Genomic DNA, 56,781 nt, shown 5'->3' on the forward strand with positions numbered 1-56,781 from the left:
GGCGGTGGTGGCGGCGATCCGCTCGACACGGGCGAGCAGGTCCCGGACGGCAGGCCGGGCCAACGCCGGGTCGGGCCAGTCACCCGCCCGGGCATCCACACACCCCGACTCACCATCAGGCAGAGCCTCCCGGTCCCCGCCCCCGCCGGGCTGCCCTGTTCGGTCTACGCCGGACTGAGCCTCCCGGCCCTGGTCCGGTCGCTCACCGTCCCGCTGACCGCCCCGACCGCCGCGCCGGACAGAGGTAACCGCCGGCGGCTCATCAGCGCTGGGACGGCGGCCCTGCCAGATGCCATCCCAGGCCGACAGACCACCATCGTCATCTTGCGGACACCGGGGCTCGTCCCGGTGCTCGTCGCGCTCGCGGGTTCCCGCCCCCGCCCCTGCGCCGGTCGTCCCGCCATCGAGCACTGCGGCACCGGTTCCCCGCTCTGGAGCACCCGACCCAACGGCATCCAGGCCTGAGGAACCGAGCGCGCTGGTAGCGGGGCCGGTCGGTGTTGACGGCCGCACTCCACGAGCCTGCCCCCGGCCTTCTACAGGCTCAGCGACGCCCATCAGCCGCCGTGCCCAGGACAACGCATCATCCCGCTCGCCACCATCAGACCTGGAAGTGCCGCCCGAGACCGGATCGAACAAGGACCAGCCCGGTGACGGCACACCGCCGCCCTGCCTACCGCTCTGCTTACCACCCGGCCTCTCGTCAGGCGGCAAGGCCGACCGCATGGAGTCGAAAGGGCCGACGTCGGGAGAAGTGATGTCGCCGGGAGTGCGGGCGGGTGGGGCCGGAACAGGCGTACGAGTGCGGGCGCGGGGGCGGGTGCGATCGAGCAGCACAGCACCGTAGGAGTCACCACGGAAAGGGCGGGACCCGACCAGCGGCATGTGCCGCCCCTGTGCACCCCATCGAGCGAAGACCGACGACGACCCGCATGAGCGCACAGAAGGCGAATCACCGGAAGGTGAACCATCCGATCGGCGTGACAGCAGCACTCCACCCGAAACCCTCACCCGGATGCGCCTCCCCTCACGCTCCGACGGTCGATCCTCGAAAAGGATATCGCTCACACGTTCGATCTGCAACTGAGAGTAGTCACACATGTACCTTTTGTAGATAGGCTCTCGCATGCTGTTTCGACGTCTTTCGTGAGCCGCCGAGCGGTAAGGGGTCACCACACCGTGACCAGGTTGCGCAGGTGAAGGTCGAGCCGCCGGGCCAGACAGGGCGGATCACGCATAGTCACCAGGCCGGACGGAGCGGATCGTGCGCAGTTGCCGGGCGCGTTCGAGCGGGTGTGCCACGGCAGGTGACAGAACGCTTCCACTCGGCGGGAGGCTCAGTCGGCCGGGCATCTCAGGCACGCACCGAGAGGATCAGCCGGCCGGGCGTCTCAGACACTCCGCAGAGGGCTCAGTCGGCTGGGCATCTCAGGCACGCACCGAGAGGATCAGCCGGCCGGATGTCTCAGACACTCCGCAGGGGGCCCAGTCGGCCGGGCGTCTCAAGCCCCCGCCAGGAGGATCAGCCAGCCGGGCGTCTCAGACACTCCGCAGAGGGCCCAGCCGTCCGGGCATCTCAAGCCCCCGCCAGGAGGATCAGCCGGCTGGGTGTCTCAGGCCATCCCGGTAGCGCTGAGGGCTCACGCCGCGTTCCCGCTTGAAGGCCGTGCTCAGCGCGAACGCGGTGCCGTACCCCACCTGCCGGGCCACCGCCTCCAGTGTCGCGTCCGTCTCACGCAGCAGGTCGGCCGCCTGCGCCAGCCGCAGCCCGGTCAGGTAGGCCATCGGCGGCTCGCCGACCAGTTTCCCGAACCGCTGCGCCAGTGCGGCGCGGGAGACCCCCGCCCGGCCCGCCAGCTCGGCGACCGTCCACGGATAGGCCGGTTCGGCGTGCAGCATCCGCAGCGCCGGCCCCACCACCGGGTCGCCGTGCGCCCGGTACCAGCCCGGGGCCCGCGCGTCCGGGCGGGAGAACCAGGTCCGCAGTACGGCGATCAGCAGCAGGTCCAGCAGGCGGTCGAGTACCACCTCCTGGCCCGGTTCGTCCTTGACGATCTCCCGGCCGAGCAGCGTGACCAGGGAGCCGTCCCAGGAGTCACCGCGCAGCACCAGCAGCGTGGGCAGCGCCGCCAGCAGCCGCTGGGTGACCGCGCCGCGCATCTGGTAGGTGCCGATGAGCATCACGGCCGAGCCGTCCGGGTCGTTTCCCCAGTTGCGCGTGCCGAGGTCCATCTCCGCCGACAGGCCGCGGCCGTCCGGTGTGGTGCAGACCTGCCCGGGATGGATCACGACCTGAGGCGCGGTCGCCGGGTCGTCGGCGACCGCGTAGTGGCCGGGCCCGCGCACGATGGCGACGTCGCCGGGGCCCACCCGTACGGGCCGGTCCCCGTCCGGGGTGATCCACGCCTGGTCGCGCACCATCGCGACCAGGCACAGCGGCGCCTCGTCCTGGATCCGCACCGACCAGGGCGGACTCAGTGTCGCCCGCAGCAGGAAGGCCCCCCGCGCCCGGGGGCCGTCGAGGAGATCGGCCAGCGCGTCCATGCCCAGATCGTAGACGGCCGCACATGGGGTCGAGCTTCTCGACGATGTCGCGCCGGTCCGTCCACCGGTTGACTGATCACCATGACGACGACAGCGAAGATCCTTGTGACGGGCGGGACGGGCAAGACCGGAAGGCGGGTCGCGCAGCGGCTGCGCGAAGTGGGAGTGCCGGTGCGCGTCGCCTCCCGTTCGGCCGCCGTCCCGTTCGACTGGGCCGACCGGTCGACCTGGACATCCGCCCTGCGGGGAGTCGAGGCCGCCTACCTGGCCTACGCGCCCGACCTGGCCGCGCCGGGCGCCCCCGAGACCATCGACGCGTTCACCCGGCAGGCCGCCCGCGCCGGGGTGCGCCGGCTGGTGCTGCTGTCCGGCCGCGGCGAGGAGGAGGCGCGCGCGTGCGAGCGGATCGTGCAGGATGCCGGCCCGGCCTGGACGGTCCTGCGCGCGAGCTGGTTCTGCCAGAACTTCAGCGAGGACTACCTTCTCGACCCGGTCCGCGGCGGCGTGGTCGTGCTGCCCACCGGGGACGTCCCCGAGCCGTTCGTGGACGCCGATGACATCGCCGACGTGGCCGTGGCCGCGCTCACCGGCGACGGCCATCACGGCCGGGTCTACGAGCTCACCGGACCCCGCGCGCTCACCTTCGGCCAGGCGATCGGCGAGATCGCGGCCGCCACCGGCCGTGAGATCCGCTTCATGCAGGTGCCGCTGCAGGCCTACACCGGCGAGCTGGCCCGCCAGGGTGTGCCGTCCGAGGTCGTGGAGCTGCTCGGGTACCTGTTCGGCACGGTGCTCGACGGCCGCAACGCCGTCCCCGCCGACGGGGTGCGGCAGGCGCTCGGCCGCGACCCCCGGGACTTCGCCGCCTACGCCCGTGCCACCGCCGCCACCGGCGCCTGGACCGCGACGGAAGCGTCGTGACGTACCTCGTGGCCGCCGTCCTGGCCGCCGTTTCCATGCTCATGACCGCCGGGATGGCGGGCACCTTCTTCGGGTTCTCGGTCGGTGTGATGCCGGGACTGAACGCGGCGCCGGCCTCCTCCGCGATCGACGCGATGAACGCCGTGAACGCCAAGATCCAGAATCCGGTGTTCCTGGCGGCGTTCGTCCTGGCCCCGGTCGCCGCCGCGGGGGCGGGCGCCCTGCTGCTGACCACACCTCACTCCGGCGCGGCCTGGCCGTTCTTCGCGGCGGCGGCGGTCTACACCGTCGGGGTGATCGTGGCCACGGCCGCGGTGAACGTGCCGATGAACAACGCCCTGGCCGCGGCGGTCCCCGGCGACCTGGCCGAGGCCGCCCGGATCTGGTCGGACTACTCAGCCCGGTGGACCACCTGGAACACCGGCCGGGCCGTGGCCGGCGCGGTGAGCCTGCTGCTGATGGGCTACGGCGCCTACCGCTGGGGCCGGGGCTCCTGAAAAGCGCATCGCTTCCCGGGGCCTCACCGGAGCATCCAGCAGGATCAGCCACATATAAGAACGAATTTCGGATTCCGGAAATCACAGACGGAGCGCCGGAAACCAAACAGACCGAAGCGCGAGACGGGACGAAAAAGGGCCGTGACCTCGCCATTTGACAGATCAGAACGGGCGCCGATGAAAAACGCACACATCATCGGTGAACGGTGTAACTAGACCCGGCACTCGCCCGTTCGCCATCCTCTCTGTAGCAATAAACAGGGAGATGGCGGCATATGGATGACTACGAGCTCTACTGCCTGGCCGATTCGTTGTTCTATGACACCCCCGACCAGAAAAATGCTGAATCAACAGGTTTTTCGGTATTGTCGAGAGCGGTGCCGGCGGGTTGGCTCCATCAGGCGACGGACACGTGGATGTACTACACGCCGGCCGATGTCGCCGCTCTCCCCGAGCAGGGGTGGAAGATCCACGTGTCCGCCCGGCTGGCCGACGCGGAACGCGCCGTGCGTACGGTCTGGGACTACTGCGTGGCCGGGAACGTGGCCTTCAAGTTCCTTCGGAGCGAGTCCGTGCTGGTCATGGGCAACTCCAAGGCCGCGTCCCGCTCGTCAAGCGGCAAGCTGGTCACCATCTACCCCCCGGACGAGACCCGGCTCGAGACCATCCTGACCGAGCTGGACGAGCTGCTGCGCGGGGTCGAGGGCCCGTACATCCTCAGCGACCTGCGGTACGGCGACGGCCCGCTCTACGTGCGGTACGGCGGCTTCGCCGAGCGGCGCTGCCTGGACACGAGCGGCGAGATGGTGCTCGCCATCGAGGACGGCGAGGGCCGGCTCGTCCCCGACGTGCGCGGGTCCACCTTCGCGGTCCCGCCGTGGGTCGAGCTGCCCGCGTTCCTCGAACCCCACCTGACCGCGCGCAACGCCGTCACGATGGAGGGCCTGCCGTACGAGGTCGAGAGCGTGCTGCACTTCTCCAACGGCGGAGGCGTCTATCTCGGCCGGGACAGGGCGAGCGGGCGGCACGTCGTGCTGAAGGAGGCGCGGCCGCACGCCGGGCTCGACGCGGCCGGGCGCGACGCGGTCACCCGCCTGGATCACGAGCGGGACATCCTGCTGCGGCTCGCGGGCCTGGACGCGGTGCCCGCCCTGCTCGACCACTTCACGGTCGGGGACCACCACTTCCTGGTCGAGGAGTTCGTCGACGGGAACCCGCTGCAGCGGCTCCTCGTCCACCGCTATCCGCTCACGCGGACCGATCTCGCGCCCGACGCGCTGTCCGCGTACACGGAGTGGGCGCTGGACACGCTGACCCGGGTGGAGCTGGCGGTCGCCTCGCTGCACGGGCGCGGGGTGGTGTTCGGCGACCTCCACCCGAACAACATCCTCGTCACGGACGAGGACCGGGTGGTCCTGATCGACTTCGAGGTGGCCACCTGGGCCGAGGACCGGGCCCGCCCGGCGCTCGGGCACCCGGCGTACGCCGCGCCGTCCGACCGGCTCGGCGTGGCGGGCGACGAGTACGCGCTGGCCTGTCTGCGGCTCGGCCTGTTCGCGCCGCAGACCACCATCATGGTGCCGATGCGTCCGGGCAAGGCGCGGCATCTGGCCCGGCTCGTCGCCGGCACGTTCCCCGTGCCCGCGGCGACCGTCGAGGACGCGGCCCGCACCATCGCGGGCGACCACGACATGGCGGAGCCGCCCGACCCCGGCCGGTGGCCGCCGATCCGCGACGCGCTGTGCCGTGCCGTGCTGGCCTCCGCCACCCCCGACCGGGACGACCGGCTCTTCCCGGGAGACGTGGCGCAGTTCCGTCCGGGCGGCGGGCTCGGCCTCGCGCACGGCGCGGCCGGGGTGCTGCACGCCCTGGCGGCGACGGGAGCGGGGCGGTTCCCCGACCACGAGGACTGGCTGCGCAAGCGCGCGGTCGCCCCCGAGCCCGGCAGCGCGCTCGGCTTCTACGACGGGCTGCACGGGGTCGCGCACGTCCTGGAGCGCCTCGGGCACCGCCAGGACGCCCTCGACGTCCTCGACATCTGCCTCGGGGAGAGGTGGGAGGGGCTCGGGCCGGGCCTGTACTCGGGCCTGGCCGGCATCGGCCTGAACCTGCTGCACCTCGGCGAGGCGACCGGCGAGGCCGCGCTCCTCGACAGGGCGCGCGAGGTGGTCGGCGTGTGCGCCGAACGGCTCGGCGGCCCCGGCGACGTGCCGGACGTCAGCGGCGGCGCGAACCCCCGCGCGGGGCTGATGTTCGGCTCCTCCGGCCCGGCGCTGCTCTTCCTGCACGCGTACGAGCGGACCGGCGACGCCGGGCTGCTGGACCTGGCCGGGACGGCGCTGCGCCAGGATCTGCGGCGCTGCGTGCGGGCGGCGGACGGCTCGCTCCAGGTCAACCAGGGCTGGCGCCACCTGCCCTACCTGGACGAGGGATCGGTCGGCATCGCCCTGGTCCTGGCCCGGTATCTCTCCCACCGCCCGGACGAGGACCTCGCCCGCTCCCTGGACGATCTGCTGGCGGTCACCCGGTCCGCGTACTTCGTGCAACCGGGCCTGTTCACCGGCCGCGCGGGGGTGATCGCGGCGCTCGCGATGACCAGACGCTCGGATCCCGGGCTCGCCGCGCAGATCCGGGGGCTGCTCTGGCACATGCTCCCGTACGGCGAGGGCGTGGCGTTCCCCGGCGACGGGCTGCTGCGGCTCTCGATGGACTTCTCCACAGGAACGGCCGGCGTCCTGTTCGCCCTGGGCGCCGCGCTGCACGAGGAACCGGTGTTCCTCCCCTTCAGCCAGCCGCCTGGCCAGCGGCTCCCGTCCCAGCGATCAGGAAAGGAGGTGTAGACGAATGGTTCTCCTCGATCTTCAGGGCATGGAGACCCCGGGTGGCGGTCACCACGGCGGCGGCAGCACGCTGACCGTGCTGACCTGCCAGTCCGGCCGCCCGAGCAACCTGAGCATCGCTCTGTGCCACTAGAAGTGCCACGCGAAGTGTCACGAGAAGTGTCACGAGAAGTGCCCCGAGAGATGCTGGTCATATGACGGCCGCCGTCACGGCGGCCACCTCCGGGCCCCGGGCGTCACGCCCGGGGCCCGGCCCCCCTCACGCACCCCGCGATCCCCGCCCCGGCCGTACGCACCCACGCGCATGACCCACGCGCGGAGCGCGCGGCGGCGGCCCATCTCAAGGACGTACACGCCGGACCGGACGGGCGTCGTGCCCGCTGAGCAGGCTCGATGAGGAGGACGGATGGAGGCGGCAGACCGGCTGGTGGTCCGGACGATCCGGCACGGCGGGCCGTGGCTGCTCGTCCTGGCCGTGGCCTCCGTGGGCGGCTCGATCCTCGAACTCGCCCTCCCGTACGTCGTCGGCCGGACCGTCGACGCGCTGGTAGCGGGCGGCCCCTCCGCCTCCCCCGCCGGGCCCGTCCCGGGGGCTTTCACCGGCCCGGTCGCGGGCTGCGCCCTCGTTCTCGCTGGAGTCGTCGTCTGCGACAGCCTCCAGGTGTGGGCGGCCGGCGCGTCCGGCGCGTCCGCGTCGGCGTGGCTGCGCCGCCGCCTCGTCGCGCACGTGCTCGGCGCCGGTCCCGCGATGACCCGCCGCTTCCCGGAAGGCGACCTCACGACCAGGCTGGGCATGAACGCCGAGGAGACCGGGCGTGCGCCCGAGGCCATCGTCACCGGCGCCTCCCTGCTGGTCCCCACGGTCGGCGGGCTGGTCGCCCTCGTCCTCATCGACCCGCTGCCCGCGGTCACCCTCGTCGCCGGGCTCGCGCTGATCGTGCTGGTCCTGCGCGCCTTCCTGCGGGACACGTCCGCGATCGTCGCCGCGTACCAGAGGGTGCAGGGCGACATCGCCGCCCGCCTGGTCGCCGCGCTGTCCGGCGCGCGCACGATCGCCGCCGCCGGGACGGCGGACGCGGAGATCGCACGGGTGCTCGCTCCGCTCCCCCGCCTGCGCGTGTACGGCATGGGCCTGTGGCGGGCGAACGCGCGCGCGGGCGTGCGGACCGGCGTCGTGGTGCCGCTGCTGGAGGTGGCGGTGCTCGTCGTCGGAGGGCTGCGGCTCGCCGGAGGCGATCTCACCGTCGGCGAGCTGTACGCGACGGCACGGTACGCGGTGCTCGGCGCCGGGCTCGGCTCGGCCCTCGGATATGTGGGGCGGCTGGCCCGGGCGCGGGCGGCGGCCGGACGCGTCGGCGAGCTCTCGCGTGAGCCCCGGCGCGCGTACGGGCGGCGCGAGCTGCCGCCCGGCCCGGGGAGGCTGGAGTTCCGGGGCGTCTCCGGAGCCGGGCTGCACGGTGTGGACGTCGTCATCCCGGGCGGCGCGGCGATCGCGGTGGTCGGCAGGTCCGGCTCCGGCAAGTCGGCGCTCGCCGCGCTCGCGGGGCGGCTCGCCGACCCGGCCGAGGGCGTCGTCCTCCTCGACGGCGTGCCGATGCCCGACCTCTCCCGTACGGCGCTGCGCCGGGCGGTCGGCCACGCGTTCGACCGGCCGGTCCTGGTGGGCGACACGGTCGGCGACGCGATCGGCCTCGGGACTCCCGCCCCCGCTCGGGCCTCCGAGACGGCCTCCGGCCGGGCCGTCGTCGCGGCGGCGGCGCGGGCGGCGTGCGCCGACGCGTTCGTACGGCGGCTTCCCGGGGGCTACGCGACACCGCTCGCGCAGGCCCCGATGTCCGGCGGCGAGCGGCAGCGGATCGGGCTGGCCCGCGCCTTCGCCCAGGCGGCCCGCGTGCTGGTCCTGGACGACGCGACCTCCAGCCTGGACACCCTCACCGAACGCCGGGTCGCCGCCGCGCTGGCCGGGGAACTGCGCGGACGGACCAGGATCCTGACGACCCACCGGGCGACGACGGCGGCCCGGGCGGACGCCGTGCTCTGGCTGGAGGACGGGCGGCTGCGCGGCTACGACCGCCACGAGGCGCTGTGGGCCGCGCACCCCGGCTATCGGGCCGTTTTCCGGACCGACGTGCCGGCGGAGACGGCGGCCGAGGGGTGGGCATGATCTGGCGGGCGGTGACGCGGGAGCCTCGTCGGCTGGCACGGCTGGCGGGATGGTCTCTCGCGGAGACGCTGCCCTCCTTCCTGATCGGGCACGCGATCGCCCGGGCGATCGAGGACGGCTTCGCGGCGGGCAGGCCGGTGACGGGGCTGGTCTGGCTCGGGCTGCTCGGCGGCGCGTGGCTGGTGGCGGCGGTCGGGGCGCGGCAGTCCGTGCTGGCCGTCGCCGCGATCGCCGAGCCGTTCCGCGACGACCTGCTGTCCCGGGTGGTCGGCGGCACGCTGCGCACGGCCACGACGCCTCCCTGGCGGTCCGGCGCGGAGTCGGTCGCCCGCTCCACCCTCCAGGTCGAGCTGGCCAGGGACGCCTTCGCCGCCGTGATCACGGTGGTGCGCTCGTTCGCGTTCACCGTCGTGAGCGTCGTCCTGGGCATGGTCACGCTCATGCCGGCCATGCTGCCGCTGGTGCTGCCGCCGTTCGCGGCCGGGCTGGCGCTCTTCCTGCTGTCGCTGCCCGCCATGGCGCGCAGGCAGCGGGCCTTCCTCATCGCCGACGAGCGCCTGGCGGAGTCGGTCGCGTCCATGGCGGGCGGCCTGCGTGACATCGTCGCCTGCGGCGCCGAGGTGCGGATCGCCGCCGAGGTCGGCGGCCGGATCGCGGCGCAGGCGGACGCGGCGCGGGCGGTCGCCCGCGTGATGGCCCTGCGCACGGTGTCGCTGGGCGTGGCGGGGTGGCTGCCCGTCCTGCTCGTGCTCGCGTACGGCCCCGGGCTCGGCGCGAGCGCCGGAGCGGTCGTCGGCACGCTCGCCTACGTCGTCCAGTCGCTCGGGCCGGCGCTGGGCGGGCTCGTCGAGGGGCTCGGCGTCAGCGGGGTGCGGCTGATGGCGTCCGTCGCCAGGATCCGCGAGACGGCCCCCACCCAGGAACCCGCCCAGGAACCCGCTCAAGAACCCGCCCGGGAAACCGCGCCGGAACCCGCACCCGCGCACGGAGCCGCGCCTGACCTGGCTTCCACCGCGCGATCCGCCCCCGTCCAGAACCCCCCGGCACACCGCCCCGCCCCCACCACCGGATCGGCGCCGGGACGTGTCCGGCCGCGCGCGAACCGGGTCGAGCTGCGCGGCGTGACGTTCGCGTACGGGCCGGGGGCGGCGCCGGTGGTGTCCGGCCTGGACCTGAGCCTGCCCGAGGACGCCCACCTCGCCGTGGTGGGGCCGAGCGGGCTCGGCAAGTCCACGCTCGCGGCCCTGGTCACCGGCCTGCTCGCCCCGTCCTCGGGAGAGATCACGATCGGCGGTGTACGCGCCCGGGACGTCGCCCCGGCCGCCCGCGTGCTGATCCCCCAGGAGGCGTACGTCTTCCACGGGACGCTCGGGGAGAACCTCACCTACCTCGCCCCCGCCTCCCCCGACGCCGTATGGAAAGCGATCGACGAGGTGGGGATGACGGAGCTGGCGTGTCGCCTCGGGGGGCGGCACGCCGAGGTCGACCCCGCGGCCCTGTCGGCGGGCGAGCGCCAGCTCATCGCGCTGACCAGGGCCTATCTGGCGCCGGCCCGCCTGGTGATCCTGGACGAGGCGACCTGCCATCTCGACCCGGCGGCGGAGGCGCGGGCCGAGGCGGCGTTCGCCCGGCGCGGGGGCGCTCTCGTCGTCGTCGCGCACCGGCTCACCTCGGCGCTGCGGGCCCGGCACGTGCTGCTCATGGACGGCACGCGGGTACGGCTCGGCACCCATGACGAGCTGCTCGCCGTCTCACCGCTCTACCGCGATCTGATCGGCCAGTGGACCCCCGACGTGAAGCAGGTGTCATGAGATATCCCTATGTGGAGCGCCAGGCTGTCGTCGACCGGCTGCACGGCGTCGCCGTACCGGACCCCTACCGCCGGCTCGAGGACCCGGCCGACCCCGAGACGCGGAGGTGGCTGGCCGCGCAGGACGACCTCTGGCGCGCGCACGCGGCCACGCTGCCCGGCCGGGCCCGGCTGTACACGCGGCTGGCCGAGCTGGCGGACGCGGGCACGGTCACCGCGCCGCTGTGGCGGGGCGAGCGGGCGTTCTTCCTGCGCCGTACGGCGGGGCAGGAGCACGCGGCGCTGCACGTCACCGGGCCCGGCCCGGCCGAGCAGCTGCTCCTCGACCCGTCGGTGATCGACCCCACCGGCCTGACCACGCTCGACGCGTGGCAGCCCGACCCGGACGGCGGCCTCCTGGCGTACCAGATCTCGCGCAGCGGGGACGAGCGGTCCGAGCTGTACGTCATGGACGTGCGGACGCGCCGCGTCTTGGACGGCCCGATCGGCCCCTGCCGGTACTCCCCCGTCGCGTGGCTGCCGGGAGGGGCGGGGTTCTTCTACGTGCGGACCGAGCCGCGCGGGGTCTTCCTGCACCGTGCCGGCGTCCCGGACGTCCCGGTCCTCAGCCGGGAGGGGGTCGCCTCGTACGGGCTGGAGATCAGCGGGGACGGCCGCTGGCTGGTCGTCTCCGCGATGCGGGGACCGGGCAACGACCTGTGGCTGGCCGACCTGGCCGGGAGCCGTCCCGAGGAGCCGGACCTGCGGGTCGTGCAGGAGGGCGTGGACGCGAGGACCGCGCTCACCGTCGCCCGCGACGGCCGGATGTACGTGGTCACCGACCGGGACGCGCCCCGCGTCCGGTTGTGCGTGGGCGACCCGGCGCGGCCGGACGTGTGGAAGGACCTGGTCCCGGCCGACACCGATGCGGTCCTCGCGGACTTCGCGATCCTCGACGGGCTCGACAGGCTCGACGGGACCGGGCGGGGCTCCGGCCTGCTGCTCGTCACCCGGGTCAGGCAGGCGATCGGCGAGATCGGCGTCCACGACCTCGGCACCGGGGAGCGGCTCGGCTCGGTGCCGCTGCCCGGCGCGGGATCCGTCGGCCCGCTGTCCGTACGGCACGGCCGCGAGGCGTGGTTCACCTACACCGACCAGGTCACGCCGCCGGAGGTGTGGCGTTTCGACGGCCGCAAGGGCGAGACCGCGCCCTGGCCCGGCCCCGCCGCCCCGCCGCGAAGGGTCCGTACCGGTGACGGGGAGCCCCGGATCGAGAGCCACCGGCTGCACTGCGTGTCGGCCGACGGGACGCGGGTGCCGATGCTCGTCGTCGCGCGCGCCGGCCTGCACGGGCCGCGGCCCGCGATCCTGTACGGCTACGGCGGGTTCGGGGTCGCGCTGACGCCCGCGTACGCCGCCGACACCCTCGCGTGGACCGAGGCGGGCGGCGTGGTCGCGGTCGCCATGGTGCGCGGCGGCGGCGAGGAGGGCGAGGAGTGGCACCGCGCGGGGATGCTCGACCGCAAGCAGAACACCTTCGACGACTTCGTCGCGGCGGCGGAGAAGCTGATCGCCGACGGCTGGACGACCCCGGACCGGCTCGGGATCTGGGGCGAGTCCAACGGCGGCCTGCTGGTGGGCGCCGTCCTGACCCAGCGCCCCGAGCTGTTCGCCGCCGCGGTCTGCTCGGCCCCGCTCCTCGACATGGTCCGCTATGAGCACTCAGGTCTCGGCGCGGCGTGGCGGGGCGAGTACGGCTCGGCCGCGGATCCGGAGCACTTCCGCTGCCTGCTGGGCTATTCGCCGTACCACCGGGTGCGCGAGGGGGTGGACTATCCGGCCACGCTGTTCACCGTCTCCGGCGGGGACACCCGCGTGGACCCCGCGCACGCGCGCAAGATGTGCGCCGCCCTCCAGTGGGCCACCGGGGGCGAGCGGCCCGTCCTGCTGCGCCACGAGGGCGACGTGGGTCACGGGGCCCGGGCGACCAGCCGGTCCACGGCCCTCGCCGCCGACACCCTCGCCTTCCTCGCCGCCCACACCGGGCTGTTCGCCCAAGAAGGCTAGTGCCCTGAGCCGCTGAAGCCCCATTCCACTCGCCGGAACACGTCGCGGGTCAGTCGGTCGCGAGCCATTCGCTTGACCGCGACGACCTCGGGGGCGTCGGATCGTGTTCCGGGCCGGCTCTCACCCGTCGTCCCGGTGACCCTGCGGGTGGCGGGGGCGCCTGGTGTCGACGTTGCCGGTCAAGGTGTTGAGGATGCCGGGGAGCTCCGCCACCGTTTCGGCGGGCAGGCCGGTCACGGTCTCCTCCGCCAGAGCGCACCACAGCCCCTTGACCTGGTCGGCCAGCGCCTTGCCGCTGTCGGTGAGTTCGACGATGCTGGCGCGCTTGTCGGAGGGGGCGGGCTTGCGGCGGATGTGACCGCTGGCTTCGAGCTTGCGGGTCATGAGCGTGACGCTGGGCGGCTCGCAGCCGAGCGCCTCGCTGAGCTGCGCCTGGATCATCGGGCCGGTCCGGTCGAGTTCGAGCAGGAGTGCCTCCTGGCCGGGGTGCAGGCCGAGCGGGGCCAGCAGCGCCGCGGCTCTGGCCCGGTGGCGCAGGCTCAGGAGGCGGATGGCCTGGTTGAGGGCGTCGGCTCGCTCGAAGTCCATGGGCTCTCCTTGACAGATTGGTTATGCGCATAACATTATCCGCATAACCAATTCTACATGGCATCGAGGGAGCCGACATGACCGCGACGTTCGCCGTCATCCCCTGCTGCGACAGACACTGCGCACGCGCTCGCGCAGGCCGTCGCCGAGAGCGCCGCCTCGGCGGGGGCCGAGGACCTGGCGTGGGCCGAGACGTTCGCGGGCGACCGGAACGCCCGCGGAGTCACGGCCGTGACAACCTCCCGCATGGCGTCGGCGGCGGGCCGGCGAGGAGGAAGAACTCATGACGAGCACCGGTACCGCGACTCGGCGGGCCACGCCGCAGACCGGCCCCGCCTGGCTGGTCCTGTCGCTGGCGTGCGCCTGCCAGTTCATGGTGATCCTGGACGCGTCCATCGTTAACGTCGCCCTGCCCGCGGTCAGCGAGGACCTCGGCTTCACGCCCACCGGCCTGGCCTGGGTGGTGAACGGCTACCTGCTCACCTTCGCCGGCTTCATGCTGCTGGGCGGCCGCGCCGCAGACCTGTTCGGCCCCCGCCGGATGCTGGCCGCCGGACTGTTGTTGTTCTCCGCCGCGAGTCTGGCCGGCGGCCTGGCGACCGCTCCCGAGGTCCTGGTGGCGGCCCGCGTCGCGCAGGGCATCGGAGCCGCCATGCTGGCCCCGGCGACACTGTCCGTGATCAACACCTCCTTCATGGAGCCGAACGCGCGCGCCAGGGCGTTCGGCGCGTGGTCCGCCTCGGGCGGCGTGGGCGGGATGGTCGGCGCGGTCGCGGGCGGCGCCATCACCACCGGCCTTTCGTGGCGGTGGGTCTTCCTGATCAACGTGCCGATCGGCGCGGTGCTGATCGCGGTGGCCATGATGTCGCTGGCCGCCACGCGGACCGGCCGGCGGGAATCGCTCGACCTCACCGGCGCGGCCTCGGGAACGGCGGGGCTGGCCGCGCTGATCTACGGAGTCATGCAGAGCGCCGACCATGGCTGGTCGTCCGGGCCGGTCGCCGGGCCGGTGGCGGCGGGCCTGCTCCTGCTCGTCGTCTTCATCGTGGTGGAGGCGCGTTTCGCCGACCGGCCGATGGTGCCGCTACGGCTGTTCAGGATCCGGGGGGTGGCCGTCGGCAACGCCATGCTGCTGCTGTTCGGCGGGATCTCCATCGCTATGTGGTACTTCACGTCGCTCTTCCTGCAGAACGTACTCGGGTTCAGCGCGCTTCAGGCCGGGCTCGGGCAGACACCCGCGGCGGTGATGTTCATGCTGATCGCGCGATGGGCCGCCGCCCTGCTGCCGCGGACCGGGGTGCGCCCGCTGGTGCTGGCCGGCAGCGCCTGTTTCCTGGGCGGCTTCGGCTGGCTCGCCCAGGCCCACGCCGACAGCGGCTACGTCACCGGCGTGCTCGGGCCCACCCTGCTCATCGCGGCCGGCATCGGGCTGACCTTCCCCACCCTCATGGCCGCGGCGACCGCCGACGTTCCCGAGTCCGACGCGGGCACCGTCGGCGGCCTGGCCCAGACCGCCAATCAGGTGGGCGGATCGGTGGGCCTGGCCGTACTCGCGACGGCCGCCGGCGCCAGAGCCGGGACGGGCGCCGGCGGGAGCTCCCCGGCCGCCCTCGCCGCCGGCTACGACCTGGTCTTCCTCATGGCGGCCGGGCTCGGCCTGGCCATCGCGGTGGTCAGCGTGCTGCTGCCCCGCCGCCGGCGCGGCTGACCCGCCCGCCCAGCCGCGTATCCACTCCCCGCAACCTCACGTCCGCGTACGACCTCACGTGACACCGAGAGTTCCTCCGGTGAACCGAAGAAGAAGGAAACACCTATGACCAGCGCATTCGACCCGATCACCGTCGGCGGCACACGACTCGCCAACCGGATAGCCATGGCGCCGATGACCCGCAGCCGCGCCCACGGTGGGCTGGTGACGGAACTGACCGCGGAGTACTACGCGCAGCGCGCCTCCGCGGGACTGATCATCACGGAGGGCACTCAGCCGTCGGTGACGGGCCAGGGGTATCCGTTCACCCCCGGCCTGCACTCCGGCGAGCAGGTCGCCGCCTGGCGCAAAGTGACCGACGCGGTGCACGCCGAGGGCGGCAAGATCTTCGCGCAACTGTTGCACACCGGCCGGATCGGCCACCCCTCGCTGCTGCCCGACGGCCTGGTCCCGGTCGCGCCGTCGCCGGTCGCCGCGCGGGGACAGGTGTTCACCCCCGAGGGCATGAAGGACTTCGTCACCCCACGCGAGCTGAAGGCGACCGAGATCGAGCAGACCGTCGCCGACTACGCGAGCGCCGCCCGCAACGCCATCGAGGCGGGCTTCGACGGTGTGGAACTGCACGGCGCCAACGGCTATCTGATCCACCAGTTCCTCGCCCCCAACACCAACCGGCGCACCGACGGCTGGGGCGGCTCGGTCGAGGGGCGCATCCGGTTCGCCGTGGAGGTCGTCTCGGCGGTCGCCTCCGCGATCGGCGCCGCCCGCACCGGCCTGCGGCTGTCACCCGGAACGACGAACAACGACATCCACGAACCCGACCCGCACCCCGTCTACCAGGCGCTCGTGGAGCGGACGGCCGCCCTGGACCTGGCGTATCTGCACGTCATGGAGGCCGGCCACCGGGATCTGACGCACACCATGCGGCGGCGATTCCCCGGCGCCTTCATCCTCAACCCGCACACCGGAACCCGCCCGACCGGTCCTGAGGAACTCGCGCTGATCCACGACGGGACCGCGGACCTGATCGCTTTCGGGCAGCTCTTCCTCGCCAACCCCGACCTGCCCCGCCGCCTGGCGACCGGCGCCCCTCTCAACACCGCGGACCCGGCCACCTTCTACGGCGGCGACGCGGCCGGCTACACCGACTACCCGGCGCTGCCCGCCTGACCACCACGCGGGCTCCTCGCGCCGAGTGGCGGGGACCTGTCGCAGGTGGTCGGCCCAGAGGGGATCGAGAGGGCCGCGGGGTTCGGCCGGGGATTCGGCCGGGGATTCGGCCGGGGATTCGGCCGGGGGTTCGGCCGCACCGGGCGGTTCAGGCCGTGGCGGCCGGCCGTTCCGGGGGCGCGCTCACCCGGCCACCGGCCAGAAGTTCGGTGAGGTGGGCGGCGAGGGCGTCGACCGTCGGGCGGTCCCAGGTCAGCGTCGGCTCGACCAGCAGGCCGACGGTCTCTTCGATGTCGACGCACAGGCCGAGCGCGTGGATCGACTCCCACCCGTAGGCGCGGAGCTTGACCCCCGGATCGATCTCGGCGGGAGACCGTTCGAGGTAGTGGGCCACCCGCTCGGTCAGCCACCGGCGCACATCATTGCCGGAACGGTCGGAACGGTCGGAACGGTCGGGGTGGTCGGGGTGGTCGGACACGGCTCTCCCTGATCGGTTCTCCGGCATTCACGGAACGGTTTCCAGCAGGTCGTGCAGCGCGGGGTCCACCTCGGCGTGCAGCGGCGTGAGGCTCCCGCCGAGGAACAGGTCCCTCATGTGACGGCGGCGGAGCTTGCCGCTGGTGGTCTGCCGCACCACGCCACGGGCCACCAGCAGCAGGCTCAGCGGGACGGCGAACTCCCTCGACACCAGATCCATGACCTGCTCGGCCGTCTCACCGAGGTACGCCGAGCCTCCTCGGCGTACCTCCTGGACGAGGACGACGTGTTCCCCGCCGTCGGAGCGGCGGACGCCGAAGGCGGCGCTCCGGCCGGCGACGGGGTTCGCCCGGGACGCCGCCTCCTCCAGATCCTGCGGATAGAGGTTGCGGCCGTTGACGACGATGACGTCCTTGATCCGCCCTGTCACATAGAGCTGCCCGTCCAGGAGGAACCCCAGGTCGCCCGTGCGCAACCAGCGGCCCCCGCCCGCGCGGAAGGTGGCCCGGGTCTCCTCGGGGCGACCCCGGTACCCGAGGGCCACGCTCGGGCCCGCCACCCAGATCTCCCCGATCCCGCCGTCGGGCACGGGGACGCAGCCGTCCGGGTCGACGATCCGCAGGTCGAGCCCGGCGGCCGGGCCGCACGCCACCAGGGGAACTCCTGCGGGGTCGGGAATCGCCTCGTGCCGTTCCAGCGCGGAGGGGTCGAACCCGCGTACGGTCACGTCCTGCCCTCGCGGCACGCAGCTGACCATCAGGGTGCACTCCGCGAGGCCGTAACCGGGATTCCACGTGGTCGGGCGGAAGCCGGCGGGCGCGAATCTGCGCTCGAAGCCGGCGAGCGTGGCGGCTTTGATCGGCTCGGCTCCGCTGAGGGCCATGGCCAGGGTGGACAGGTCGAGGCCGGCGAGTTGCTCGTCGGTGACCCGGCGGGTGCACCAGGAGTATCCGAAGTCTGGAGAAACGGTCCAGTCCGCGCCGTACCGGCTGATCAGTTCCAGCCAGCGCACAGGCCGCGCGACGAACGCGTTCGGCGACATGAACACGAGGTCGGCGCCCGTGTGGAGCGCTTGCAGTTGGAGGCCGACCAGGCCCATGTCGTGGTAGTGGGGCAGCCATCCGGCCAGCCGTCGTGGCGGTTTCCCCGCCGCGAGGGCCCGGAACAACCCCAGGTTGTGCAGCAGGTTGCCGTGCGAGACCTCGACACCGCGAGGTTCGCTCGTCGAACCGGAGGTGTACTGCAGGTACGCGACGGTGTCACCGCCCAGGGCCGGCGGGGCCCAGGCGCCGGGATCGGCGGAGGGAACGACGACGCGGGCCCCGAGGTCGGAGAGTCCGGACGCGTGCGCGGCATCGGTCAGGACCAGGCCGGCGCCCGCGTCGCGCAGCAATGCCCGCACACGCCTCATGTGAGGGGCGCCCGCGTCCGGCAGCGGCGCGGGGATCGCCGGCACCCGGGCGTAGAGGCAGCCGAGGAACGCGACGGTGAAGTCGAGCCCGGCCGGATAGAGCAGCAACGCCGGCTGGTCGGTCACGCCGAGTCCGGTGAGCCACACGGCGACGGCACGGGCTCGCCGATCCAGCTCGGTGAAAGTGAGCCGGATCGGCTCACCGTTGTCCTGGACGAAGACCATCTGCCGCTCGGCGCTGAGGCGGCCCCGGATGTGCGCCACGAAATCGGTCATTCCGGCAGCCCCTCGCGCACGTACCACGAGACCAGCCGGTCGAGGACCTCGGCGGTGACGGCCGGCGGCGCCGCCAGGTCGCGCCAGGCGAAGTCATAACGGTGGCGGAAGTAGGTCGCGGTGTATTTGGCCCGCATGTTGACCACCGCCTCGAACCGGTTGAAGGGCACGTCCCGGATCTGCTCCGGCGTGGCCGGGACGAGCTCGATCGGCAGCCGGGCGTTGACCACCTCGAACAGATCGCGTACGGGGACGGTCCGCCCGTTCACCACGTGGAGGATCGGACGGTCGAGATCCGCGGCGGCGAGCGAAAGCAGTCTGGAGACCGTCGTGTCGATGGGGGTCAGGTGGAGATCGGCGTCCGGATGGCAGGGCAGGCGGACCCGTTCGCCGGGGTTGCGCCGGGCGAAGAAGGCCATCACCCGGAGGAAGTCGTACAGGCCGTAGTCGGTGAGCGCGCGGCCGGTGCGGGAGTGGCCGACCATCACGCCCAGCCTGGCCACCAGAACGGCGCCCTCGCCGGCCGACCGCGACGATGCCAGCGCGATCTCCGCTTCACGTTTGGAGTACTCGTAGAAGTTCCGGAACCTGTCCGGCGAAGCGGGCACGGGCCAGTCCTCGGGCACCGGGCCTTCCGTGTCGAGCCCGCACTGGTAGGCCGTGCCGATGTGGATGTAGCGCGACCCAGGACGGGCCCGCCGCTCGTAGGTGGCCAGGGCGTTCGCGGAACCCGCCACGTTCACGTCCAGCAGTTCCGCCTCGCGGCGGGGGAAGAAGGTGACGAGCGCCGCGGTGTGCCAGTAGGTGCAGGGCTCGGCGAAGACCTCGGCCACCGGAAGGCCGAGGTCCGGCTCGTCCAGCGCCAGCCGGCGCACCCGGAGCCGGTGCGCCGGAGACTCGTCGAAGCCGAGGCAGCGCAGCGCGTCCGCGACCCGGCGGCGCACCACCTCCGCGGAGGCGCGGGCCAGGGCGATCACCTCGTCGCCCCGGGCCAGCAGGGCGCCGATCAGATGGGAACCCACGAACCCGTTGGCTCCGTCGACCACCTGAACATTCACCGCAGAACCTTCCCATCGGAGGTAACGGAACGTAAAGTATCAGCCACATTCCGTGGTCGAAACTCAGGAGAGTTCATGCTCAATGACCTGCAGCTGCGCAAGATGGCCCATCTCTTCGCACTCCTGGACGTGGACGACGACCGGGTCATCGACAAGATGGACTACACCGCCTCGGCCGACCGGCTGGTGAACGCGTTCGGCTTCGCGCCGGGCTCGGCCGAGTCGCGGCGGGTCCGGGAGCGGTACGCGAGGCTGTGGGACGAGGTGACGCTCCCCATGGACATCGACGGAGACGAACGCGTCGATCTCACCGAGTTCACCGCCGGGTTCGACCAGTTCGTCACGCAGCCCGACGAGGGCTACCGCAGGCATGTCGCGCCGGTCGCCGACGCGTTCTACGACCTGATGGACACCGACGGGGACGGACGGATCACCCGGACCGAGTACCTCCGTATGGCCGGAAGCGCGTTCCGGATGTCGGAGGCGAACAGCCTCTCCGCGTTCGAGCGTCTCGACCTGGACGGCAACGGCTCGCTGAGCAGGCAGGAACTGCACATCGCGAACGAGCAGTTCTTCCGCAGCCCCGACCCGGACGCCCACGGCAACTGGCTGTTCGGCCCGCTCCCGCCGCGGGGCTGAACCGCCGGGACGCTCCGGTCCGTACGGCGCGGCCCCGCCGTACGGGCCGGGATGTACGGGCCGGGACGTCAGCGGGGGTCGGCGGCGCCGCCGGCGGCGGACCGTCCGGTCAGGGACGGGTAGCGGACCCTCGCGAGGTCGCCGCCCGTCTCCGGCCACAGCCAGCCGTGCTCCAGCGAGATCCTGATCGCCTCGACGCGGGTGCGGGCGCCGACCTTCGGGAGAATGCGGCACAGGTAGTTCCGTACGGTGCCGGGCGAGAGATAGAGCCGGTCGGCGATCTCGGTCACCGTGGATCCCTCGGCGGCGACCTGGAGCACGTCCAGTTCGCGCGAGGTGAGCGGGTTCTCCGGGGCGTTGAGCGCGGCGAGGGCCAGTTCCGGGTCGATCACCCGTTCCCCGCGGGCCACCCTGCGTACGCAGTCGACGAACTGCTGGGCCGAGGCGTCCTTGACCATGAAGCCGCTCGCCTTCGCCCCGAGCGCCCGACGCAGCGCCGCGGGGGTGCCGCGGCCGGTGAGGATCACGGTTCTGCATTCGGGCATCCGTTCGTGCAGCTCGGACGCGGCCGTCAGGCCGTCCACGCAGGGGAGGTGGATGTCGATGAGCGCGACGTCGGGACGGCTCTCGCGGGCCAGCGCGACGATCTCGCCGCCCTGGCCGGTCTCGGCGACGACCTCCAGGTCGTCCTCCTTGGAGAGCAACGCCACGAGGGCCGATCGGACGAGGTGCATGTTCTCCGCTAGCAGTAGACGGATCAAGCCCGTTCTCCTTATGCGCCTTCGCGAGGTCGGTTGCACGCGTTTTCTCCCCCCGGCCCGCACAGCTTTGCCGGCCCTCCGGGGGCCACCCCCACTCCTTTCGGAAATATAGCGTTACCGTATGCCAGGGCATTGAAATATCGCGATCTAGCCGGATTGTTTCTCCAGCCCCACCAAGATCAGACGCTGGGACGCTCGCACCGGTTTACCGGTGGATGGGACCATTCCCGCACATCGGCGCCACCGTGACCCGTTGATCCACGCCACCATCCAACAGACTCGGACAATTCACACTCAATTCCACAAACCACAGAGAGCGGGATATATCTGCGTTTATGCCGCTATTTCAGCGGCAATTTGGAACTCCAGAGCGCGTGTCCCCCGCGTGAATTCCGCCCGGCGCAATACGACCACCGGGCCCTCGCGCGGCCCCGTACGAACCCGCGAGGGCCCGGTGATCGGCCCTTCTCCGCACCGTGCCGGCCGAGCCGGACGCCGCCCGCGCGGCGCCTTCGCCGCGGCCGTCCGGGCCTTCCCCGCCACGATCCGCGGCGGCTCGGCCGCGCGCTCTCTCAGCCGGGGGTGACCGTCGTCCAGGTGGACGGGCGGGCCGAGCAGGGGGTGCCGTCGTGCAGCATGAGGCGGCCCGCTCCGGGCTCGACCACGATCGTGGCCAGGGACGCCCAGCGCGTCCCGAGCCGTCCGTCGGCGGGCGCGTGGCAGCAGACCTCCGCGCCGTCGCCCGGGTGGGCGGTGAGCAGCGCGGCGAGGTCGCCCGCGTCGTCGAAGGGGTGTCCGTCCCGGATCCTCCCGGCGAGCAGGCGTTCCCGGTCGTACGTCTCCGGCTCGGCCCTCCCCCGGAACTCGCCCTCCGCGAGCGCCGGGGCGACGAAGTGGTTGGTGTGCACGAGCCAGCCCGCACCATCGGAGCCGCCGACACCGTCGGAGCCGCCCTGATCGTCCGAGCCGTGCGGGCCCTCCGGGGTGACCGGGCCCGGCGGGATCACGGCGGCGCCCGCCGGGCTCAGCTCGACGCACGCCGCCCGGTCCGCCGTCACGACGGTCACGACGGTGGAGGCGGACACCGGCGCGGCGGTCAGGATGGCGACCGCCTCCGCGTACGACCGCGCGCCGCCGAGGACCCTGCGCGCGACGAGGTGCACCGGCACGCCGTCGGCGCCGTCGTCCACGTGTCCGAGGATGTTGAACAGCACGCCGACCCCGGCCTCGTTGAGGCCGATCTTCGCCAGGATGCCGTGCTCGGTGATGCCGGTGAAGGCCACCTCGTCGCCGCGTACGGTCTGGACGTGCCAGCCGTCGGCCAGCTCCTCGTGCCAGTCCCACGTCTGTCCGCCGAGGGTGCGGTCGCCGACGCGCACCACGGTCGAGCACTCCCCCGCGCGCGGCGTCCCCGCCACGGCGAGGATCTCGGTGCGCGCGTTGAGCGCGGCGGCGACCCACAGCGGCACGCCCGCGCCGTCGGCGACGCCCTCGATCTCGGCGGCCAGCTCGGGCGCCCACGCGCGCGTGGCCGCGAGGGTCCGCAGAGCGAGCGCCGGCACGTCGAGCGTCACGCCCCGGGCCGCCGCGGCGACCTCGAAGAGCTGCGAGTACGTGCGCCACCCCCGCGCGATCTCGGGGGCGAGCCTCCGCCCGCGCTCGTGCCCGCGTCGCCTCGGGTCGGTCTCCTCGACCAGCAGGTGCGTACGGGAGGTCACGCCTCCACCTCCCGGACGTCCGCGTCGCCGGAGAGCCGGGGCCGCCATCCCGGCCTGGGCGCGCTGTCGCGCAACAGCACGGTGTAGGGGTGTCGCGGATGGTCGAGCACCTGGTCGGTGCTCCCCCGTTCGACGATCCGGCCCTGCCGCATGACGACGACCTCCTCGCTCACCTGCCGGACGACGGACAGGTCATGGGTGATGAACAGGTATGTGAGCCGGCGGTCCCGCCGGATCTCGGCCAGCAGGTTGAGGACCTGCGCCTGCACGGACACGTCCAGCGCGGCGACGGCCTCGTCCAGGACGATGACGCGCGGCTCCGCGGCGAGGGCCCGCGCGATGGCGACCCGCTGCTGCTGGCCGCCGCTGAGCTCGCCGGGCAGCGCCCGCGCGTGCGCGGGCCGCAGGCCGACCTGGCCGAGGAGCTCCTCGATCCGGCGGCGCGCCTCGGCCCCGGTGACCCGGTGGTGGACGGCCAGGACCTCCCCGATGGCCGCCTCGACGGTGCGGCGGCGGTTCAGCGAGCCGTTCGGGTCCTGGAAGACCATCTGGATGTCGCGGGCACGGGCCCGCCGCTCGGCACGACGCGGCCGCCGTGCCACGGGACGGCCGGCCAGGACGACGTCTCCGCTGTCCGCGCTTTCGAGCCCGACCAGGACGCGGGCGAGGGTGGTCTTGCCCGAGCCCGACTCGCCGACGACGGCGAGGCAGCTCCCGTCGGCGACGGTGAGGCTGACGTCGTCGAGCGCGTGGACGGTGCGGCGGGAGCCGCCCCGGCCGACGTCGAACCGTTTGCACAGCCCGCTGATCTCGATGACGTTCTCCGCGGTGGCGTTCACGCCCGCACCTCCGTTTCACCTTCGCCGCCCGGCGTGCCCGCGGGTGCACCCGCCAGCTCGGCGGCGAGCTCTCCGGCACGCAGGCAGCGGGTGGCGCGTCCGGCGTCGTGGACCAGCGCGGGTTCGTCCCGCTCGCACCGCGGCTCCGCCCACGGGCAGCGGGCCGCGAACGCGCAGCCTCCCTCCACCTCGTACGCGGCGACGGGCCGGCCGGGGATGACGGGAAGCTCCACCGCCCTCGCGGTGATGCTCGGCCGCGAGTCGAGCAGCAGCCGCGTGTACGGGTGCCGCGGGGCGGCGTGGAGCTGCTCGGGCGTGGCGATCTCGACGATCTCCCCCGCGTACATCACGGCGATCCGGTCGCAGACGGCGGACGCGAGTTCGAGGTCGTGGGTGACGAAGAGCATGGCCATCCCGTGCTCGCGGCGCTGCCGGTCGAGGATCGCCATGACCTCGGACTGGGTGGTGACGTCGAGCGCCGTGGTGGGCTCGTCGGCGAGCAGCAGCCGGGGCGTGCTCGCCACCGCGGCGGCGATGACGACGCGCTGCAGCATCCCGCCGGAGAGCTGGTGCGGATAGGACGCCATGCAGCGGTCCACATCCGTGATCCCGACCCGCGCGAGGAGGTCGCGCGCCCGGCGGGTGGCCTCCTCGGCGCTCTCACCGCGCGCGTCCCGGAGCCCTTCGACGAGGTAGCGGGAGACGCGGAGCACCGGGTTCAACGCGGCCCGCGGGTTCTGGCTGATCATCGTGACGGCTTCGGCGCGCACCCGGCGCAGCGCGGCGGCGCCGAGCGTCCGCACGTCCTCGCCGTCGAGCAGCACCCGCCCGGTCACCCGGGCGCCGGCCGGCTCGGTGCGCAGGACGGTGCGCAGCGTCATCGACTTGCCCGACCCGGACTCGCCGACGAGGCCGAGGGCCTCGCCGGGGGCGAGGGACAGCGAGACGCCCCGCAGGAGTGACCGGTCGCCGCGCCTGGAGGGCAGGTCGAGACGGACGTCGTCGAGTTCGAGGACGTTCACGCCCGGCCACCCGCCTTCCGGCCGCCGAGCCGCTCACCGATCACGCTGAACGCGGCGACGGCGACGACGATGCACACGCCGGCCAGCACGCTCTGCTCCGGGTGGCCCTGGAGCAGCGAGTCCTTCCCCTGCGACACCATCAGCCCCCAGTCGGCGGTCGGGGGCTGGACGCCGAGGCCGAGGAACGACAACGCGGCGAGGTCGATCATCGCGTACCCGAAGTTGATCGCGGCGCCGGTGAGGATCTGCGGCGCGATGTTGGGCAGGATGTGCCGCACGCTGACGACGAGCCCGGACAACCCCTGCAACTCCGCCGCCTGGACGTACGCGAGCCGCCGTTCGCGCAGGGCGACGCTGCGCAGCACGCGGGCGGTGTAGGGGACGTACGCGACGGCGAGGGCGACGGTGGCCTGCCCGAGACCGGTCCCGAACACCGCGACGGCGAGGATCGCCAGCAGCAGGTTCGGGAAGGCGAACAGCAGGTCGAGCACCCGGCCGACGAGCGCGTCGACGTACCTGCCGAACCAGGCGGCGACGAGCGCGAGCAGCGCGCCGCCCGTCCCGGCGAGCAGCACGACGACGGCGGCGCCGAGCAGGCTGGTCCGCGCGCCGTACAGCAGGCGGGCGAGCAGGTCGCGGCCGGACTGGTCGGTGCCGAGCAGGTGCTCGGCGCTCGGGCCCTGGTAGCGCTCGAGGACGCTGCCCACGGCCGGGTCGTGGGATGTGATCAACGGGGCGCACAGCGCGGCCACCGTGATCAGCGCGACGACCGCGAGCGCGGCGATGCCCAGCGGGCCGAGCCGCTCGGCCAGGTCGCCGCCGCGCCGCCGTACGGCCGGGCGTGCGAGGGTCTGCGCGGTCACGCGCTCTCACCTCCGAGTTGGACGCGCGGGTCGATCACCGCGTAGAGGATGTCGATCACCAGGTTGACCACCCCGAAGACCGCGACCAGCAGGAGCGCGACCGCCTGTACGACGGCGAAGTCCTTCTGCTGGACCGAGTTGATGAGCATGGCTCCGACGCCGTCGAGGGTGAAGGCGTGCTCGACGACGGCGGCCCCGGCGACGAGGGCGGCGATGTTCACGCCGACGATCGTGGTGACGGGCAGCATGGCGTTCCGGAGGATGTGCCGGCGCGCCACGACCCGCCACGGGACGCCGCGCGCCAGCGCGACGGAGACGTGCTCGGCCTCGCGTTCCTCCACAACGGCGGTGCGGGTGATGCGGGCGACCACCGCGGCGGCCGGGAGCGCGAGCGCCACGGCGGGCAGCGTCAGGTGTTCGACGCGGCCCGCGAACCCGGATCCGGCCCCGAAGACGGGGAACCAGCCGAGCGTCACGGAGAAGACGCTCATGAGCAGGACGGCGGCGAAGAACGTGGGGACGGCGAAGCCGACGCTCGACCCGAGCAGCACGCCGGTGTCGAACGCCCCGCCCCGCAGCCCGGCGAGCGCTCCGGCCACGACGCCGAAGACCACGATCAGCACGGCGGCGTACAGGGTCAGCCAGAGGGTCGTCGGGATGCGGGACGCCAGGAGCGAGGCGACGTCCTGGCGGGTGGTGAGCGACTCGCCGAGGTCGCCGGTGAGCACGCCGCCGAGCCAGTTCCAGTAGCGGATCAGGAACGGGTCGTCCAGGCCGTACTGCGCCCGGATGGAGGCGAGGACCTCGGGGCTGACGGTCCGTCCCTGGACGAGGAAACTCTCGGGCGTGCCGGGTGCGGCGTACATCGCCGAGAAGACGAGGAAGCTGGAGATGAGGAGGGTGGCGGCCAGCGCGCCGAGCCGCCGGAGTACGAAGCGCAGCAACAACGCCTCCGATCAGGAGGTGGGGGGCGCGTCGCCGCGCCCCGGGTCGGTCATGGTCACGCCGCGCCGAGGTCGGCGGCCCAGGGGTAGTAGAGGTAGACGAACGAGGCCGGGACCCCGGTGATCCCCTTGCGGAGGAACAGCCTGACCGACGGCGCGACGATCGGGATCCAGGGCATGCGCTCGGTCACCTTCGCCTGCAGCTCCGCGACGATCTTGGCCCGCTCGGTCTCGTCCAGCGTTCCGGCGGCCTGCTCGATGAGGCGCTGCGTCTCCGGGTCGGAGTGCCCGTCGAAGTTCTGCGACCCGCCCTCGGCGGCGATCGTGCGCAGGAAGGCGAGCGGGTCGGGGACGTCCATGTAGTTGGTCGTCATGAACCCGTCGTATCCGGCGCGCGCCTTGGCGTCGGAGAAGAACGCCCCGTACTGCGCGCTCGGGACGCCCTTGGGCTGGATGGTGAGGCCGAGCTCGCGGGCGGCGTTGGACATCTCGGACAGGATGTCGGCGTAGAACTGACGCTCGCTCGGGTAGGCGACGGTGATCGTGGCGTTCCCGAGGTCGGCTCCCGCGATGAGCTTCTTCGCCTCGTCGAGGTTCTTCTTCGTGTCCGGCAGGGCGTCGTACGCGGGACCGAACACACCGTCCCCGTACGTCCAGCCGCCGCGCGGCACGAGCGACCGGGGCACCTGGGCGGTGCCGGCGAACACGGTCGCCGCGATGGCCTCCCGGTCGGTGGCGAGCGCGAGCGCGCGGCGCACCGCCGGGTCGCCGAGCGGGCCGCTCCCGGTGCTGATGACGGCGACCAGCTGCAGGGATTTACCCAGGTACAGCGTGCCGTTGGCGGAGTTCGAGAGCCGGTCCACCGCGTCGATCGGCACGTCGTACGAGCCGTCGATGGCGTTGGTCTCCAGGGCGCTCGCGATCGCGCCGGGGTCGACGATGAACCGCAGGTCGACCTGCTTCGTCCTGGCCCGCCGCGACGCGTCCCAGTACGCGTCGTTGCGCAGCATGGTGATCGAGGACCCCTTCTGCCACGCCGAGAACGTGTAGGGGCCGGTGCACATGACGCCGCCCTCGGGGGTGCCGTACTTGCCGCCCGCCTTCTCGCGCTGCGCGCGCTGCACGACCACGCCGATCGGGGTGGCCATGTACGAGTTGAGCGTGGCGTCCGGCTTCTTCAGGGTGACGGTGACCTCGTGGTCGCCGGTCTTCTCGACGCTCGTCATGTTGCCGGTGATCTGGTCGGAGGCCCAGTAGCTGCCCTCCTTGGGGTCGAGGTGGCGGCGCAGGCTGAAGACGACGTCGTCGGCGGTCATCGGCTGTCCGTCCCAGAAGCGCACGTCGTCCCGCAGGGTGAACACCCAGGTCTTCTGGTCCTTCGTCTCCACCTTCTCGGCGAGGTTGGGCTTCACCGTGTAGTCGGGGTCCAGCCGCGTCAGCCCCTCGCAGAGGTTCGCGACGACGGTGTTCTCGGGGTAGTTGAACGCCTTGATCGGGTCCAGTGACGCGGGCTCGCCGAAGGGCAGGTTCCAGGTCGCCTTGTCGAGGTCCCGCTGCGCGGCGGGGGTGGTCACCAGGAGGTCGTCGAGCTTACGGTCGGCCGCCTTCGGGGTGGCCGGGGCACCGCCGCCGCACGCGGCGAGCCCGAGGCTCAGCGAGGCGGCCAGCGCCGCCTTCGCGCAGATACGCATCTCGTTCTCCGAACTCGGGGGGAGTGAACCCGTTGGGGCCGTTTGAGCAGGCCATGGGCGCGATAGGCAGCGACCATACAGCACAAAACGTTTTAGAAAAAGGTTTTGTGTCGTAGCATGTTCCGTATGTCCGAGCAGGGATCACCCCCCTCCCGACCGACGATCCGGGATGTCGCGCGGGAAGCGGGCGTCTCCGTCACGACGGTGTCCCATGCGCTGAACGGCAAGGGGACCGCGTCCGAGGCCACGCGGCAGCGCGTCCTCGCGGTCGCCGACCGCCTCGCGTACCGCGCCCACCCCATGGCCCGCGGGCTCCGCCAGGGACGCACCGGCGTCCTCGGGCTCGACATGCGCCCCCTCGACGCGATCGGGTCGTACCTGCCGGAGGGCGTCGACTACTTCATGCGGTTCGCCGGCGCGGCCGCGGTGACCGCGCTCGACCACGGCCTCGGGCTCATGCTCGTGCCCGACCTGACGCGTTCGGACATCCCGCAGTACGCCCACGGGGTGGACGGCTACGTCGTCGGCGACCCGGTGCGCGACGACCCGGTCCTCACCCGGCTGATCGACGCCTCGGTGCCGGTCGTCACCGTGGGGCGCGATCCCGGGCGGCCCGCGTTCACCGACTGGGTGGGGCCGGACGACCTGTACGAGACGAAACGTGTCCTCGACCTGCTGCGGTCGCGCGGCGCCGAGCGCATCGCCCTCCTGGCCGGCACCGACGACAACGCGTGGAACGTCGACTCCGAGAAGGCGTACCGGTCGTGGGCGCGGCGCCACGGGATGCCGGCCCGCGTCCTGCACATCCCGGAGGCGGCCGGGGAGGACGGCGGCGCCGACGCCGCCCGGCGGCTGCTGAAGGGCAGGCAGCCGCGACCGGACGCGATCTACTGCCAGACCGGGCGGCACGCGGCGGGCGTCCTCGCGGAGGCGCACCGGCTCGACCTGTCCGTCCCGGGCGACCTGCTCATCGCCGCCGGTTCCGACGCGCAGCAGACACGCCACGCGACACCGGCGATCACGGCCCTCGATCTCGTGCCCGAGGAGTCGGGCAAGGCGGCCGTCGAGCTGCTCATCGCGCGCCTGGCGGGCGACACCCGGCCCGGACCGATCATCCTGCCCGCCGAGCTGCGGACGCGCGCCTCCACCGGAGACGCCTGAGCCGGCGCCGCCTGGTCCCGGCGTCGGTCGTCATCCTGCCGATATCCGCCTGGGACCGCATCACCCCCGACCAGCCCGCCGCCGACGCCGCGCGATGATCGCCCCCATGGTCACGGGGGCGATCGTGGCGCGCGGGCCCACGGGCCCGGGACACGCGTCACGGGACACGTCAGGGGTGTTCAGGGCCGGAAGCGGTCGGTGGCGTCGATCAGGCGGTGGCGGATGCCCGGTTCCGAGCCGCCGTGGCCCGCGTCCTCGACGATGTGGAACTCTGCCTCGGGCCAGGCCCGGTGCAGGTCCCACGCCTGGTCGGGCGGGGTCTTCATGTCGTAGCGGCCGTTGACGATCACGGCGGGAATGTGCCGGATGCGGTCGACGCCCGCCAGGAGGCCCTCCTCCGGGAGGAAGCCGCCGTTGCTGATGTAGTGGTGGGTGATGCGGGCGAAGGCGAGGATGTCGGCGTCGCCCAACTCCGGCGGATCGACGGGGAGCAGGGTGTTGGCCGCGAACTCCCAGCCCATCCAGGCGCGGGCCGCGGGGAGGTGAACCGCGGGGTCCGGATCGTCGATGCGGCGGCCGTACGCGCCGAGCAGGTCGTGCCGCTCGGCGCCGGGGATCGCGTCGCGGAACGCCGCCCACTCGGCCGGGAAGAGACGGGCGGCTCCAGTGGGAGTGAACCCCCAGGTCTCGTCGGACGGGCGGACGAGGTAGATGCCGCGCATCACCAGTTCGGTGACGCGGCCCGGGTGGGCCTGGGCGTACGAGAGGGCGAGGGTGCTGCCCCAGCTTCCGCCGAAGACCAGCCAGCGGTCGATGGAGAGATGTTCGCGGAGCCGTTCCATGTCGGCGACCAGATGCGGGGTGGTGTTGCGCTCCAGCGAGACCCGCCGGTCCCCGGCGCTCGGCCGGCTGGCGCCGCAGTTGCGCTGGTCGAACAGCACGATCCGGTACGCGGCCGGATCGAAGAAGCGCCGGAAACCGGGCAGGAGGCCGCCGCCGGGGCCGCCGTGCAGGAAGACGGCGGGTTTGCCGGCGGGATCGCCGCAGATCTCCCAGTAGATCTCATTGCCGTCGCCGACGTCGAGCAGGCCGGACTCGTGCGGCTCGATCGGGGGATAGAACTCCTTCAGACCCATGCGATCAAGTAGACCACCGCGTCGCCGGACGAATAAGTCCTAAGTCTGCCGGCGGCATCACGAGTTCATCGGGAGTGCGTCCGCAAGCCGACGAAGGCTGCTCATGACGGGGCCGGGGTCCGGAAGCCGCGCTAGGTTCGGCGGCACGGCCGTACCGATTCAGAGTTTCCATCGTGTAGGGCACAGCCGTGCACGATGACCTGAACCACGTCTTGGATCACGTCCCTGCTGGCGGTCCCTGGCGGCGCAGTGACCAGGGTGAACAGCGCACCCCCGTAGAGCGCGATCAGTGCGGGGATCTTCTCGCGTGGGATGGAGAGGTCGAGTTTGTCGTGGTGCCCGGCGGTGATCTGCAACGACGCATCCTGCAGGCCCGCGAGCGCCGAGGCGAGCAGCGGCCGACGCGAGGCCTCAAGTTGTAGTTCGAAGATCGCCAGATAGCGGTTGCGCAGCGTGGTCGCTGCTGTGAGCAGAGATTCCGTCCACAGGTCGACCAGCGTCGTGGGCTGCTCGGTGGCCCGGTCGGTGTCGGCGTGATGCAGCTCGACGATGCGCTCGGCGGCGGCCACCAGCAGCGCTTCCCGGCTGCGGAAGTAGTTCGAGGCCGTTCCCGGCGGAAGGTCTGCCTCCTTCTCCACCGCGCGGTGGGTCAGCCCATGCACGCCCGAGGACGCCAGCAGCTCGATGGCGGCATCGGTCAGGGCTCGGCGACGGGCCGGATTGGTAGGCGGCATGCGGCCATGCTACCAATATGCGTACTAGTACGATCGTAGTGAATCAGCGAGGAGGTCTCATGAGGATCGTGGTCGTCGGTGCCGGCCTCGGAGGAGTGGCGGCGGCAGTGGGGCTGCATCGCCTGGGCCACGAGGTAACGCTCTTCGAACGGAGCGCCGAACTCCGGGAGGCGGGCACTGGAATCGTGGTCATGCCCAACGGACTCCGCGCGCTCGACACACTGGGACTGGCTGAAGACGTTCGCGGGCACGTCTTGCCCGCCGCCCGCGCGGGATTGCGGGACTGGCGCGGACGGCCGCTGCTGGTGACCGACGCGATCCAGGCGCAGCAGGAGGTCGGGACACCCGCCATCATCGACAGGGCGGAACTGCACCGCGCGCTACGCGCCCCGCTGCCCGCCGACCTGGTGCGAACCGCGACCCCGGTCGAGCGCCTGGAGCCCGACCCCACCGGGGTAACCGTGATCAGCGACGGCAAGCCCGTCGCGAGAGCGGACGCCGTGATCGCGGCCGACGGCATCGGCAGCAAGCTGCGCGGGCAACTCTTCCCTGGCCACTCTGGACTGCGGCGGACCGGCCGGATGGACCTGCGCGGCATGCTTCCCCGTCCTGCCGGCCTGAATACGGACCTGCTCGCCAGCCAGTTGGTCGACCGCCGCAGCGGGGCGATGTTCGGCCTGTTCCCCGTCGGCGAGAACCGCCTGTACTGGTTCACCGACTCCGTCCTGCGCGGCACGCCGCCCGGCGCGGACGACGCACGCCGGCAGATGTTGTCCCTGATGGCCGACTGGCACCCCCTCGTCACGGCGCTGATCGAGGCCACCCCGCCCGCCGACATCTACGTCGACCCGATCACCCGCCTGGCCGAACCCCTGCCCTCGTTCGCGGTCGGCAGGATCGCGTTCCTCGGCGATGCCGCGCACGCCATGCCACCCGACCTCGGCCAGGGCGCCAGCCAAGCCTTCGAAGACGCGGCCGCACTGACCCGCCACCTGACCGGCGCCGAGCCGGCGGACGTCGCCCAGCGGCTCCTGCGCTACGACGCCGAGCGCAGGCCCAGAGCCAACCGCATGATGCGGGCGGCGTCCCGGCAATCGCGGCTGACCTCCCAGATCGGCGTCGCCGCGTGGCTTCGCGACGCGTTGCTGCGCGCCGTACCGTCCCGGATCGCCACCCGGCAGCTTGCCGCCCTCTGGCACGCCTGATCAGTGGTCGCGGGCGATCAGTGATCGGGTGACGGGCCGGCCGGTGTGGCGGTCGTGCCAGATGGCGGCGGTCAGGGCCAGGATGCGCTGGGCGATGCGGGCTCCGTGGAGTTCCAGGTCGAACTGGCCCTTAAGAGTGTCGTTGAGGGACTCGCTCGTCTAGCTCTCCGGGAGCACGTCGAAATCGACGACCTGCTCGGGAGTCAGTCCGGCCGGGATGGCACCCGCCTCGGTGAGAATCTTGATGTTCGCCTCGACCCTGGTCTTGTCGACGGCGCCGATCGTGGCGCCCTGCGGCGCGACGTAGGGGGCCATCGCCTCGACCTCGGCCGCGGCCACCGCCGGATCCTGCGTGGGCTGGTACTTCTTGAGGATCTCGCCGGTCTCCTCCGGGTGGGCGATGGAGTACTCCAGTCCCTTGAACAGCGCCGCGCCGAACTTCCTGACCAGTTCGGGCTTGTCCCGGGCCACCTCGCCGGAGGCCAGCAGCGCGTTGCCGTACAGGTCGGGCAGGACCTCGCCGTAGGGGAGGATGACGGCCTTCCTCCCCTGCGCGGCCTTCTCGATGAGCGAGCGGCCGACGACGAACTGGCCGATCGCGTCGACCTGGCCGCTCCCGAGCAGTTGCGGCAGCGCGGGCGGGGCGGACGGGACGAACCTGACCTTGGACGCGTCGACGCCGGCGGCTCCGGCGTAGACCGGGAAGGTCACCTGGACGGTGGAGCCCGGCTGGTCGCCGACGGTCTTGCCCTCCAGGTCCTTCGGCTCGGCGATGCCGCCGCCCTCCAGCGAGATGATCGCGGCCAACGACCTCTGGTGCACCATGCCGACCGTGGTGACGGGCAGCTTCTCCTTGGCCACGGTGATCAGGACGGCGGTGAAGTCGCCGACGCCGAAGTCGGCCCTGTCGCCGGCCAGCAGCTTCATCACATCGACCGTGCCGCTGCCCGGCTTGATCTCGACGTCGAGCCCGGCTTCCTTGAAGTAGCCCTTCTCCTGGGCTACGTACGCGTAGGCGTCGCGGCCGAAGGTGTTGAACGACGTCAGATAGCGGACCGTCTCCACGGAGGCGGCGGCCTTGTCTTCACTGTCGCCTCCACCACCGCACGCGGCCAGCAGCATGACTCCGGCGATCCCGGCGGCACGGACGAACCGGGCGACCTTCATCGATTCTCCTTTCGCAGGCCCCAGCACAGAAGAAGGGGGTCCGTGCCGGCGACCGCTCTGCGCGAGGCCGCGGGCCGGATTCCGGCTTCGACGGGTGAGTGTTCCGCTGACGCGGCTAATCGGGTGGTTGACAGATAACGTCGTCACGTGAACGGCGTCACGTGTTGTCGGGGCCGATCAGGAGGCCGACGTAAAGGCTTGGTCCGAAATTCTCATCCATCGGAGACCGAAGCTCAAGCCTTGTTCCTCGCGGAATCCTCCGGAAGGATTGTCCTTCACGACCGATCGCGGGCCAACGGAGCCGCCCCCTCAACAAAACCCGGACATTCCACCAGGTCAATCGCACTTCGGCGAAAGCGAACCGCCGACGATCCACTGAGCCGTACAACCGGCGCCGACGCCCGGACCGCCGCCGGGCCGGGACCGGCGCGAACAAGGTGCACCCGAATCCGAATTGTCCACCCGGGCATATCCGCGACCGGCCGTCGGGCGCGCACCTCCACGAACCGCCGTTTGACACATCGTAATAACTTGCTCACCTCTGACATGTCAACCTCATAGTGATAACAATCTTTTCCCGGACATCACGCCGTTTTCGCGGCGTGGCGATCCGGGGCCGGGCCAATGGCGATCGAACCGTTGTGAGACCTGGAGGTGCGTCCCCTCATGAGCGGTTGCCCGATGCACTTCGACCCGCTCTCCGCGGAGCAGATCGCGGACCCGTATCCGATCTACGCCCGGCTGCGCCGCGAGGCCCCGGTCTTCTACGACGAGGCGCACGACCTGTGGATCGTCACTCGGTACGACCACGTGCTCGCGGTCGTACGCGACACTGAGACCTTCTCCTCCGAGAACGCGGTCCGCGCCTCCGTGAAACCGCTTCCGCGGCCGGTGCTCGACGTGCTCGCCACCGGCCGCCCCTTGACGCCGACGCTCACCGACAGCGACGGGGACGTTCACAGGAGACTCCGCCTGCTGGTGAGCAAGGCGTTCACCCCCAAGCGCGCCGCTCAGATGGAGGGCCGCGTCCGGGAGACCGTCGACGCCCTCATCGACGAGTTCGTCCACGAGGGCCGCACGGACATCATCGAGAAGTTCGCGTGGCACCTCCCGTTGATCACCATCACCGACATCCTCGATGTCCCCCGCGAGGACGCACCCTCGCTGCATCGCTGGAGCGTGAGCTGGCTGCGCCTCATGCAGGCGACCGACGGCGTCGAGGAACTGGTCGCCCGCGCGGAGGACGTCGTGGCGATGCAGCGCTATTTCATGGACAGGATCCAAGCGCGGGTGGACGAGGAGGGCGACGACTTCATGCCGGCGCTCCTGCGCGCCCGTACGGCCGACGGCCGGCCCCTCACGGTCGAGGAGGCCATGCGCGTGTCGGTCAATCTCATCATCGCCGGGCACGTGACCGTCACCCGCAGCATCGGCAACGGTCTCACCACGCTGCTGGCGCACCCGGACCAGCTCGACGCGGTCATGCGCGACCCGGACCTGGTCCCGGCCATGGTGGAGGAGATCCTGCGCTACGAGTCGCCCGCGCAGGGCCTCTTCCGCACGGTACGCGCGGACACCGTCCTCGGTGGGGTGGAGATCCCGGCGGGTGCGCGCCTGATGCTCCACTGGGCGTCGGCGAACCGCGATGAGAAGGCGTTCTCCAACCCCGGCGTCTTCGATGTCACCCGCGAACCCCCGGCCGCCCACGTCGCCTTCGGCAAGGGAGTCCACGCCTGCCTGGGCGCCCCTCTCGCCCGCCTGCAGTTGAAGATCGCGCTGCCCCGGCTGTTCGAGCGGTTGCCGAACCTGCGCGTCGCCGCAAGTGAGGGCGCCGCCGTACGCGACACCATCTTCTTCGCGCGCGGGTTCACGAAGCTCGACGTCGAATGGGACGTGAGGGAGCCCTCGTCCGGTTGACCCTCGACGTCTCCCCCGCTCCGACTGGGGGAAGGCCGGATCTCCCGGTGCTCCGCTCGACGCGGTCGCCGGCGTAAGGCGGTGCGCCGTCGGGTGCGAGATCGCGGTACGGCCGAAAGTGTCGGAGCGGCTGGCTAGTTTCCCGCGGCATGGATCACTGGGACGAGATCAGGAAGCTGATCGTGGCACGGCGCGCCGACCGGCTCGCCGAGAAGGTCACGGCGCTGGACCACGAGGGCCGCAAGGAGGTCGCGGCCCGGCTGCCGGAACTGCTGAAGGAGTTGCGCGGCCGGTTCGACCGGTGGGACGACGGCCTGGCCCTGCTTCGCGCGACCGGCGTCGTACCGCCGCGGCACGATCCGCTGGTGGCCGGCTGGGTGGACCGCGAGCCGTCGCGCCTCGGCGCCGACCCGCTGCTCGACCACCTGCTGCCGCGCCTGTTCGAGGCCGAGGGCGTGGGCCGGGTGCTCCAGTGGGAGAGGGCCTGCCGCTGGTCGACCAGATGCTCGGCGTTCCCCGGCACCGGGCCGGGGCCGAGCACCTCGAATGGTGGCCCTCGATGTTGCCCTCGCACCGCGAGGTCGCCGCCGCGCACCTCATGCCGTACGTGCTGAACCGTTCCCGGGGCGACCGGGTCGAGCTGGAGCAGGCCCGGGATCTCGCCCGGGCCGAGGGGCCCGCCGGAGCGGCGTTCGCGGCGGTGCTCGCCCGCGTCCTGGGCGACCCGCACATGCCCGATTCGGTCGATGTGCTGCTGGAGGTCGCCGCGCGGGAGGAGCTGCCCGCGGTGGAGATCGGCCGCCAGGCCGGCCTCCTCGTGGCCAGTGGCGAGGTCCGCATGATCGACATGATCGCCGCGCTCGACGCCGCGGCCAGGCGGGGCGCTCCCGCCCAGGTGTGGCGGATCGCCGCCTCGGCGCTGCCCACGTTGCTGCCCGCCCCGGGTGAGCGCCCGCGCAACGGCCTGGCGAGGTTCGTCACGCTCGCCGTCACGGTCGCCGAGTGGTGCGGCGCGCGGCGAGATCCCCGAGGTGCGCGACATGGCCGCCCGCAAGGGGAGCAGCCTGTTGCTCCGCGAGATCCGCCGGCGGCACGACCGGCTCACCGACCGCACCGGCGAGGAAGGATGATCACGCTGATCGGCTTCTGACCGCGGACTCAGCAGCGGTTGCCGGACCGGTGGCCGGCCGCTCTGGCGATGTTCCGCGGCATACGACCGAAGATCAGGCCGTGGAACGGGGTGATGGCCCACCAGTACAGGTGGCCGAGCAGGCCGTGGGGATGGAAGATCGCCCGCTGGCCGTACACGGTGCGTCCGTCATCCTCATGGCAGGTCAGCTCCAGCCACGCCGGCCCGGGCAGCCGCATCTCGGCGCGCAACCGCAGCAGGGAACCGGGCACGATCTCTTCGACCCGCCAGAAGTCGAGGGCGTCGCCGACCCGGAGCCGGTGCGGGTCGCGCCTGCCTCTGCGCAGGCCGACGCCGCCCAGGAGACGGTCGAGGAAACCGCGGATCCGCCACGCGACAGGCAGGGAGTACCACCCGTTGTCGCCGCCGATGCCTTCGATCACCCGCCACAGCGTCTCCGGTTTCGCGTGGACGATCGTGTGCCGCTCGTCGACGTAAAGGCTGCCGCCGGCCCAGTCGGGGTCGGTCGGCAGGGGGTCGCTGGGAGCACCGGGGGTCGAGGCCGACGACCATCGGGTGGCGACGTCCGCTTCCTTGATCCGGTGGAGGGCGAGTTCGACCGCCTGCTCGAACCCGACCAGCCCCTCGGGAGGGTCCGGGACGTAGCGGGCGATGTCGTGCTCCCGGCAGACCGTCTCGTTGCGGAGCGACTCGACCAGAGGCCGGGCGACACCCGCGGGGACCGGGGTGACCAGCCCGACCCAGTAGCTCGACAAGCGCGGGGTCAGCAGCGGCACCGGGAGGATCAGCCGGGGAGGCAGGCCCGCTACGGCGGCGTACCCACGCATCATGTCCCCGTAAGTCAGGACATCGGGGCCGCCGATGTCGAACTGCCGGTGTACCTCGTGCGGCAACTCGGCGCACCGTACGAGGTAGCGGAGTACGTCCCGGATCGCGATCGGCTGCGTCCGGGTGCGCACCCAGTGGGGAGTGATCATGACGGGCAGCCGTTCGGTGAGATGGCGCAGCATCTCGAACGACGCCGATCCGGAGCCGATGACCACCGCCGCGCGGAGCGCGACCGTGGGGACGCCGGAGTCGAGCAGGATCCGAGCCACCTCGCCTCTGGAGCGCATGTGCGGGGACGGGTCGCTGACCGGGGTGAGGCCGCCGAGGTACACGATGCGGCGTACGGCCGCGTCCTTGGCGGCCGCCGCGAACGCGGTGACCGCCGCCCGGTCCTTCCCTGCGAAGCCGCGTCCGGAGCCCATCGTGTGGATCAGGTAGTAGGCGACGTCGATGCCGTCGAGGACCGCCCTGGTCCGTTCGGGATCCGTCGCGTCGGCTTCGCCGATCTCCACGTCCCCGCGCCAGGTCTGGTCGCGCAGCCGGTCCGGGGAGCGGACCATGCAGCGCACGCGGTAGCCGGCGTCGAGCAACTCCGGCACCAGCCTCCCGCCGATGTAGCCCGTGGCCCCGGTCACCAGACATCGGGTCATCCGGCTCCCCCCTCAACGTCCACGTCGGTCACCGTCCCCCCGGACGCGTACGTCCCCGGGACGGGCGTCTTCACCATGAAAGCCTCCGCGTCGCGATGTCCTGTCCGCCCCGCCGTAACAGGTCAGGATGGAACGTGGTTGCGCAGCCCCAGCTCGTGCGGATAAGGCGAGAGGTACGTCTGCGCACGCAGATAGGCGGCCGCCGCGCCCCGGGCGTGGTGCCGCAGCAGGGCGATCGGCACGCTCAACGCCACCAGATGGACCTGGTACTCGTGGATGACCTCCACGAGGTCGGCCCTGCGGACCGGGTCGAGGTGGTCGCTCACCATGCCGAGGCAGTGATGCAGCACGTTGACGTTGCGCCCGATGGTCGCGCGCGCGGCCAGGGCCGTCCGGAACTCGTCGGCGTAGAGGGCGACGAGCCGGTCCCCGCCGCGAACGCCGGCACACGCCACCAGCCGGCCCATCCTGCCGTAGGCCGCCGGATCGTGCGCGAGGATCTGCATCTTGTGGCGGGAGTGGAAGGCCACGAGGACGTCGGGACGGACCCCGTCCCGGAGGAGCGCGCGCAGCCGCGCGTGCGCGAAGATCCGCTCGAGGAACACCTCACGGAGCACGTCGTCGTGCAGCCGTCCCTCGTCCTCCACGGGCAGGAGCGGGTGCGCGTCGATGATCTCGGCGGCGAACACGCCCCGATTGCGCCGGTCGGCGGCCGCGTCACCCGCGTAGACGGGGATGCCGTGGATGCCGCAGCTCGGGCTCTTCGACTTGAAGACGTAGCCGTCCACGTCGAGGGTGGCCGCCTTCGCGGCTCCCAGAGACGTCATCGGCTCGGTGAGGTCCTTCCGGGTCTTCCTGGTGACCAGGCGCGGACCGCCGGGAGCCCGTTCGAGTCGAAGCGTCTCGCGCGGCGTACCGAGGCCGATCGCGATTTCCGGGCAGGTCGGAACCCAATCCACGAACTCCGACAGCGGTCCGGCGAGGAGACGGTCCCGGCTGTGCCCCCCGTTGAACCGTACGGGCTCGCCGAGCAGGCAGCTCGACACCGCCACACGCGGCCTGGCGTGGGCGATGCATGTATCGATGTTCGGGTGAACGTCCATCTCGGCTCTTCGTTCAGGTAGTCGGTTCGCTGTTTCACGACGCCGCGGATCGCAGGAGCGCGGAGAGGCGGTGCAGGCCCCGCGACGTACGGGCCTTGACGGTGCCGAGCGGGATCCGCAGGCATTCGGCGATCTCCCGCTGACTCAGCTCGCCGTAATACGCCAGCTCGATGGCCTGCCGCTGGGACGCCGGAAGTTCCGCCAGGGCCCGGCGGATCAGGTCGCGGTCGGCGATGTGGTCGCCGGCCGCGCGGCCGTCGCACCCGACCGGCTCCGCGACGGCGTCGATCGGCACGGTGCGCGGCGCGCGGGCGCGCAGGTGGTCGATCGCCCGCTTGTGGGCGATGCCCAGCAGCCAGGCGGCCATGCTTCTGGCGGGGTCGAACCGATGCCGGGAGCGCCACACCTCGCCGAACACGACCTGCGCCACGTCCTCCACGTCCTGCGCGGGGACCAGCCGCCGCAGGTGGGAGAGGACCAGGGCCCCGTACGCCCGGTAGCACTCACCGAGCGCCTCGGGTTCGCCGTCGGCGAGGCGAGCCCCCATGCCGCGGGGAGTCCCCATCGCGTCGTCCATGAGCCCTCCGTTTTCGGCCGTACTCGCCGTGATCGGGCGGCCACCGGCAGAAAACCATTCAAAACCTATTCATAGGTCGGCTCACGTAGCGGTTCAACCCGCTGCCGAGAAGGATGCGTCCAAAAACCGGTCAAGTCAGCGCGGCCATGACCTGGGCGACCGCCTCACGAAAGGTGCTCACCCTGATCACGTGGGACGGAAGCCCGTCCCACCAGCCGGGACCGCCGACGATGACCCGGCTGGACGGACGCTGCCTCGGCAGTGCGGCCAGCGGGGCGGGATCACCGGTCTCGCGCCGTTGCGACCAGACGACGACAGCCACAGGGTTGAGCCGGCGGATGGCCGCGGCGAGCGCGGAAGAGGGCGTCCTGGCACCGAGCATCCGCGTCTCCACGCCGCGTTCCGAGGAAAGCGCCGCGGCCAGCGCGTGAATCGGAAGGCTGTGCTGCTCGTCCTCGGCGCACGCGAGCAGGACCGGACGCGGATGGACCGGCCGCACCGGCCTTGCGGACAGGGCGTTGAGCGCCGCCATCAGCCTGTCGGTGAACAGGTGCTCGACCTCGACGCCCCGCCCGGTCTCCGCCTGCCTGCGACAGATCGTGGCGAACACCGGCAGTGCGAGCCGATGCCACATCCACTCGACTCCGTACCGGTCCAGGGCCGCCCCGACGGCCTCCGCGACGGCATGGGCGTCCAGCGCCGCCGCCGCGCCCATCAGCCGGGCCGCCGTCGGAATCCCTTCACCCCGCGTGCCCCGCTCCTCCACCTCCCCCGGCCCGGCGGCACGCTCTGCGGGATGCCCCGACGCGCGCTCGACCGCGACGGCCGGAAACGATCGCACCGACTCCTGCTGTGCGGCCTGCCGCAGTGCCAGCGCGAGCCTGGCCGCGTCCGCGGGCATGTGACCGGAGCGGACCAGGCGGCTCATCTCCCTCAGGCATCGCAGATCGGCGGGGCTGTAACGCCGGTGGCCGCCGGGGCTGCGGCCGCTCGCGCCGATGCCGTACCGGAGGTTCCAGGTGCGCAGCGTGGGGATCGGCACGCCGACCATGCGGGAGACGGCGCCGATGCCGTACCCGTGCTCGATGACCGGCACGCCCTCGGTCTCCGGTGTCCGCCGCTTGTCCTCGTCCATCGCTCCGCACCGTGCCGTCGCCGCTCCAGGGTGCCCTCTACAGAGCACCCTCCACCACTCGATTCGCGAGACGCCGCCGGATCGGATGCAACCGCCGTCCCGTCCACCCCGAATGCTCTCTCGATGGACACCGTGATTGTGCTGTTCACCCGGGATCTGCGCGTGCGCGACCACCCGGCCCTGTCCGCCGCCTGCGACCGCGGTGGTCGCGTGGTGCCGCTGTTCGTACTGGATCCCGAGGTGCCCGCCGGCCACCGGACCGGTTTCCTGCTCGACTGCCTGGCCGATCTGCGTGAGTCGCTCCGGGCCCTGCGCGGAGACCTGTTCCTCCGGCGAGGCGACGTGGTGACCGAGACGATGCGCCTGGCCGGCGAGGTGGGGGCCGATGCGATATACGCGAGTTCCGACGTCAGCGAGCTCGGCCGCAGGCGCGAGCGCCGACTCGCGGGCGAGCGGGTCGACCTCCGTCTCTTCCCCGGCCTGACGGTCGTACCTCCCGGCGCGCTGCGGCCGTCGGGCGGTGGGGACCACTACCGGGTCTTCACGCCCTACTGGCGAGCCTGGGCCGGCGGGGCACGCCGCGCGGTGCTGCCGGCGCCGTCCCGCGTCCCGGCGCCGCCGGGCCTGGTCGCGGGCGACCTGCCCGCGCACGCGTCGCGCCCCGTTCTGAAAGGCGGCGAGACGGCGGCCCGCGCACGCCTGGACGTCTGGCTGCGGCAGGGACTGAACGGCTACGCCGAGGGGCGCGATGACCTGGCGGGTGACCGCACCTCGCGGTTGAGCCCGTACCTGCGCTTCGGATGCGTCTCCCCTCTGGAACTCGCGGACCTGGCGGGCTCCGAGCCCGAGTTCGTCCGGCAGCTCTGCTGGCGCGACTTCTTCCACCAGGTGACTCTGGCGTTCCCGAGGATCAACCGCGACGACTACCGGTCACGCCCCCGGCGATGGCGGGACGCCCCGGACGCGGTGAGCGCGTGGAAGGCGGGCACGACGGGCGTCCCGATCGTGGACGCGGGCATGCGGCAGCTTCTCGCCGAGGGGTGGATGCACAACCGGGCACGGATGATCGTGGCCGACTACCTCGTCAACCACCTGGGCGTGGACTGGCGGGTGGGGGCCGCGCACTTCTTCGACCTGCTGCTCGACGGCGACGTCGCGAACAACTCCGGCAACTGGCAGTGGGTCGCCGGCACCGGCAACTCCACCCGGCCCGGCCGCGTGTTGAACCCGGTCCGGCAGGCGAGGCGGTTCGACCCCGACGCCGCGTACATCCGCAGGTACGTCCCGGAGCTGGCCGGCCGGCCCGCGGCCGAGGCCCGCGAGCCCTGGCGCCTGTCCCGGAGGGTCTCCGGCTATCCCGCCCCGCTCGATCCTGTCGATCGAAGGCGGTGAGACCCGCGCGAAGAGGAGGATCCGCCCTATTTGCCGACCGCGGTCCAACCGCCGTCCACCGGCATGCAGACACCGGTGGAGAACGTGGCGTCGAGCAACAGGAACTCGATCGCCGCGGCCATCTCGTCCGGGGAGCACAGGCGTCCCAGTGGTGTGCGCGCCTGGGTGGCGGTCACGTCGTATCCCTGATCGATCATCTCTTGGACCATCGGGGTCAGCGTGTGCCCCGGCGCGACGCTGTTGACGCGGATCCCGAGCGGGGCCCACTCGATCGCCAAATTCTGGGTCAGCTGCATCACGGCGGCCTTCGCGGCACCGTAGTCCGCCTGGTCCGCCCACCCCCGATAGGCCGTGGTGGAGGAGACGGTCACGATGGACCCCCGCTCCGGCCGGTCGCCACTCCGGGCGCCGTCTTCCGGCAACCCGGCGACGAGAGCCCGCGCCGCGACCAGGGTCCCGACCAGATGGACGTCGAGCACCCGCCGGTACGCGTCCAGGTCGAGCTCCAAGGCGGGTTTGTACTGCCCTCGGATGCCGTGACTGGTCACCAGCCGCGTCGGGGCTCCTGCCGTCCGTGCCGCCGTCGCCAGGGCCGCGCGCACGTCCGGCTCCCGCGTGACGTCCACGTCGAAAGCCTGCAGCGTGCCCTCAGGCAGGTCATCGACGTTCGTCGCGGTCGCTCGTATGTCCAGGATGGTCACGGCCAGCCCGCGGTTGATCAGCCGCCGCACTACGGCGAGGCCGATCCCGCTACCGCCGCCCGTGACGACCGCGTGTTCTCTGGGCATGGACACCGTCTCTCGCGAAGTGCTGATCTGCCAGACGGAGATCAACTGTTCGCCCGCTCACCTGACGCACCCGTCGCCGAGGGCCGTGTCCGGACGAATCATCCGCCGGTCACGGGACGGGCCGAGGGACGGAGGGGGGCGGCAGCGTGTAACCCGAACGACCGCTCGGCCACTCTGCCTGTGCAGGATAGACGGGTGTCGCTTTTCAAGCAAACACTTGTTAGGGAGCTTGCGAAGTTCAGGACCGCCGCGTCACTGGTCGTGAATCAGCCGGGCGGCCAGGCTCGTGCAGCCCGGAACCGGCCTACTCGTACAGGCCGGCGGCACGTCCTGGCTTCCGCGCCGTCTCGGGACTCACGTAGTAGTGCAACAAAGCGTGTTCGCCCGCCGCGTTCAGCCAGTCGGCGCGGGCGCTCACGACACGTCGCCATCCGGCACTCTCGTACAGAGCGATGGCCGCGTGGCTGTCGTCCGACACGTCGAGTATGAGAGACATCCCCAGGTTGGCCGCCTCCTTGCGGGCCACCTCGAGGAGCCGGGCGGCCTGCCCGTGGCCTCGCCGCCGAGGGGTGACGAAGAGCCGGGTGATCGATCCGACCGGCGCGGCCGGCGTGCCGAGGGCCTCGGCGAGGGACGGTTCAAGCGTTGCCGCGTCAAGTTGCGAGAGCCCCACGTGTCCGACCACGTCACGCCCTTCGACCGCCACCCATGCCTCAACCAGGCGGGACGGCGTCAGCCATCGCGCGGGATCGGCGGGCCAGTCCACCGGGTAGCGATCGCACGCATGCACGGCGGCGAGGGCGTCGACGCACGCGGGCAGATCCTCGGCGGTTCTCCGACGGATCGAGGGCGTCTCCATCCCGGTGATTGTATTCGCGGACCGTAGGAACCTTCCGGCGGGCACTCTGGTCTCATGAGCGATCAACCGCGTCCGGTGGAACTCTCGCCCGAGCTCAGGAATCGTCTGGCTGAGCTGAGAGGCGATCTCCTGTGGGGCCGCCTCTCGGGGACCGCGCCGGAGGCAGGCCGGCTCGCCTGCGAACTGATCGAAGCGGGCCTGGACTCTCCAGCGGTATGGGAACTGGCGGGGCACACGTTGTCCATCGGATCGATGACCGAAGTCGAGCCGCTCGTCCGCGAGGTGCTGGCGGAGAGCGGCTTCCCACCCATCGATGTCCAGCGCACACCATGGGACGTCGCCCGCGATGTGGCGCAGGGAATAGCCGAGGGCTCCCTCCCCATCGGCAAGGGTGCGGACTTCCTGATCCTCGAACTCAGGGACAAGTGCGACGGCCCCGAGGAGATCTTCTGGCTGATGGTGCTCATCGACGACTGGCAGGACGTGCAGGCAGCTCCGGGGGCGAGCAGTCGTATCCGATGGAGCAGCTCCACGGGCGCGTTCCGGGCACGGAGCCGGGCAGGGGCGTTCCGGATCAGCCAGGCCGTCAACTCGATACGCGTCTCATCCTCGTCCTCCCAGGTTTCCCAGGGGAGCTGGTCTCCCAGTAAGTCGTACTCCCAGTGCGCCACCGCTTGGGCCAGGTGATGGTCCGCCGCGCCGGACGTCTGCGCTTCCCAGACGTGCAGCCAGGGGCTGAGTGCGGCAGAGGCTTCGTTGCACAGTACGAGGACTTCGTGCGCGGGCACAGCGGGATCCGGGTCGATGAGAGTGTGGGCCCACCAGACGTTCAGGAATTCCCAGACCGCTGCAACCTGCTCGTCAGGCCACTGCTGCCACTGGCCGCGAGCGAATGAACGTCCGACCTCCTCCATTCCGAAGAGCGGCTCGACGAGGCCGTCGACGAGAGCCCTCGACAATTGGGGCAGGACACGGCGCAACACCGATGCATGGTCATTCCAGTCGCCGACCCGCCAGGCGCGGTGTAGAAGATCAAGGTCCAGCTCTACGTCCGGTACCTTCAACCGCGCGAGCTCTTCCGCGCTACCCCAGTGGCACTCACAGTTGTGCTCATCAGGACGGGCCGTCATGCCATGGAAGGTGTCGGCCATGCGGTTCAACGCGGCGTCGAGACGGATTCGCGCTGGCGTCTGGTCAATGTTCATCATGGGCGTTCGCCTTCAAGACTTCGATGACTTGCGCAGTCCGAAGATCGCTACTTTAGTGAGCTCCGTGCTCCCGGGCTGACGAGCGGGCCGGTCAGCGCGAGCTCGCCCGCCGAGCGGCCGCCACGGGTGGGCCCCTGCCCGCAGTAGTGCCGCGACCGCGTCGCGGTGGCCCCGGCGGACCGCCATGGCGCTGGAACACGGCGGCGGGTGGAGCACGCTCGCAGAGCCGACAACGGTGCTTCCGCTGTTGATGCCAGACATCGGATGAATGTGCGTCCACCCCTTGCCGTCAGAATGAAGATCGAGCTACCTTTCCTCCAATCTCTCCCTCGTTTTGGAGTGGTCATGGCTCGCTTACGTCGACTTCTCGCCGCCTCCATGCTCACTGTCGTCGGATGTATCTCCTCTCCCGCTCAGGCATCAACGGACGGCCCCTACGAGCCGACCGTCGAATCACTGAACAGCCATCCGACCCCCAAGTGGTTCAACGACGACAAATTCGGCATCTTCGTCCATTGGGGCGCGTACTCCGTCCCAGCGTGGGGCCCCCGCGGCAGTTACGCCGAGTGGTACTGGTACTACATGAACTCCCCCGGTAACGAGACCAACCGCTACCACCGGGCGACCTACGGGGAGGACTTCCCCTACGACCGCTTCGCCGAGCAGTGGAAGGCCGAGAAGTTCGACGCCGCCGACTGGGTCAAGCTCTTCAACGACGCCGGGGCCAAGTACTTCGTCCTCACCTCCAAGCACCACGAGGGCGTCGCCCTGTGGGACAGCAAGGTGAGCGAGCGCGACACCATGGCGCTGGGCCCGAAGCGTGACCTGGCGAAGGAGCTGTTCACCGCGGCACGCGCCGACGGGAAATTGCGCGGGGGCTTCTACTACTCGCTCATGGAGTGGTACAACCCGCTGTTCACCGGCCAGCCGGCGACCAACCCGTACACCGGCCGGCCCGTGCCGTACACCGGGGCTCCGCAGAGCGGCGACTACGTCAAGGACTACATGCTTCCGCAGCTGCACGAGCTGATCGATGGCTACGACCCCGACATCCTGTGGTGCGACGGCCAGTGGGACCGCTCGGCCGCCCAGTGGCAGACCGCGGGAGTGATCGCCGACTACTACAACAAGGCGCTCAAGAACGGCAAGGAGGTGGCGGTCGCCAACCGGTGCAAGATCGAGAGTGGCGCGCTGGAGAGCCACGAGCTGGACTTCCAGACGCCCGAGTACTCCGTCAAGCCGGACATCGATCCAGTCAAGTGGGAGTCCAGCCGCGGCATCGCGCACTCCTACGGCTTCAATCAGAACGAGCCCGTCGAGGACTATCTGACCTCCGACCAGCTAGTGGACTCCTTCGTGGACATCGTCAGCAAGAACGGCAACCTGCTGCTGGATGTGGGTCCGAAGGCCGACGGCACCATCCCCGACGTACAGCGGGAGCGGCTGCTGGACATGGGCGCCTGGCTGAAGGTCAACGGCGAGGCCATGTACGGCACCACGTACTGGACGCGCGCCGAGGAGAAGGGCGGTCCGGACGACGTCCGGTACACCGTCAAGGACGGCGTCCTTTACGCGACCGCGCTGAAGTGGCCGGGAGAACAGCTCACCTTGGGCGCGGACGTGCCGGTAGGCCCCGGAACGCGGATCACGCTGCTCGGCTCCGACGGCGCCTCGTTGCCGTGGCAGCGCGACGAGCAGGGTCGGGTGGTCGTCACCACCCCCGCAGAGACCGGGCGGTACGCCTACTCCTTCAAGATCGAGACGCCCGGTGTGTCGGCCCTGCCGCGCTTCGCCACTGACCTCCCTGAGCATGTGCAGGCCGGTGAGAGCTTCACCGGCAAGGTGACCGTCACCAACCCCGCCTCCAAGCCGCTGCGCCAGGCCTCGCTGGCCCTCACCGCGCCCCAGGGCTGGACGGTGACCCCGGCGAGTACCCAGATCGGCCACCTGGCGGCCGGGGCGAGCGCCGAGGTGCCCGTCACCGTGACCGTGCCGAGCGGGGCCGAGCCTGCCGCGCTGCGGATTCAGGCGACGCTCAAGACGGGCCGGCTCCGCGCGCCGTACTCGATCCCTGTCTCGGTGGTCCTGCCCAACCTGGCGCAGGGCAAGCCGGCCACCCAGCAGAGCACCGGCTACGACGCTCCGGCCTCCCGGGCCGTGGACGGCAACACCGACGGCGCCTTCTGGAACGGTTCGGTCAGCCACACCGCGGAGCCGGCCAAGGAGGCGTGGTGGCAGGTCGATCTGGGGGCCTCGGCCAGCCTGGACAGCGTGGAGATCTGGAACCGCACCGACTGCTGCGCTGACCGATTGCGGGACTACTGGGTGATCTCCTCCGAGCAGCCGATCACGGCAGACGGCCTGGAAGCGGCCCGCACCGCGCCGGGCGTGACCGCCGTGCACGTGCAAGAGCAGGCCGGGCGGCCCAGCACGATCAAACTGCCCGCCGGCGCGTCCGGCCGGTACGTGCGCATCCAGCTCTCCTCGGGCACCGACCCGCTGACCCTGGCCGAGGTGCGGGTGAGAGGCCGCTAACGCAGGCAGGAAGCACAAGGCGCCGATCGCCGTGGTCCGCTCGTCATGAGCGCGGTGATCGGCGCCGGTGCGCGCAACGGCGACGGAGAGAACCTGCAGGAGGATGCGCCCGCCCAGCTCGCCTCCCGTTCGGCATCCCGGCAGACGAAAAGGAGTGGGCTGAGGGCTCAGTTTCGAGAGCGGGGGGCGTGATGAGGGCCGACGGATCCTGGATCCGTCGGTCCCATCACGCGGCGGCGCTGTCAGTCCGCGACGAAGAACATCCGCTTGTTGACGAACTCGTCCATGCCGAGGGGACCGAGCTCGCGGCCGAACCCGGAGCGCTTCACCCCGCCGAACGGAACTTCTGCGCCTTCACCGGCAGGGGTGTTCACGTTCGACATCCCGGTCTCGAGCCGCGAGGCCAGGGATGTGGCGCGATCCACGTCGGTGCTGAACACCGCGCCACCCAGTCCGTACTGCGTGTCGTTCGCCAGCTCCAGGGCCTCCTCGTCGCTGCCGACCTTGTAGACCACGGCGACCGGCCCGAACAGCTCTTCGCTGTAGGCCCGCATGTCCGGGGTGACACCCGTGAGGACGGCAGGCGAGTAGTACGCCGACGGCGCCTCACTGAGCACACCGCCGGCATGCAGTGTCGCTCCCTTGCTGACCGCGTCGTCGACCTGGGCCGCGAGCGTCTCCGCGGCCGCCCGAGATGACATCGGGGCGTATGACCCCGGCTCGATCGCGAGCGCCTTCCGGGTGAGCTCCGAGACGAAGTCATCGTAGATGTCATGCATCACGATCATGCGCTTGTTGGAGTTGCAGGCCTGGCCCATGTTGTACATGCGGGTGCCCCACGCGGTCTCCGCCGCCTCCGCGACGTCGTCGCTGTCGAGGATCACGTAAGGGTCCGAGCCGCCCAGCTCGAGCACGCACTTCTTCAGATGCTTCCCCGCGAGCGACGCGACGATCGCACCGGCCCGCTCGGATCCGGTCAGCGAGACGCCCTGCACCCGCGGGTCGGCGATGATCGTCTCGATCTGCTCGTGGGTCGCGAACAGGTTGACGTACACCCCCTCCGGCACGCCGGCGTCCTTCATGATCTGTTCGACTGCGAGCGCCGACCTCGGCACCGACTCGGCGTGCTTGAGGATGATCGTGTTGCCCAGCATCAGGTTGGGCGCCGCGAAACGGGCGATCTGGTAGTACGGGAAATTCCACGGCATGATCCCGAGCAGAGCACCGATCGGCAGTTTCTGCACGACGGCCTTTCCGCCTGCGAACGTCTTGATCGGCTGGTCCGCGGCGAGCGTCGGGCCCTCGGTCGCGAAGTAGTCGAAGATCGCCTGGCAGAACTCGACCTCTCCCACTCCCTCCGAGACCGGCTTGCCCATCTCCTGGGCCGCGATCGCGGCGAGCTCGTCCGCACGCTCGGCGAACAGTGCTCCGATCTTGCTGACGATCTCGGCACGTCGGGTGATCGGGACGTCCTTCCACGTCGCGTACGCCGCAGCGGCGGCCGTCAGCGCGGCCTCGACGTCTGCGTCGGTCGCCGGCTCGAAGGTCTCGACGACCTCGCCCGTCGCCGGGTCGGTCACCTGGTAGGAGGGACTGGTGCTCATCGTCGTTCTCCTGTCGGGAGTGGTTCAGCCGGTGCCGGGTCGGGCACCGATTGTGAGTGTCGGCGGTGCGGAGCTGTGCGCCGACGCGTCCGCCCCTCGCTCGCCCGGTCGCTCTCGAAGGAGACAACAAGGTCGAGCGCCTCGAGCCCGAAGTACGGGGCGACGGCAGCCCTGCAGATGTTCACAGTGCGCCTCGGGTGACAGGGGTCGTCATGGCGTCGGCCGCCGTACGGCTCGCGGCCCGGCTTCGATCATGTCGATCAGAGCTGTCTGGTCTGGGGGGACCCACTGGCCGCTGAGTTCGAACGTCGCTCCGCCGATCTCTTCGGTTCAGAGACTACCGTCGGTGCGTTCGTGTGCTTCAACCACGGTGCGAGACCTCAGAGCTTGCCGACCCGCGGGGCCAGGATGGTGGCGGTCTTGGCGATGGTCTTGTTGTCGGTCGCGAGGCCCGGGGTACGGTCGGTGTGGATCGCCATGATGACGGGAGCGGCGTTCTTCTCGGGCCAGATGACGGCGATGTCGTTCCCGCCGCCCAATCCGTCGGAGTTGGTGCCGGTCTTGTTGAAGCGCTCCGCCTTCGGCGGAGGCTCGGATGTGCCCCACCTTTCGTGAAGTCACTTTGGTTGACTTGCATGCCTGGAACCTCAAGAGAGGTCAGCATGCCCAGGAGCTATCCCCCGGGTTCCGCCGTAAAGTCCTCGACCTGCTGAAGGCCGGCCGGACGGTGCAACAGGTCGCCGAGGTCCGTCCGGACTACCCGACCGAGTGGACCGCGATCAACGCGGTCGCTGCGAAGCTCTGCATCGGCACCGCCGGGACGCTGCGCAAATGCGTCCGCCAAGCCCAGATCGACGAAGGCACACGACCAGGCACCACCAGCGATGAATCGGCCGAGTTGAAGCGGCTGCGACGGGAGAACGCCGAACTCCGCCGGGCGAATGAGGTCCTGAAAGCCGCCTCGGTTTGTTCGCGTGGGGGCCGATTCGTCCTATGCCTCGATGATGACGTCGGCGCAGTGAGTGTCGAGATTGTTAAGAATCATCACACCGTTCGGGCTGGTCGAGATGAACCTGCTCGACAGAGGGGCAGATCATGCGACGGAGTGCCGCCGGTCCCATAGGCGTCCATCAGCATGAACGTGTGATAGATGACGGGCACTCGAAGGGCCCGTCTCACGCGCCTCATGTTCCTTCCCTTCGATCGGTCGTAAAGGACCCTGAACAGGCGTGAGCATATTTCCCTCAACGGCGGATGATCACCACAGTCGAGCCAATGTTCCGCAGGACCGTTTGGGAGCCGAACCTGACCGCCTCGACCTCAATATGGCCAAGCTCGGGCTGAATCTCAGCCACACGCTCGACTACGATTTCATCGAGGATGAGATTGCGCCTGCGCTCGCGCCGGAGGCATTCCGTCAATGGGCCGTGAGGCATGGGCAGGTGCCGTCGCGGTGCTTGTGGTCGTAGTAGCGGGGATGGCCGCAGCAGCAGACGCTTGTCCATATGCGTTCGGGATCGGTGGACTGCTGGGGTTCGGCACCGCAAGCCGGACAGGCTGAGGGCTCGTCAGCGGAAGGCGCCGGGTCATCCATATTGGCACTGTACGTGCGGCATCGGCCGGCGGTACTGCGCCTACCCAGATGATTGTGGGCGGGACCAGGAACGAGCCTGAACCTACAAATTAAAGACGTCGATTCGATCGAGGCCCGCGGCTCCGACCTGCGGGTGCGGTGTCCGTGGACGTTCGCCGAGTTCCGTACTCGTTCGCTCTCTTGGCTGTACTCGTGGCTGTACAGCCAGAGAACTATCAGCCTGGGAAGTCTTTCGAGATCGTGCGGCCTGATCTGCGAAAACATCGACTTAGGCGTATGCCGGTTGAGCACGGTTAAGTCTCCATGACTACCCGCTGATCGCCGCCCGACCGGACACACAACGGGCAGGTTGGCCTACACGTGTGAAAATCATCGCGTGAAGACGAATTCACCGTTGCCCGTGGTAATCCTCGGCGCGGCCCTGTTGGTCGTGGTGGCCGCGATCACGACAGTGGCGATCGTGCTCAGTGCGTCTCAGCGGCCTGCGAGTCACCAGGCGGCGCCATCCCTGGCGCCCGCGCCCAGTACGGGCCTGGCGCCATCCCCAGACAGCGCGAGACTGGCCGACGCTCAGCCCGAGGGGTCGGCGCGAGAAGACGCTCTTGAGGAAGAGGAGGTTCTCGGTCCACGTGAGGCCGCAGGGACGGCCTGGCCTCTCAAGATCGGGCAGGCGACGCGTGACGCTCTCGCCCATGCGGCAAGCGCCTCCGGCCCGTCTGGTCAGGCAACCCACGTGGCCACCGGCGGCACCATCTACTACGGCATTGTCTACGGTGATACCAAGGCCGCCGACGTGTATCACGCCATCGCGCTCCTGAACGACGGCATCCACAACTGGGCTCGCCAGGATGGCGCGGAATGGCGGTACGAAGGCGTCTACGATGCGCGCGTGTGTGTGCCTCCGGTGCCCGCTCGCCTGTACATGGCCTGGGGCTTTGTCTTCAACACCGAGTCGCCGGGCGCACCTCCCCATACCGCCTGTCCCCGATGACACCAGCTCCATGAATTTCGTCTGTCGGGATCGGACCAGTGAGCTCTTCGATGTGAAGCAACTGGAGCGGGTACTCGGTCAGCTGTCCCTGACCTGGCTGGCCCTTCGTTCGTGGAGTGGGTGACGGGAATCGAATCCGCGCTGTCAGCTTGGGAATTGCATGGATCACGGCCCGTAGAGCGGCTGACCTGCGCGTGGGGCCGGTCATGAGTGACCGTGGTTGGCCCCTCGTCGCCCTGCTTAATGCCCGCTGATGGCCCGGCGGTCACTTGTCCCACTCATTGTGATCGAGCACGAGGTTCATCGAACCAGTCGTTAGTTGTCCTGCTGATGCTTCTAGATGGAAGTGCGCGCTCAAGGGCGTATCGGACTCGGAAAGCATGAGAAGGAGTTCAGCAAGAGAGCGGAGTGCGATCTTGTCGCCCTCTATCACGACCTCGTTGTCGTATGCCCGGACGGTCAGTTGGTGATCTATTGGCCATGATCGCGGAGTTCTGTAGTCGCGGCCGGATACGGGAATGCGTGTGGTTGGAGGTTTGGCCACGTCGGGACGATCGTTCACGCGATCAGTGTCCACGGTTATGCGCCCACGCACACGACCGCCCGACTGATCATCCCGTATGCCGTCGACCCGCCCGCAGGGGAAGCGGAACAGGGCCAGAGGGTCAAGGCGGAGCGCCCCACGGACGAACGACCTTGCCCCCTGGCCCCGCGTCTTGGTGAACCCGGCCCAGGCTCGGGAACTCCTCGTCGCCGTCACCTACTTCGTGCGGTCGCGCGGGTCGATGCTGGCGGCCATGTTCGCCTGCATGTACTTCGGCGGCCTTCGACCGGCGAGGCGGGCGGACTCCGCGAGAAGGACTGTCACCTTCCCAAAGACGGCTCGGGTCTGCTCACGCTGGAAAAGACCGCACCGCAGAGCAATAAGCGGTTCACCGACTCCGGCAAGGGGCATGACGAGCGCGGCCTGAAGCACCGAGACGAGAAGATCACCCGGCCGGTACCCATTCCTCCGGAACTGGTGGGCATCCTCCGCGACCATATCGGCCGGTACGGCGTCGGCGACGATGGGCGACTGTTTCGGACCAGGACAGGCGACGTGATCTCCGGCTCGGCCTACGCGAAGATCTGGAAGGAAACTCGAACCTACGCGCTCGCGCCCGACCAGGTCGACTCTCCCCTGGCGGCCCGGCCGTACGACCTGCGACACGCGGCCGTCTCGCTCTGGCTGAACGCCGGGGTTTGCATTCATCCCGCAGACGTCCGGAGGCCGGCCCTCGACCTGCGGCAACGTCAGCGATTCCATCCCGCGTATATCCCGTGATCAGTGACAAACGGTGGCTCTCGGTGGCCTACGGCTGCATGGACGGCACATGTCGTACCAAAGCAAAAGACCAGGTCACACGGGATGTGGCCTGGTCTGGAGAGCGCGCCCTGAGGGATTCGAACCCCCGACCGTCGGATTAGAAGTCCGATGCTCTATCCGGCTGAGCTAAGGGCGCTGGATTTATGGGATTGACCAGCACTTTTGCTGACCATGGCATAAGGTAGCATAGCCGCACACCGATGAAACAGCATCGGATTTGGAGCAACCCCGATGGGTAGATCCCCACTCCTCCGCGACCTCATGCCTTCATGGAGGCTGGCGCTCGAAAGCGAGCAGCTCGCCGCGGGAACGATCACCAGCTACCTCCACTCGGCAAGGCTGCTCACCGAGTACTTGGCTAAGCATGACATGCCTCAGCAGATCTCCAAGATCCGGGCGAAGCACATGGGCGCCTTCTTCGCCGCGCGCCTGCACGGCTGCTGGCTGGACGAGGAGCGTCTCCGGCCCTGCCCCTGTGGAGATCTCACCAGCCGCAGTGCCGGGGACACGCACAAGCACTTCCGTAACCTGCGGATCCTGTTCAACTGGCTGATCGACGAGGACGAGTTGGACGGCCCGTCTCCGATGGCCGGCCTCGCACCGCCCAAGGTCGTCGCGCGCCCAGCCGAGCCCCTCAACGAGGACGAGCTGCGGCTGATGCTCATGACCTGCTCGGGCAGCACCTTCATCGACCGGCGCGACACCGCGATCATGCGCGTCCTGCTCGACAACGGGGTACGCGGCGCCGATCTGGCCGGGCTGCGCTACCACCCCGAGGACGACGAGCTCACCGACGTGTTCCTGAGCCGGCACGCGCTGCGGATCCGGCTCAAGGAGGGCCGGACGCGGATGGCGCCCATCGGCCGCAAGACGGCGGCCGCGATCGACCGCTACATCCGCGCCCGCGCCCGGCACGCCCACGCGGGCAGCCCCTGGCTCTGGCTGCCCGAGCGCGGCCGTACGGCGGCCGGGGGCGATCGTCGGCTGACGACGACGGGCATCCTGCAGATGCTCAAGCGCCGGGCCGGACAGGCGGGCATCCCCGGCGTGGACACCCATCGGTTCCGGACGACCATGGCGGCGTCGTTCCTGGACGCCGGAGGGGATCCGCTCGACCTGATGTGCGTGGGCGGGTGGAACTCCCTGGCGACGGTTCAGCGCTACACCGCAGCGAGCGCCGAACGCCGTGCCCGGGAGGCGCACGCTCGCCTCTCCCCCGGCGACCGCATCTGACCGGGCCGGGCGGGGGCGGCCGGGGACGTCGGGCACCATGGAGGAATGACTCGGGCGGTAGGCGAAGAATCGGACGTCATGTCGGTGAAGCTCCCTGACTTCGACGGTGCTCCCATCGCCGTCGGCACGGTGCGGCCCCACCTCGGCGGCGCTCCCGCCGACGCCACACACCCCGACATCGCCACCACACACCGCGACACCGACGGCGCTCACGCCGCCGTACACCCGGGTGGCTTCGAGGGGGTGTTCGGCGAGCACTTCCGCCTGCTGGCCGACCTCGTCGCGGACGGCGACGTGGTGGTCCTGAGCGGGGCCGGGATCTCCACCGAATCCGGAATCCCGGACTATCGCGGAGAAAGCGGTCGCCGGCGGCAGGCCGACCCGATGACGTACCAGACCTTCGTCGGCAGCGCGGCGGCCCGGAGGCGATATTGGGCGCGCAGCCACCTGGGCTGGCGGCACATCGCCCGCGCCGCCCCCAACGCCGGCCACCGCGCGGTGACCGGGCTGCAGGAACGCGGGCTGGTCACCGGCATCATCACGCAGAACGTCGACGGCCTGCACCAGTCCTCCGGCGCGCGGGACGTGATCGAACTGCACGGCAGCCTCGACCGCGTGCGCTGCCTCGCCTGCGGCGTACGCACCCCTCGGCAGGCGCTGGACGAGCGCCTGCGGGCGGCCAACCCCGGCTGGCACGCCCGGGTCGGCGTGATCAACCCGGACGGCGACGCCGTGATCGCCGACGACCGCATCGACGCCTTCCGGGTCGTGGACTGCCACGGCTGCGGCGGCGTGCTCAAGCCGGACGTGATCTTCTTCGGGGAGAACGTGCCCCGCCCCCGGGTCGAGGACTGCTACGCGCTGGTCGAGCGCGCCGGCATGCTGCTGGTTCTCGGCTCGTCGCTGACCGTGATGTCCGGTTACCGGTTCGTACGGCACGCCGCGGAGCGCGACATTCCGATCGCGATCATCAATCGGGGCCCCACGCGAGGGGACACCGACGCGCTGCTGACCTTCGACGTCCCTCTCGGTGCCACCCTCGCCGCGCTGCTCACCCATCTCGGCCCGTGAGGGTCGACCTCTCCCCGAAGCCCACTGCCCGGGGGGAGGTCAGCCGCCACGGCCCGCGTCGCGGCCGTCTCTGTGTACGGCGCGGCGCTGCTGGACGTACAGCCCGGCCGAGACCAGCGCGCCGACCAGCAGGAGGACGACGGCCAGGCCGTACACGGGCAGGTAGCGGCCGTCGAACATCGACCGCGTGACGTCCACCTCGCTCGCGTTGACGCCGAGGAAGGCGAGGATCAGGCCGACCGGCACGGCGAGCGTGGACACGGCCCCGATGGCGGCGGTCCAGCGCAGCCTGCGGTCCTCGTCGGCGCGCCGTTCCCGGCTCTCGATCGCGGTGAGTTCGGCGGCGATGGCGCGTTCGAGCCGCCGCAACATCCGGGCGACCGTCTCGGCCTTGTCCACCAGTCCCATCACCGAGTAAAGCGCGTCGTGGTAGCCGGCCACGGGCAACGAGGGGACGAGCATCCCGAGGTCGGCCGTCGCCTCGACGCTGTAGCTGAGGTCCAGCTCCATGTCCCCGAGCCGGTCGCTGAGCCGTTCCAGCGTCTCGCGCCGCGCGTGCGTGCCCTGTCCCTCGCGGTCGCGCCCGCGGAAGGTGCCCACCGCCGAGTAGGCCGCCGACCGGATCTCCCTCAGCCGCGCCGCGCCGGCCACACCCTGGACCGCGGACAGGAAGACGAGGTTCTCCACGTGCTCCCGCTGGCCGCCCAGGATGCTGACGTACGGTCCGACCGCGGCCACGGTCTCCGTCCTGCGGTTCAGCTCGGCCGGATAGGTGATCGTGTCGAACTCGCCGCGGCGCGGGAGGTCGCCGCGGTGGACCACGCGCCGCACGATCTCGTCGCACCGCGCCGCGGAGATGGCCGGCGCGAAGACGATCTGGTGCCGTTCGGGGAGGAAGTCGCCCTCCACGCCGAGCGCCTCGGCGGCCAGCGCCTCGACGGCCCGCCCGTCCGCCCGCACGTCGAGGTGGTAGCAGTCCTCCAGCAGATCCACCGTGCGACCCGGCCCGCAGCGCACGTCGAGGCCGAGTACGGCCACGATCTGCCCGGAGGGGACCGCGAGCAGCCACAGCCGGGCCGCGGTCAGCAGCCGCGGGTGGTTCCAGCGCCGTACGGCGACGCGGTCGTGGTCGAGGTCGATCAGGTGGACCACGCGCGGCATCTGCGCCGCCGCCCCGGCCAGGTGCCGCTCCAGCCGCCCGAGCCGCAGATACGTCCCGGGCGGCTCCGAGGGGACGCCCTCCGGGAGGTGCCACGGCGTGGCGTAGATGTTCGCCAGCCACACGTGGTCGCGGCGTGCGGGCGGCTCGAAGAGCTCTCCGTCGGTGGAGTGCCGCCCGGAACGGATGCCGGTCACCGTCTCGACCCTCCTCGCGCCGGACCGGCCCCGG

General features: G+C 71.1%; 49 protein-coding genes, 1 tRNA gene and 2 pseudogenes. 24 read left to right on the top strand and 28 right to left on the bottom strand.

Annotated elements, in window-relative coordinates:
* Positions 1-324 precede the first annotated feature (324 nt).
* Complete coding sequence (locus AWQ70_RS39420) at positions 325-465, top strand: hypothetical protein (protein ID WP_157530662.1); 141 nt, start codon at positions 325-327, stop codon at positions 463-465.
* A 1,131-nt stretch (positions 466-1,596) separates the two neighbouring features.
* On the opposite strand, the gene AWQ70_RS31455 is transcribed toward AWQ70_RS39420, so the two are convergent.
* On the bottom strand, positions 1,597-2,544 hold the full coding sequence (locus AWQ70_RS31455) for an AraC family transcriptional regulator (protein ID WP_067184288.1): 948 nt from the start codon (positions 2,542-2,544) through the stop codon (positions 1,597-1,599).
* An 81-nt stretch (positions 2,545-2,625) separates the two neighbouring features.
* Between AWQ70_RS31455 and AWQ70_RS31460 the strand changes: the two genes are divergently transcribed.
* From AWQ70_RS31460 to AWQ70_RS31485, 7 genes are all read left to right on the top strand, one after another.
* A complete protein-coding gene (locus AWQ70_RS31460; protein ID WP_067184291.1) occupies positions 2,626-3,465 on the top strand; it encodes an NAD(P)H-binding protein in 840 nt (279 codons plus the stop codon).
* A complete protein-coding gene (locus AWQ70_RS31465; RefSeq protein WP_157530664.1) occupies positions 3,462-3,962 on the top strand; it encodes an anthrone oxygenase family protein in 501 nt (166 codons plus the stop codon). Before AWQ70_RS31460 ends, AWQ70_RS31465 begins: the two co-directional genes overlap by 4 nt.
* A gap of 275 nt (positions 3,963-4,237) precedes the next feature.
* Positions 4,238-6,802: a class III lanthionine synthetase LanKC gene (gene lanKC / locus AWQ70_RS31470; RefSeq protein WP_067184295.1), complete on the top strand. Its 2,565-nt coding sequence runs from the start codon at positions 4,238-4,240 to the stop codon at positions 6,800-6,802.
* 4 nt (positions 6,803-6,806) lie between these two features.
* Positions 6,807-6,935, top strand: coding sequence for a SapB/AmfS family lanthipeptide (locus AWQ70_RS39425; RefSeq protein WP_157530666.1), 129 nt, complete (start codon positions 6,807-6,809; stop codon positions 6,933-6,935).
* A gap of 273 nt (positions 6,936-7,208) precedes the next feature.
* Positions 7,209-8,966: an ATP-binding cassette domain-containing protein gene (locus tag AWQ70_RS31475; protein WP_067184298.1), complete on the top strand. Its 1,758-nt coding sequence runs from the start codon at positions 7,209-7,211 to the stop codon at positions 8,964-8,966.
* On the top strand, positions 8,963-10,777 hold the full coding sequence (locus AWQ70_RS31480) for an ATP-binding cassette domain-containing protein (protein WP_067184442.1): 1,815 nt from the start codon (positions 8,963-8,965) through the stop codon (positions 10,775-10,777). Before AWQ70_RS31475 ends, AWQ70_RS31480 begins: the two co-directional genes overlap by 4 nt.
* A complete protein-coding gene (locus tag AWQ70_RS31485; protein ID WP_067184302.1) occupies positions 10,774-12,822 on the top strand; it encodes a prolyl oligopeptidase family serine peptidase in 2,049 nt (682 codons plus the stop codon). Before AWQ70_RS31480 ends, AWQ70_RS31485 begins: the two co-directional genes overlap by 4 nt.
* Positions 12,823-12,942: 120 nt before the next feature.
* On the opposite strand, the gene AWQ70_RS31490 is transcribed toward AWQ70_RS31485, so the two are convergent.
* Positions 12,943-13,410, bottom strand: coding sequence for a MarR family winged helix-turn-helix transcriptional regulator (locus AWQ70_RS31490; protein ID WP_067184306.1), 468 nt, complete (start codon positions 13,408-13,410; stop codon positions 12,943-12,945).
* Positions 13,411-13,693: 283 nt separating this feature from the next.
* Here AWQ70_RS31490 and AWQ70_RS31495 point away from each other — a divergent pair, with 283 nt between their 5' ends.
* Complete coding sequence (locus AWQ70_RS31495; protein WP_067184310.1) at positions 13,694-15,118, top strand: MFS transporter; 1,425 nt, start codon at positions 13,694-13,696, stop codon at positions 15,116-15,118.
* Positions 15,119-15,223: 105 nt separating this feature from the next.
* Positions 15,224-16,288 carry an alkene reductase gene (locus AWQ70_RS31500; protein WP_067184313.1) on the top strand — a complete coding sequence of 355 codons (1,065 nt, stop codon included), beginning with the start codon at positions 15,224-15,226 and terminating at the stop codon, positions 16,286-16,288.
* 148 nt (positions 16,289-16,436) lie between these two features.
* On the opposite strand, the gene AWQ70_RS31505 is transcribed toward AWQ70_RS31500, so the two are convergent.
* The 3 genes from AWQ70_RS31505 to AWQ70_RS31515 are packed head-to-tail and all read right to left on the bottom strand — an operon-like array spanning position 16,437 to position 19,510.
* Positions 16,437-16,766: an acyl carrier protein gene (locus tag AWQ70_RS31505; RefSeq protein ID WP_067184316.1), complete on the bottom strand. Its 330-nt coding sequence runs from the start codon at positions 16,764-16,766 to the stop codon at positions 16,437-16,439.
* Between the two features lie 27 nt (positions 16,767-16,793).
* The gene (locus AWQ70_RS31510; protein WP_067184318.1) at positions 16,794-18,452 is read right to left on the bottom strand and encodes a fatty acyl-AMP ligase; all 1,659 of its coding nucleotides are present in this window, start codon (positions 18,450-18,452) and stop codon (positions 16,794-16,796) included.
* The gene (locus AWQ70_RS31515; protein ID WP_084518022.1) at positions 18,449-19,510 is read right to left on the bottom strand and encodes an SDR family oxidoreductase; all 1,062 of its coding nucleotides are present in this window, start codon (positions 19,508-19,510) and stop codon (positions 18,449-18,451) included. Before AWQ70_RS31515 ends, AWQ70_RS31510 begins: the two co-directional genes overlap by 4 nt.
* Positions 19,511-19,585: 75 nt before the next feature.
* On the opposite strand from AWQ70_RS31515, the gene AWQ70_RS31520 reads away from it, so the two are divergent.
* Complete coding sequence (locus tag AWQ70_RS31520) at positions 19,586-20,149, top strand: EF-hand domain-containing protein (RefSeq protein WP_084518023.1); 564 nt, start codon at positions 19,586-19,588, stop codon at positions 20,147-20,149.
* A gap of 68 nt (positions 20,150-20,217) precedes the next feature.
* Here AWQ70_RS31520 and AWQ70_RS31525 read toward each other — a convergent pair whose 3' ends face one another.
* The 7 genes from AWQ70_RS31525 to AWQ70_RS31555 all read right to left on the bottom strand — a co-directional run bounded on the left by AWQ70_RS31525 (position 20,218) and on the right by AWQ70_RS31555 (position 27,987).
* Complete coding sequence (locus tag AWQ70_RS31525) at positions 20,218-20,910, bottom strand: response regulator transcription factor (RefSeq protein WP_067184324.1); 693 nt, start codon at positions 20,908-20,910, stop codon at positions 20,218-20,220.
* A 572-nt stretch (positions 20,911-21,482) separates the two neighbouring features.
* Positions 21,483-22,628, bottom strand: a complete 1,146-nt coding sequence (locus AWQ70_RS31530) for a C45 family autoproteolytic acyltransferase/hydrolase (RefSeq protein WP_067184327.1) — start codon at positions 22,626-22,628, stop codon at positions 21,483-21,485.
* A complete protein-coding gene (locus tag AWQ70_RS31535; RefSeq protein ID WP_067184331.1) occupies positions 22,625-23,467 on the bottom strand; it encodes an ATP-binding cassette domain-containing protein in 843 nt (280 codons plus the stop codon). The genes AWQ70_RS31530 and AWQ70_RS31535 overlap by 4 nt, the downstream gene beginning before the upstream one ends.
* Complete coding sequence (locus tag AWQ70_RS31540) at positions 23,464-24,489, bottom strand: ABC transporter ATP-binding protein (RefSeq protein ID WP_067184335.1); 1,026 nt, start codon at positions 24,487-24,489, stop codon at positions 23,464-23,466. The genes AWQ70_RS31535 and AWQ70_RS31540 overlap by 4 nt, the downstream gene beginning before the upstream one ends.
* The gene (locus AWQ70_RS31545; RefSeq protein ID WP_084518025.1) at positions 24,486-25,352 is read right to left on the bottom strand and encodes an ABC transporter permease; all 867 of its coding nucleotides are present in this window, start codon (positions 25,350-25,352) and stop codon (positions 24,486-24,488) included. Before AWQ70_RS31545 ends, AWQ70_RS31540 begins: the two co-directional genes overlap by 4 nt.
* A complete protein-coding gene (locus tag AWQ70_RS31550; protein WP_218004732.1) occupies positions 25,349-26,296 on the bottom strand; it encodes an ABC transporter permease in 948 nt (315 codons plus the stop codon). Before AWQ70_RS31550 ends, AWQ70_RS31545 begins: the two co-directional genes overlap by 4 nt.
* A gap of 56 nt (positions 26,297-26,352) precedes the next feature.
* On the bottom strand, positions 26,353-27,987 hold the full coding sequence (locus tag AWQ70_RS31555; RefSeq protein WP_067184338.1) for an ABC transporter substrate-binding protein: 1,635 nt from the start codon (positions 27,985-27,987) through the stop codon (positions 26,353-26,355).
* A gap of 126 nt (positions 27,988-28,113) precedes the next feature.
* Here AWQ70_RS31555 and AWQ70_RS31560 point away from each other — a divergent pair, with 126 nt between their 5' ends.
* The gene (locus AWQ70_RS31560; RefSeq protein ID WP_084518026.1) at positions 28,114-29,148 is read left to right on the top strand and encodes a LacI family DNA-binding transcriptional regulator; all 1,035 of its coding nucleotides are present in this window, start codon (positions 28,114-28,116) and stop codon (positions 29,146-29,148) included.
* A 179-nt stretch (positions 29,149-29,327) separates the two neighbouring features.
* Here the strand turns inward: AWQ70_RS31560 and pip are convergent, their stop codons facing one another.
* Positions 29,328-30,278 (bottom strand): prolyl aminopeptidase, encoded by a 951-nt coding sequence (gene pip, locus AWQ70_RS31565; RefSeq protein WP_218004734.1) that lies wholly within the window; start codon positions 30,276-30,278, stop codon positions 29,328-29,330.
* Between the two features lie 137 nt (positions 30,279-30,415).
* The gene (locus AWQ70_RS31570; protein WP_067184348.1) at positions 30,416-31,018 is read right to left on the bottom strand and encodes a TetR/AcrR family transcriptional regulator; all 603 of its coding nucleotides are present in this window, start codon (positions 31,016-31,018) and stop codon (positions 30,416-30,418) included.
* 59 nt (positions 31,019-31,077) lie between these two features.
* Here AWQ70_RS31570 and AWQ70_RS31575 point away from each other — a divergent pair, with 59 nt between their 5' ends.
* Positions 31,078-32,223: an FAD-dependent monooxygenase gene (locus tag AWQ70_RS31575; protein WP_067184352.1), complete on the top strand. Its 1,146-nt coding sequence runs from the start codon at positions 31,078-31,080 to the stop codon at positions 32,221-32,223.
* On the opposite strand, the pseudogene AWQ70_RS42585 reads toward AWQ70_RS31575, so the two are convergent.
* Positions 32,224-32,376, bottom strand: a pseudogene (locus AWQ70_RS42585) (IS982 family transposase); the annotation flags it as partial. It abuts the gene before it with no gap.
* Between the two features lie 6 nt (positions 32,377-32,382).
* Positions 32,383-33,390 carry an ABC transporter substrate-binding protein gene (locus AWQ70_RS31580; protein WP_067184355.1) on the bottom strand — a complete coding sequence of 336 codons (1,008 nt, stop codon included), beginning with the start codon at positions 33,388-33,390 and terminating at the stop codon, positions 32,383-32,385.
* 666 nt (positions 33,391-34,056) lie between these two features.
* Here AWQ70_RS31580 and AWQ70_RS31585 point away from each other — a divergent pair.
* From AWQ70_RS31585 to AWQ70_RS31595, 3 genes are all read left to right on the top strand, one after another.
* Complete coding sequence (locus tag AWQ70_RS31585) at positions 34,057-35,307, top strand: cytochrome P450 (protein ID WP_084518028.1); 1,251 nt, start codon at positions 34,057-34,059, stop codon at positions 35,305-35,307.
* Between the two features lie 149 nt (positions 35,308-35,456).
* Positions 35,457-35,921: a hypothetical protein gene (locus AWQ70_RS31590; protein WP_067184362.1), complete on the top strand. Its 465-nt coding sequence runs from the start codon at positions 35,457-35,459 to the stop codon at positions 35,919-35,921.
* On the top strand, positions 35,867-36,457 hold the full coding sequence (locus AWQ70_RS31595; protein WP_067184371.1) for a hypothetical protein: 591 nt from the start codon (positions 35,867-35,869) through the stop codon (positions 36,455-36,457). Before AWQ70_RS31590 ends, AWQ70_RS31595 begins: the two co-directional genes overlap by 55 nt.
* A gap of 8 nt (positions 36,458-36,465) precedes the next feature.
* Here AWQ70_RS31595 and AWQ70_RS31600 read toward each other — a convergent pair whose 3' ends face one another.
* From AWQ70_RS31600 to AWQ70_RS31615, 4 genes are all read right to left on the bottom strand, one after another.
* Positions 36,466-37,935 (bottom strand): SDR family oxidoreductase, encoded by a 1,470-nt coding sequence (locus AWQ70_RS31600; protein WP_067184374.1) that lies wholly within the window; start codon positions 37,933-37,935, stop codon positions 36,466-36,468.
* 122 nt (positions 37,936-38,057) lie between these two features.
* A complete protein-coding gene (locus AWQ70_RS31605) occupies positions 38,058-39,038 on the bottom strand; it encodes a YbgA family protein (RefSeq protein WP_067184378.1) in 981 nt (326 codons plus the stop codon).
* 34 nt (positions 39,039-39,072) lie between these two features.
* On the bottom strand, positions 39,073-39,615 hold the full coding sequence (locus AWQ70_RS31610) for an RNA polymerase sigma factor (protein ID WP_067184381.1): 543 nt from the start codon (positions 39,613-39,615) through the stop codon (positions 39,073-39,075).
* A 130-nt stretch (positions 39,616-39,745) separates the two neighbouring features.
* The gene (locus AWQ70_RS31615; RefSeq protein ID WP_084518029.1) at positions 39,746-40,750 is read right to left on the bottom strand and encodes a MerR family transcriptional regulator; all 1,005 of its coding nucleotides are present in this window, start codon (positions 40,748-40,750) and stop codon (positions 39,746-39,748) included.
* A 123-nt stretch (positions 40,751-40,873) separates the two neighbouring features.
* Here AWQ70_RS31615 and AWQ70_RS31620 point away from each other — a divergent pair, with 123 nt between their 5' ends.
* Positions 40,874-42,142: a cryptochrome/photolyase family protein gene (locus AWQ70_RS31620; RefSeq protein WP_067184383.1), complete on the top strand. Its 1,269-nt coding sequence runs from the start codon at positions 40,874-40,876 to the stop codon at positions 42,140-42,142.
* A gap of 26 nt (positions 42,143-42,168) precedes the next feature.
* On the opposite strand, the gene AWQ70_RS31625 is transcribed toward AWQ70_RS31620, so the two are convergent.
* Positions 42,169-42,930: an SDR family NAD(P)-dependent oxidoreductase gene (locus AWQ70_RS31625; RefSeq protein WP_084518036.1), complete on the bottom strand. Its 762-nt coding sequence runs from the start codon at positions 42,928-42,930 to the stop codon at positions 42,169-42,171.
* Positions 42,931-43,234: 304 nt separating this feature from the next.
* Positions 43,235-43,789 (bottom strand): GNAT family N-acetyltransferase, encoded by a 555-nt coding sequence (locus tag AWQ70_RS31630; RefSeq protein WP_157530669.1) that lies wholly within the window; start codon positions 43,787-43,789, stop codon positions 43,235-43,237.
* A gap of 252 nt (positions 43,790-44,041) precedes the next feature.
* On the opposite strand from AWQ70_RS31630, the gene AWQ70_RS39430 reads away from it, so the two are divergent.
* Together AWQ70_RS39430 and AWQ70_RS31640 are read left to right on the top strand one after the other, a co-directional pair.
* Entirely contained in the window at positions 44,042-44,476 is a 435-nt protein-coding gene (locus AWQ70_RS39430) for a hypothetical protein (RefSeq protein ID WP_157530671.1), read from the top strand.
* Between the two features lie 866 nt (positions 44,477-45,342).
* The gene (locus AWQ70_RS31640) at positions 45,343-47,532 is read left to right on the top strand and encodes an alpha-L-fucosidase (RefSeq protein ID WP_169808775.1); all 2,190 of its coding nucleotides are present in this window, start codon (positions 45,343-45,345) and stop codon (positions 47,530-47,532) included.
* Positions 47,533-47,774: 242 nt separating this feature from the next.
* On the opposite strand, the gene AWQ70_RS31645 is transcribed toward AWQ70_RS31640, so the two are convergent.
* Positions 47,775-49,136, bottom strand: coding sequence for an NAD-dependent succinate-semialdehyde dehydrogenase (locus AWQ70_RS31645; RefSeq protein ID WP_067184394.1), 1,362 nt, complete (start codon positions 49,134-49,136; stop codon positions 47,775-47,777).
* 380 nt (positions 49,137-49,516) lie between these two features.
* The gene (locus AWQ70_RS39435) at positions 49,517-49,675 is read right to left on the bottom strand and encodes a hypothetical protein (protein WP_157530673.1); all 159 of its coding nucleotides are present in this window, start codon (positions 49,673-49,675) and stop codon (positions 49,517-49,519) included.
* A gap of 167 nt (positions 49,676-49,842) precedes the next feature.
* Between AWQ70_RS39435 and AWQ70_RS41655 the strand changes: the two are divergent.
* From AWQ70_RS41655 to AWQ70_RS31650, 3 genes and pseudogenes are all read left to right on the top strand, one after another.
* Positions 49,843-50,115: pseudogene (locus tag AWQ70_RS41655) on the top strand (transposase); the annotation flags it as partial.
* Positions 50,116-50,365: 250 nt separating this feature from the next.
* Positions 50,366-50,605: a hypothetical protein gene (locus AWQ70_RS39445; protein ID WP_157530674.1), complete on the top strand. Its 240-nt coding sequence runs from the start codon at positions 50,366-50,368 to the stop codon at positions 50,603-50,605.
* A 501-nt stretch (positions 50,606-51,106) separates the two neighbouring features.
* On the top strand, positions 51,107-51,721 hold the full coding sequence (locus AWQ70_RS31650) for a hypothetical protein (protein ID WP_157530676.1): 615 nt from the start codon (positions 51,107-51,109) through the stop codon (positions 51,719-51,721).
* Between the two features lie 265 nt (positions 51,722-51,986).
* Here AWQ70_RS31650 and AWQ70_RS39450 read toward each other — a convergent pair whose 3' ends face one another.
* From AWQ70_RS39450 to AWQ70_RS31660, 3 genes are all read right to left on the bottom strand, one after another.
* Positions 51,987-52,283 (bottom strand): Imm32 family immunity protein, encoded by a 297-nt coding sequence (locus AWQ70_RS39450; protein WP_157530678.1) that lies wholly within the window; start codon positions 52,281-52,283, stop codon positions 51,987-51,989.
* 198 nt (positions 52,284-52,481) lie between these two features.
* The gene (locus AWQ70_RS40040) at positions 52,482-53,027 is read right to left on the bottom strand and encodes a hypothetical protein (protein WP_169808776.1); all 546 of its coding nucleotides are present in this window, start codon (positions 53,025-53,027) and stop codon (positions 52,482-52,484) included.
* Positions 53,028-53,149: 122 nt separating this feature from the next.
* A tRNA-Arg gene (locus tag AWQ70_RS31660) sits at positions 53,150-53,223 on the bottom strand.
* Between the two features lie 95 nt (positions 53,224-53,318).
* Here AWQ70_RS31660 and AWQ70_RS31665 point away from each other — a divergent pair.
* Complete coding sequence (locus AWQ70_RS31665) at positions 53,319-54,320, top strand: tyrosine-type recombinase/integrase (RefSeq protein WP_084518031.1); 1,002 nt, start codon at positions 53,319-53,321, stop codon at positions 54,318-54,320.
* Positions 54,321-54,398: 78 nt separating this feature from the next.
* On the top strand, positions 54,399-55,391 hold the full coding sequence (locus AWQ70_RS31670) for an NAD-dependent protein deacetylase (RefSeq protein ID WP_084518032.1): 993 nt from the start codon (positions 54,399-54,401) through the stop codon (positions 55,389-55,391).
* 39 nt (positions 55,392-55,430) lie between these two features.
* On the opposite strand, the gene AWQ70_RS31675 is transcribed toward AWQ70_RS31670, so the two are convergent.
* The gene (locus AWQ70_RS31675) at positions 55,431-56,747 is read right to left on the bottom strand and encodes a hypothetical protein (protein ID WP_067184399.1); all 1,317 of its coding nucleotides are present in this window, start codon (positions 56,745-56,747) and stop codon (positions 55,431-55,433) included.
* Between the last annotated feature and the right edge of the window lie 34 nt (positions 56,748-56,781).

This window comes from Microtetraspora niveoalba (assembly GCF_001570405.1).
Taxonomy (GTDB): domain Bacteria; phylum Actinomycetota; class Actinomycetes; order Streptosporangiales; family Streptosporangiaceae; genus Microtetraspora; species Microtetraspora niveoalba.

Coding starts and splice junctions, on each gene's coding strand:
- AWQ70_RS31455 (WP_067184288.1), bottom strand. CDS start 2,544: ATGGACGCGCTGGCCGATCTCCTCGACGGCCCCCGGGCGCGGGGGGCC.
- AWQ70_RS31460 (WP_067184291.1), top strand. CDS start 2,626: ATGACGACGACAGCGAAGATCCTTGTGACGGGCGGGACGGGCAAGACC.
- lanKC (WP_067184295.1), top strand. CDS start 4,238: ATGGATGACTACGAGCTCTACTGCCTGGCCGATTCGTTGTTCTATGAC.
- AWQ70_RS39425 (WP_157530666.1), top strand. CDS start 6,807: ATGGTTCTCCTCGATCTTCAGGGCATGGAGACCCCGGGTGGCGGTCAC.
- AWQ70_RS31475 (WP_067184298.1), top strand. CDS start 7,209: ATGGAGGCGGCAGACCGGCTGGTGGTCCGGACGATCCGGCACGGCGGG.
- AWQ70_RS31480 (WP_067184442.1), top strand. CDS start 8,963: ATGATCTGGCGGGCGGTGACGCGGGAGCCTCGTCGGCTGGCACGGCTG.
- AWQ70_RS31485 (WP_067184302.1), top strand. CDS start 10,774: ATGAGATATCCCTATGTGGAGCGCCAGGCTGTCGTCGACCGGCTGCAC.
- AWQ70_RS31490 (WP_067184306.1), bottom strand. CDS start 13,410: ATGGACTTCGAGCGAGCCGACGCCCTCAACCAGGCCATCCGCCTCCTG.
- AWQ70_RS31495 (WP_067184310.1), top strand. CDS start 13,694: ATGACGAGCACCGGTACCGCGACTCGGCGGGCCACGCCGCAGACCGGC.
- AWQ70_RS31500 (WP_067184313.1), top strand. CDS start 15,224: ATGACCAGCGCATTCGACCCGATCACCGTCGGCGGCACACGACTCGCC.
- AWQ70_RS31510 (WP_067184318.1), bottom strand. CDS start 18,452: ATGACCGATTTCGTGGCGCACATCCGGGGCCGCCTCAGCGCCGAGCGG.
- AWQ70_RS31520 (WP_084518023.1), top strand. CDS start 19,586: ATGCTCAATGACCTGCAGCTGCGCAAGATGGCCCATCTCTTCGCACTC.
- AWQ70_RS31555 (WP_067184338.1), bottom strand. CDS start 27,987: ATGCGTATCTGCGCGAAGGCGGCGCTGGCCGCCTCGCTGAGCCTCGGG.
- AWQ70_RS31560 (WP_084518026.1), top strand. CDS start 28,114: ATGTCCGAGCAGGGATCACCCCCCTCCCGACCGACGATCCGGGATGTC.
- AWQ70_RS31570 (WP_067184348.1), bottom strand. CDS start 31,018: ATGCCGCCTACCAATCCGGCCCGTCGCCGAGCCCTGACCGATGCCGCC.
- AWQ70_RS31575 (WP_067184352.1), top strand. CDS start 31,078: ATGAGGATCGTGGTCGTCGGTGCCGGCCTCGGAGGAGTGGCGGCGGCA.
- AWQ70_RS31580 (WP_067184355.1), bottom strand. CDS start 33,390: ATGAAGGTCGCCCGGTTCGTCCGTGCCGCCGGGATCGCCGGAGTCATG.
- AWQ70_RS31585 (WP_084518028.1), top strand. CDS start 34,057: ATGAGCGGTTGCCCGATGCACTTCGACCCGCTCTCCGCGGAGCAGATC.
- AWQ70_RS31590 (WP_067184362.1), top strand. CDS start 35,457: ATGGATCACTGGGACGAGATCAGGAAGCTGATCGTGGCACGGCGCGCC.
- AWQ70_RS31595 (WP_067184371.1), top strand. CDS start 35,867: ATGTTGCCCTCGCACCGCGAGGTCGCCGCCGCGCACCTCATGCCGTAC.
- AWQ70_RS31600 (WP_067184374.1), bottom strand. CDS start 37,935: ATGACCCGATGTCTGGTGACCGGGGCCACGGGCTACATCGGCGGGAGG.
- AWQ70_RS31605 (WP_067184378.1), bottom strand. CDS start 39,038: ATGGACGTTCACCCGAACATCGATACATGCATCGCCCACGCCAGGCCG.
- AWQ70_RS31610 (WP_067184381.1), bottom strand. CDS start 39,615: ATGGACGACGCGATGGGGACTCCCCGCGGCATGGGGGCTCGCCTCGCC.
- AWQ70_RS31615 (WP_084518029.1), bottom strand. CDS start 40,750: ATGGACGAGGACAAGCGGCGGACACCGGAGACCGAGGGCGTGCCGGTC.
- AWQ70_RS31620 (WP_067184383.1), top strand. CDS start 40,874: ATGGACACCGTGATTGTGCTGTTCACCCGGGATCTGCGCGTGCGCGAC.
- AWQ70_RS31625 (WP_084518036.1), bottom strand. CDS start 42,930: ATGCCCAGAGAACACGCGGTCGTCACGGGCGGCGGTAGCGGGATCGGC.
- AWQ70_RS31630 (WP_157530669.1), bottom strand. CDS start 43,789: ATGGAGACGCCCTCGATCCGTCGGAGAACCGCCGAGGATCTGCCCGCG.
- AWQ70_RS39430 (WP_157530671.1), top strand. CDS start 44,042: ATGACCGAAGTCGAGCCGCTCGTCCGCGAGGTGCTGGCGGAGAGCGGC.
- AWQ70_RS31640 (WP_169808775.1), top strand. CDS start 45,343: ATGGCTCGCTTACGTCGACTTCTCGCCGCCTCCATGCTCACTGTCGTC.
- AWQ70_RS31645 (WP_067184394.1), bottom strand. CDS start 49,136: ATGAGCACCAGTCCCTCCTACCAGGTGACCGACCCGGCGACGGGCGAG.
- AWQ70_RS40040 (WP_169808776.1), bottom strand. CDS start 53,027: ATGGAATCGCTGACGTTGCCGCAGGTCGAGGGCCGGCCTCCGGACGTC.
- AWQ70_RS31665 (WP_084518031.1), top strand. CDS start 53,319: ATGGGTAGATCCCCACTCCTCCGCGACCTCATGCCTTCATGGAGGCTG.
- AWQ70_RS31670 (WP_084518032.1), top strand. CDS start 54,399: ATGTCGGTGAAGCTCCCTGACTTCGACGGTGCTCCCATCGCCGTCGGC.